Source organism: Mesorhizobium loti CJ3sym (assembly GCF_000472785.1).
Classification (GTDB): domain Bacteria; phylum Pseudomonadota; class Alphaproteobacteria; order Rhizobiales; family Rhizobiaceae; genus Mesorhizobium; species Mesorhizobium loti_E.
Window position 1 is genome coordinate 221,285 of the sequence record NZ_AXAL01000006.1, and the last position, 54,511, is coordinate 275,795.

Genomic DNA, 54,511 nt, shown 5'->3' on the forward strand with positions numbered 1-54,511 from the left:
ATCCGCACGGTGTTCGAGGGCATCGAGGAAGGGTGGCAGTTGGAGCTCGCCGAAAAGTCCGGCGCTTCGATGGTCCAGGGCTTCGTGCTGGCGCGGCCGGAGCTGGCTCCGACCAGTTTTCGCGTCTTCGGCAAGACCACGCCGCAAGCCGTTCCCGCCACTGCCGCACCGACGCCCCCGGTCGCACCGCATGCGGCGCGGCCGGCAAAAGCCTTCGGGCGCCGGGTCGCGCCATGAGGTTGGAACGGCGGCGCAATGCCAGCGATGCGATCTTCGCCGACGAGATCGGCATCGAATATGGTATCGTTGGCGACTTCCGCCTGCGCAGCGCCTACCAGCCGATCTTCGCCCCGCATGGCCGGACTTTGCAGGCCGTGGCGGTCGAGGGCCTGATCGAGCCGCACCGTGCCGGCCGGGCAGGATCGCCGAAGATGTTTTTCGAAAGCATCGCCGCGTCGGACCGGCTGTTTGTCGAGACGATGTGCCGGGTGCTGCATCTCCGGAATTTCCACAACATCGGCGTCGACGGGCTCGATCTGTTCTTCAACTACAATCCGATGATCAACGACCATCCCGGGCGGGCGCTGGCCGAGATCCGGCTGATGAGCCGGCATCTGGGCGAGTTCGGGCTGGCTCCGCGCATGCTGGTCTGCGAAATCACCGAACAGGCGGCTGATGAGGCGCTTCTCGCGCGGCTGGTGCGCGAAATGCGGCGCGACGGCATCCGCATCGCCATCGACGATTTCGGCACCGGCCACTCAACCGAGGAGCGGGTCAGCCTGCTCCAGCCCGATATCGTGAAGATTGACGGCGGCTGGTTCGCGGAATTCTGCCGCCACGCCGCCGCCGAGCGGTTCTTCCGCCCGCTGGTGTCGAGCCTGCATGACCGGGGCGCCAAGGTGCTGGTCGAAGGCATCGAGCAGCCCGTCCATCTGCGCGTCGCGCTGGAAGGCGGCGTCGACCTGCTGCAGGGCTTTCTTCTGGGCCGGCCGGCGCTGGCCGGTACCATCTTCGGCGAAGAGCCGCTCGCCATCGATGCGCTGCTGGGCAGGGATAACAAGGTCGTGCCGCTGTTCGGATAGTTGGCGAAATCCGCGATGACAGCGTCCTTCTCCCCTTATAGTGACGGGGAGAAGGACGCGTCGCCGCCGGTTTAGCCAATCATCAGCGTTGCTGATCGTCACTCGCCAAAAGAAATCATTGGATGAAGCTACTGCCGCGGCGATAATCGCGTCTCCAAGTGAGGACCGTCCATGATACTTTACAGCATGATCGACAGCGGCAATTGCTACAAGCCGCGCCTGTTGATGGCCAAGCTGGGCCTCGCCTTCACCGCGATCGAGGTGAGCTCGCATACAGGCGACACGCGAAAAGCCGATTTCGTCGCCAAGAACCCCAACGCCATGGTGCCGCTGCTCGAACTCGACGACGGCCGGCTTCTGGCGGAATCCAACGCCATCCTGCTCTATCTCGCCGAAGGCACGCGCTTCCTGCCGGCGGACAGGTATGAGCGCGGGCTTGCCTATCAATGGTTGTTCTTCGAGCAGTACAGCCACGAGCCCTATATCGCCGTGCGCAAGGCGCTGCTGACCTTTCCCGAACGTGCCGGGGATGCCACGCCCGAGCGGCTGGCGGTGACGCTGGAGCGCGGCAACAAGGCGCTCGGCGTGATGAACAGATATCTGGAGACCAACGCTTTCTTCGCCGGAAGCACCCTCAGCGTCGCCGACATCGCGCTCTATGCCTACACGCATACGGCGGAACAGGGCGGCTTCCAGCTCGACGCCTATTCGGCGGTCATGGACTGGCTTGGCCGTGTCGAGGCGGATCCTGGGCATGTGCCGATCGGGTGGGTGGGGTAGGCGGCGCCGGTCGTTGGCGAAAGCGGTGCCGCAGCGTCCTTCTCCCCGTTCTACGGGGAGAAGATGGCGGCAGCCAGATGAGGGGCGGCGGCGACCTTTCTGGGTAAGTTCAAAAAGGGGCAATTCCGAAACGTTGGTGCTGCCCCTCATCGCCCTGCCGGGCACTTCTCCCCGTATAGTGACGGGGAGAAGGACGCTGTGGTCCAGACAACAAAAAGGCGGGATAAATCCCGCCTTCCCATGCTTGGTAGCCTGATCGGGAGCGTCCGGTCCGGGCTGGCAGCTATCTGCTGATCCAGCTTGTCGGGTCATTCCGCTCCAGCACGCTTCTCGCGCGACTGTCAGTACATCCGTGACTTGCCGCGCGCCCCGAACTCTCGTCCGGCACGCGCTATCGCAAAATCAGGCTGCCTTGCTCAGAGATCCAGCGGACGACTTGCCAGTGCGGCGGTCCTGCTCGATCTCGAAGTTGATCTTCTGGCCTTCGACCAGGGTCGACAGTCCAGCACGCTCGACAGCGGAGATGTGGACGAAAACGTCCGCGCCGCCCGCGTCAGGCTGGATGAAGCCGAAGCCCTTGGTGGCGTTGAACCACTTGACCGTTCCAGTTGCCATTTTAGATAGTCCTTCACATTTGCTTTAGATTGACCGGACCGAGGTCCAGCCGGTGTGCATCGAGATTTTGGAGATAGACGTCAGCAAACGCGATTATCGCGAGGCCCGGATCGATCGGCCGAAATATCAATGGGGCTGATATAGGCTGCTTTCGCACAAAAAACAAGACTGTGTGAAAGGGCTGTGATCAAAGGGTTGCCCAATGATTGCCCCAATCTGGTAAAAGCGTGGCATCAGGATCGCAGGCCAAGCGCAGCGATCCGCAGGGAGGGATCCATGAAAACCATTGTGCTTGCTGCCTGTCTTACGCTGGTGGCCGCCGAGGCGCAGGCGATCTCGCGCTATGACCCCACGCATATGAGCTGCGGCAAGGTGCAGTCGACGATCGCGCGCCAAGGCGCGGTGATCCTGCGCTACCAGTCGACGCGCGTGCCGGGGCTGCCGCTCTACGACCGCTATGTGCAGAGCCAGCAATTCTGCACCATGGGCGAGGTGAGGACGCGCGCCTATGTGCCGAGCGCCGACACCAAGTCGTGCCCGGTCTATAACTGCAAGCGGCCCGACAACGAGCATTTTCATCGGCGGTTCTTCCACCACCACTAGGCCAGACATCGACCGCACCGGAAGCCGACCGCCTAACCGAACAACCGCGCCTCTCGGCGGCATGTGCATTCAGTCGCGAATCTGTTCCATGAGCATGGACACGAACCGCGTCACCTTCTGCGGGCGAAAGCGCGCGGGCGGGTAGACCACGTGAATGCCGCCGGAGGGCAGCGCCCAGCCGGGGAGCATATGAACGAGACGGCCCTGCGACAGATAGTCGGCGACCAGATAGTCCGGCAGAACCGCCAGTCCGCCGCCAGCGAGCGTCGCTTCAAGGACGGCCGGGGTCGAGTTGATGGAGAACGTCTCGCGCATGGTGATGGTGCGCCGCTCGAAATCGCCTCGGCTGAAGCTCCAGGTGAACGGCTTGCGAAGGACGGAATTGGCAACAAGCGGCAAGGAAGAAAGGTCTTCCGGTTCATCTGCCTTAACCCCGGCGGCGAAATCCCGCGATGCTACCAGGATTTGCCGGAAGGTGCCGATGCGTCGCGCCTGCTGGCTTGAGTCTTCCAGCCAGCCGACCCGGATGGACAGGTCTATCTTGTTGCCGATCAAATCAATGATTGCATCGGAAATGAACAGTTCGACGCCGCAGGCCGGAAATCTCTGCCGAAAGCGGGCGGCGATCGGGGCCAGCACGATAGCGCCATAGTCATTGGACGCAGAAACGCGCAGCACGCCGGCCACTTCGGTGTTGCCCTCGCCAACCTCGGCGACCGCCTCTTCAACGTCCCGCAGGATCAGAACGCAACGTGCATGCAAAAGACGGCCTGCTTCGGTCGGCTCGAGCCTCCGCGTCGTGCGCACGAGCAGCGTGGTTTGCAGCTCGGCTTCAAGGCGGGCGACCTGCTGGCTGACGACGGCTTTCGTGATGCCAAGTCGCTCGGCTGCCCGGGTAAACGAGCCTGCGTCGATGACGGTAGCAAAATAGGCGAGGCGGTTGAGGTTGATTGGTTCCACGGGACGCCTTCGGTTGATTGTAGGCCTATGGCATACAGTCTGTATTATTGCACGCAGTTTATCAATTAATCCGACGGAGCTACTTTCCTCACCGTTCTCTCAATCGGCGGCAGACCCGCGGATTGCCAGCGCGACCGATCCCTTTCATTCGAGGAGCTGTTCCATGTTCACGAGAAGACAGATCATCAAGACCTCATTGGCCGTTGGCGCAGCCGCCGTCTTCGCTTCCGCCGGGCGCGGCCAGGCCGCCGGCAGCAAGCTTGACTGGAAACACTTCCCCGCGGGTCCGAATGGCTTTTTCCGCGCGCCGGTGCTGCTGTCGGGGCCAAGCGAAGCCCTGTTGATCGACGGCGGTTTCACCTATCCGGACGGCAAGGCGCTCGCCGAGGCCATCAAGGCGACCGGCAAGAAGCTGACCACCATCTATGTCAGCCAGTCCGATCCCGATTACTACTTCAGCTTGAAGCCTGTGCGGGAAGCCTTCCCGCAGGCGAGGGTGATCGCCGCTTCAGCCACGTTGGCAGCCATCAAGGACAGCGTGGAGAAGAAGCTTGCGGTGTGGGGTCCGCAATTGAAGGAAAATGGCCCTCGGGCGCTGACCGATATCGTCTTGCCCGAGGCGTTCGACGATCAAACGCTCACGATTGACGGCGAGACGATCGAGATCGTCAATGCGGAAGAGGGACTCGCCAACCGCCGGTATCTGTTCGTGCCGTCGCTCAATGCCGTGTTCGGCGGTGTGATGATCTTCGCGGGCGTTCATGTCTGGACCGCCGACACCCAGACCAAGGAAAGCCGTGCCGCCTGGGTCAAGACGCTGGATGCGGTTGCCGCCCGCCACCCGGCCGTCGTGGTGCCTGGCCATATGACGCCCGATGCCGAGACCGGTCCTTCAGCCGTGGAATTCACCAAAACCTATCTCCTCGCCTTCGAAGAAGAGCTGAACAAGGCAGCCGACAGCGCGGCGCTGAAAACCGCCATGGAAGCGCGTTTCCCCGGCCTTGGCATGGGTGTCGCCCTCGACATCGGATCCAAGGTCGCAAAGGGCGAGATGAAGTGGGACTGACCTAGCGACGAACCTCGACTTGATCCGCAGCCTCCAAGGAGAACGGCCGTAATCTTGCGGCCGTTCTTTCCCCAGACGTCGAATCGACCGAGGCGGAAGGGCAGCGTCGGCGTCGGCGTTTCAGAACCCGAAGGAAACCTGCGCCGGCGGCGGTGGGCCGACGCGCACGCCTTCCATGGCCAGCATCTTTTCCTTGGTGACGGAGCCGCCGGGTGCCGAAAAGCCGCCGATCTTGCCGCCGGCAGCCATGATGCGGTGGCACGGGATGACCAGTGGCACCGGATTGGCGCCAAGGGCAGCACCGGTCTCGCGCGGCAGGCCGGGCTGGCCGGCGCGCTTGGCCAGTTCGCCATAGGTGGTGGTTTCGCCGTAGCCAAGCTTTCGCGCCGCGTCGTAGATGGCGAGGCGGAAATCGTCGATGCCGTCGAGATCGACCGGCACACTGGTGAAATCGACGTCCTCGCCTGAGGCATAGGCCTGGATCGAGGCGATGAGTTCGACCACCCATTGCGGCTGGATGGTCGAGGCCGAAACGCCGGCGTGGCGCATCAGCCGGCGTTCCACCGTCTCGCGGCTGCTTTCGGGCAGGCAGAGCCGGATCAGGCCCTTTTCACTCCAGGCAATGCCCATGAAGCCGATCACTGTTTCTAACACTGCGTGGCTGGCTGTGATCGAAGCTGTCGTTTCCATCATGCGTTCCTTCCCGCAAAGTGGCGAAAACCGGCATTTGCGCTGGTACATATGGAGAACAATATGGCAGTTCGGCCCGAGTCCCGCCACCCGAAAACCACCTGATGGCCCCGATTGCCCGCCCTGAATCGCTGGTGTAAGGGATTTATTAACACCCGACGAACCGGACCCGTGCGCGGATTGCCAGCAAAACATACCCTTATCGCGATCGGCCTGATCATGGCGGCGGCCGGCATCAGCGGCTGCACCTCGACCTCGCAGATGAAGGCAGCGCCTTCGCTGACCGAAACCGCGACCGCGACCGCGGCGGGCAGCGATGCCGGCTTCACCATTCCGTTGCCGGAGACGGTTTCGGTGCTGCCGCAATCCTCGGGCATCGCCCCCGTCCAGACCGCTGAATTGACGCCTGGCCCGACCGCCGCGCCGCTTGACGCGGCCGCCCAGCCGGCAGCCGCAACCGCCGCCTTTGCCGGCTCGACGCCTGCCGCACCGGCCGTGCCCGCTGTGATGGCCGCCAATGCCTGGCAGGCGCCCGCGCCGGCGCGCGCCGGCAAGCCTGTCGCAGCAGCCGAGACCTTTACGACCGCCGGTATCGTGATGCCGGCTGTTGCCAGAAGTGGCCAGAAACTGCCCGGCGTGCAGCAGGTGGCCTATGTCATGCCGCAGAATCCGGCAGCACTCGTGCAGTTTCCGTCCGCGCCGGTTGGTCCGGTCGCCCCGGCGGAAGCGGAACAAGGCCATGTGGGCGTGCGTGGCGACGTTGACCGGTTGATCGTCAAATACGCGGCCCTCTACCAGGTGCCGGTCGATCTGGTGCGCCATGTCGTCAACCGCGAAAGCACTTTCAATCCCAAGGCCTACAACAACGGCCATTGGGGCCTGATGCAGATCAAGCACGCGACAGCGCGCGGCATGGGCTATGACGGGCCGCCCAAGGGCCTGTTCGATGCCGAGACCAATCTGAAATACGCGGTCAAATATCTGCGTGGCGCTTGGCTGGTGGCAGACGGCAACGCCAAGAAGGCCGACTGGCTCTACCAGACCGGCTATTATTTCGACGCCAAGCGCAAGGGCTTGCTCGAGGCGACCGGCCTCGGTGTCGACCGCAAGCGGCACCGCCTGCAGCCCGACGCCTGAGGCGATGCCCGAACCGCGCCCGCCGGCCCTGAACGACATCCGGCTGCGCAAGATCCTCGACGAGACACTCGTTGCACCGCACTGGCCGGAAGGCTTCGTCATGCGCTCGCTCGAGCCCGGTGACGCGCTGCCCCTGCATGCGTTGCTAGGCGACGTGTTCGACGATGGTACTGATGGCCCGTTCGACGAGTGGTGGCCGCGTATATCGGACGATCCCGAATTCGACCCGGCGCTGTGTTTCCTCGTCATCGACGCCAAGGGCCGGCTGGCGGCGGCGGCACTGTGCTGGACGAGCGCCTTCGTCAAAGACCTCGCCGTTCATCCCGAGGCGCGCGGCAAGGGCATCGGCGAGGCGCTGATGTGGCACGCCTTCGCCACCTTCCGCGACCGGGGTGCCACCCATGTCGACCTCAAGACCAACACGCTGGAGAGTGCCGCTGCTGTGCGGCTCTACGACCGGCTCGGCATGTTCGAGGTGGACTGGGCTGGTTGAGATAGGGGCTCAGATATCCGGCGCATTGCCGATCTTCTTTTTGAGCTCCAGCGCCCAGGCGCGGCCCTCGTCGCCGCCCCACAGCAGCCAGGCGATATGGCTGGCCGAGGGATTTGCCTCATTGCCGTAATTCTTGCCGCGCTTGTCGACCTCGTGGCGGGCGAAGTAGCTGACCATGCGACGGATGGTGGACGGTGCGAGCTTCTCGCGGTTCTTCAGCTCCGTGGCGCGGGCGACGCCGATCTCGGTGCCGCCACGGCCGAACTCTCTGCGCAGCCGCAGGCCCCTGGCGGCATTGTCGGCTACCACTTGCGGGCAGCGCAGGTCGATCTCGTCTTCGTGCATTTTGTCCCCCATGGCTCGCTGGCTTAGCCCGCGGTGACAATGCTGGAAAGCGGCACACGTTCCACCTGGAGCAATTGCTGCGCGCGGTACGCAAGAGTGTCGGAACCGGTCGCGGCGAAACGTCCTTGGGTCGTAGAGCAACCGCTCCGGGACACCGGCGCGATGACCAGAGGGAGCCGATCATGATCACCTTTCCCAACGAATCCGCCAGATATCGCACAGCGCGCGAAAAGCTGTTGAAGAAGGAAATCGACCTGCGCCGCGCCATGGAAGCCGTGGCCGAGGCGCGCCGCGCGCTGCCGCCGGGCGGGCTGATCCGCCAGGATTATGTCTTCGATGCGCTGGATGCCGATGGCAAGCCGGCGAAGACAAGGCTGTCGGAGCTGTTCGCTCCCGGCAAGGATACGCTCATCCTCTACCAGATGATGTTTCCGCGCCACCCCGGGGAAACGCGTGATGTGGCGGCGAGCGGCGGCACGGCCAAGCTTGCCCGGCCGGACCAGCCATGCCCGTCCTGCACGGCGCTGCTCGACCAGTTCGATGGCACGATCGGACATCTCGAAGCCGCCGGCTTCAACTTCGCTGTCGTGGCCAAGACCGCGTTGGAAAACCTCACCACGCTCGGCCGCGACCGTGGCTGGCGCCACATGCGACTGGTGTCGTCGGCCAACAACAGCTTCAAGCGCGACTACAATGCCGAGGATGCGGATGGGGCACAGCTTCCGCTGCTGTCGGTGTTTCACCGCGATGCTGATGGCATCCGGCATTTCTGGTCGTCCGAACTCGGCTTCGCGCCGACAGACCCCGGCCAGGACCCGCGCGCCATCGGTACTTGCGAGATCTTGTGGAACCTGATGGATTTTACGCCGCAGGGAAGGCCGGACTGGCGCGAGCAACTGCAGTATGGGGCGGGGTGCTGTCATTGAGGGCGGTGCGCTGGGCAACCTCACCGCCTCTGCCGCGTTGGACCTTCGAGGACACCGTCACGGAGAGTATCATGAGATCGCATCTTGCCATCGCCCTGCTGGCCCTAATGGCCGGCGCACATTGCGCCTTTGCCCAGCAGTCCGCTCCAGCCACCGGCGTGCCGCCGGTGTCGGAGAACAAGGTCGACACCGACACCTTCACCAAAACGCTGGTCAGCGCCAACCGCTTCGAGATCGACAGCAGCAAGCTGGCCTTGAAGAAGGGCGTCGCGGCCGATGTGAAGGACTTCGCCGAGCTGATGGTCAAGGATCACACCAAGGCCGGCCAGGACTTCAAGGCCGCACTGGAGAAGAGCCAGACCACGGCATCGGTGACGTCTGAAGGCCCGCCGTTGCTGCCCAACGACCAGGAGATGCTCGACCAGCTCAAGGCGCTAGACGGCGATGCCTTCCAGGCCAAATACATCACCTTGCAGACGCAGGCGCACAAGCAGGCGGTGGCGATGTTTTCCACCTACGCCCAGTCCGGCGACGACCCGGCGCTGAAGGAGTTCGCCAAGAAAACGCTGGATATGCTGAAGATGCATGAGATGCATGTGAAGGATGTGGCGGCGGTGCATTAGGGAAATGCAGGCGGCTGCTCTGGTGCCATACATTGATGTTTGCGCTGCCCCTCATTGCCCTGCCGGGCATTTCTCCCCGTAAACGGGGAGAAAGAAGCCTGCGTCGCCGTTCCGCCAGATTTGCCCCGTTGCAGAAGGGATGAGGCGTTGCGACAGCCCCTTCGCCCCGTTTACGGGGAGAAGATGCCGGCAGGCAGATGAGGGGCAGCGCCGACTTTCATGGTGGCCGTATACATTGCCATCATCAATCCACGGGAGCACCCATGCCCAAGATCGACCTTGCCGCCGTCCCCATCCGCAAAGGCTCCGGCTACCCCGAGCCTTTCGACTCTCCTTGCGCCCCCCGCACGCGCCGGCGCCTCGGCGATGCCGGCGGTCTCACCGATTTCGGCGTCAACCTGATGACGCTGCCGCCCGGCGGCTGGTCCAGCCAGCGCCACTGGCACAGCCATGAGGACGAGCTCGTCTATGTGCTGGAAGGCGAACTGACGCTGGTCGAGGATGGCGGCGAGACGCTGCTCAAGGCGGGCGATAGTGCTGCCTTCGCCAAGAACAGCGGCAATGGTCATCACATGATCAACCGCTCGACGGTTACGGCACTCTACCTGGAAGTCGGCTCGCGCAATCCGGACGATGTCATCACCTGCTCCGACATCGACATGATGAGCCCGAGTTCGGATGGTCGGTTTTTGCACAAGGACGGAGTGCCGTATCCGGGGCAGGGGTGAGGGCTGGACTATGGTTCAGCGCTGGCGTTTCGCCAGCGTCGGGATAAGCTCCCGGCAATTACAGGTTGGCGCCAAGGCCCCCTCATCCGACCGCTTCGCGGCCACCTTCTCCCCGAGGGGAGAAGAGGGAAGCGCTGGCGCTCGTAATCTCCTCTCCCCTCGGGGAGAGGTCAGCCGAGCGAAGCGGAGGCTGGGTGAGGGGGCCTGGCGCTGACTCTGCCAAACCAAGGGAGCACCACCATGAAAAAAGAAGTCATCGAAGTACCCGTCATGTCGGCCAAGGTGCGCGCACTCGGACTGCCCTGTTCGACGGCGGTGAGGGCCAACGGCTTCGTGTTCATCTCGGCGACGCCGCCGGTGGACATGGTGACCGGCGAGATGGTGCGCGGCGACATCGAAACGCAGACCGAGGCGTCGCTGAAGGCGCTGAAACATTGCCTGGAAGCGGCTGGCACCTCGCTGGAAAACGTGGTGATGGTGCGCATCTACGCCGTCAATTCCGGCTTCTACGCCGCCATCAACCGGGTCTATGCGAGGTATTTTTCGGTGAACCCGCCGGCGCGGAGTTTTGTGCCGGTGGCGTCCTGGCCGATGGAGTTTGATATCGAGATTGAGTGTGTGGCTGTGGCTTGAGTCTCCTCCCGTTTTCTCAGGAAAATGCTTGCCGTAATCACCAACAAACGCGGCTCGCCGCAGGCTCAAGCTAACTACCGGCAGGCCCATCCTCATCGGGTGCGTCTATCTCCTCTGGAACGACGGGCGGCGCTAGATCTTCCTCAGGGCGCGCCATCCTTCTTTGCCACTGAATGAGCTGCCAAGTGTGGGCTCTGGCGCTATCCAGCGGGCTTCGCTCCGCTATCACCTTCAGTGCGTCGGCTGCCCTGTTCATGATTTCAATAGCGATATTGGTTGGATTTGAAACATTCAGGTAGTCTGTGAGACCTTCACGTATCCGACTGAGTTCGTCGCCGCGATGGCTCGTAAGCACTCGCACATATTCGTCGACCGGCAATTTTGCCAATTGCGCTGCAACGTCTGAGCCGAATCCGGCCTCTTTCAAACCTAAGAAAAGCGCATCATTGGAGAGGTTGGGCTTTACACCCTTTCTAGCCTTCGTCACCTTTGCGAGGATGTCCTCCGGCAGTTCCATGCCAAAGCGGAAAAGACGCTCAACGTCAAACGCACTGACATCGCCATCGTGTGCCTTTTCATAGATATCGAAAACCTTTCTCGCCTCCTCTTGCAGCCCAATCCGGCCAAACAAGTCGATGAGTTGGGACGTTGTCCCCAACGAATAAAACTTTGCGTTAGCCTCAAAGCACCCCATCAGGTCGGCGACCAATTCCTCTCCATTGTCATCGAAGGAGTTTCGAAATGAACCCCATGCCGTTTCCAGCTTGGCATTCGCCTCCGCTGCTTGCTCAATTTTGTTGAGTTCCGAGGCATAGACAGCCACCACCTTCGGATCGAAGTAACCGTTGATGATTCCATCGATGAGGGTCAGGTCGAAATCATCCGTTTGGGTAAAGCCATATTGTCTCAGCCTCGGCTCCCACTTCTCTCTCAGCCGGGCAACTTCCTCGTCCGGGGGTTGGGTCGCGAAGGAATATTCTCCAATCGCCTTCACGAAACTAATGGGCGGCGCCATTTCGGGCTGGTAATAGCACCAGCCAAACAGAACCAGAGATTTCGTAACAGCTTTCAATACGCCTGGCTTATAATCCTTAAGCATTGGAGCGATGTCGCTCACGATGGCGTGAATCTTTCGGACCACCCGTATGTTATCAATTTCGAGCAAAATGGTTTGCTCACGAAGGTCATACTTTAAGGTTTGATTGCCCTCTAGGATGTCGAGGGCGGTAGATGCACTTTCGGTAGGAGAAGGAATAAAGCGCAAGTTAAGGTCGACCACTTTTTCAAGAAATCCCTCGAATTCGGGCCGATCTTCTAGCTGCTCGTCGTTCAACAGTAGAGCAACCTTGCATTTGCGCTCCTCCTTAAGCTGCGAAATCAGGCCAAGTATGTCTCCGCTGCGCAGGTGCTCTCCCTTCCGTTCAAGGTCGTCTATGCAGACGAGGCGATTGCGAATAAGCATCGTCATCAGCGCTGCGCCCGCCGCATAGTAGCCATCGCCGAAGAGGCCGCTGAACTTGCCAGCTGCTTTCTTCGCCAGAGCTAGGCCGTCTTCAAATGCAGCGCTGAGGTTGCTGGAATCGAACGGCTGGCCGATACGCTCTCGCTTAATTGTCTGTGTTGCAATCTGGCGCTGCACTTCATCAATGCTGTTGAGGCCGAATAGGGACACGTAAGCATATTTCTCAAGTGCGATGCCGTCCTTGAGCTTTGCAGCTTTTTTTAGCTCGTCGTCCCATGTATAGGTCTTGCCAGTCCCCCAATTGCCCCTGATACAAAGCACGCTGGGGTCGCTGCTTTTAAGAAATTCAGCAATTTTCTGCCGTACCAGAATCGTTGACATGCGAGCGACCCTCAGCGTCAATGTATGAGCTTAACTGGAATCTTGCTTGTGTCACTTCTTTGTTTTTTAGCGCAGATATTCGAGATGTATTAGACGTGTTAGCTGCGCGAGGGCGTATCACGATTGTGGGTTAACGTTCTTAAAGAGTTGGGTTCCCAATTCGCAGCCGATAACTTATGGATTTATAGAAGATTACAATTTTGCAATAGTTAGTTAATTTTTGTGACTAATAGTGATAATTTCAATTATGTCTTCTTTGAGTCAACATAATGAAAACAAATCCACCGATTAAGCATCATTTCTTGCCGGTCTTTTACTTGAAACGCTGGGCTCAGACTGATGGTCGGCTGATCGAATTCAGTAAGCCTTTCGGTAATCAGGTGAAGCCCAAGCGAGTTCACCCCGAGGGTACGGGTTACATATCGAGGCTTTACGCCATTCAAGGTCTGCCCGACGAAGTCTCGCATGAGATGGAGCGCGAGTTTCTCTCGCCAATCGATAGCAAGGCTGCTGATGCGCTTAAGACCATGCTTGAGGGCGGAGAATTCTCGGTTGCACAACGCCTCGCTTGGTCGGGTTTTCTTGCCACGCTCTTGTCGCGAATGCCCTCAGACATTGGGATGTTGCGGGAAAACATTACAGAGCTGTCCTCGACGATAGCCCCAGGTTTTGAGAATATTTTTCAGGCACTGAAACCCGAAAATGAGGCTCGAACTTTCGAGCAAATGACTGCCGAATTCCTAGCGGAAGCTGCGCCTCGTGCCATCGGGCACGCAAAAAATTTGATGTCGAACGAAAGATTGATATCTGGATTGGCAGCGATGGAGTGGTCAGTGTTGACAGTGGATAGAGCTATCCACGAGCTCCTGACTTCGGATCGGCCGGTAATCTATACGAACGTACTCGGGAGTGCAGCGTCACACGTCATCGTGCCAATTGGGCCGCGAAAACTGTTCGTTGGGGTCAACGACCGAGCTCTTGTTGAAAAGATTAAGCGTATTGGGGAGGACAAGCTGGTCAGCGCCACAAACGCTGCTGTCGTCGGTGCCGCCCACAAGTTGGTCTACGGCAGGACCGATAGTCAAATCCGTTTCGTTCAAAATCGTATGGGAGGGGCTCAAGTTCCTTCACTCATTGAGCGGATGAGGGTTTTGCAAAGGTCGCGTTACGATGAGGTGTTAAGACTTTTACGCGACTTGCCAATTCCAGCTCAAAATGAGCCTAAGTAACAGCTGCCCCTCATCCGCCTGCCGGCACCTTCTCCCCGTTGAACGGGGAGAAGAGAGCTAATTTCCTTAAGCAAAATACTCCTGCAGCGGCCTGACTTCCAGACTCCCCGCCTTCAGCGCCGCAATCGCCTCGGCCACAGCCGCAGCGCCCGACAGCGTGGTGTAATACGGCACCTTCTGCATCAGCGTGGCCCTGCGCAGCGACTTCGAGTCCGACACTGCCTTCTGGCCGTCCGTGGTGTTGAACACGATCTGGACCTGGCGGTTGCGGATGGCGTCTTCGATGTGGGGGCGGCCTTCCAGCACCTTGTTGATCTTCTGTGCGTCGACGCCGTTTTCGGCGAGGAAGCGTTGCGTGCCTGATGTGGCCAGCACCTTGAAGCCGAGGCCGGCCAGGCGCTTGACTGCCGGCAAGATGCCCTTCTTGTCCTCGTCGCGCACCGAGACGAACAGCGTACCGGAGCGCGGCAGGTCGACGCCGGCGCCGAGCTGGCTCTTGGCGAAGGCCAGCGCAAAATCGCGGTCGAGGCCCATGACCTCGCCGGTCGAGCGCATTTCCGGTCCGAGCAGAATGTCGACGCCGGGGAAGCGGGCGAAGGGGAAGACCGCTTCCTTGACCGCGATGTGGCCGGGATTTCTCGGGTCGGGCATGGCGCCGTAATGGGCGAAGGCGTCTTCCAGCGTCTCGCCGGCCATGATGCGGGCGGCAATCTTCGCGATGGGACGCCCGATGGTCTTGGCGACGAAAGGCACGGTGCGCGATGCGCGCGGGTTGACCTCCAGCACATAGACCGTGCCGTCCTTGATCGCATATTGGACGTTCATCAGCCCGCCGACATTGAGCGCGCGGGCAAGGGCTCCCGTCTGGCGCTCCAGCTCGTCGACCAGCTCCGAAGGCAGCGAGTGGACAGGCAGCGAGCAGGCCGAGTCGCCCGAATGGATGCCGGCTTCCTCGATGTGTTCGAGAATGCCGGAGACGAAGGTCGCCTTGCCGTCGCAGAGGCAGTCGACATCGACCTCGATGGCGCCCGAGAGATAGGTGTCGAACAAAAGCGGGTTCTTGCCCAGCAGCGTGTTAATCTGGCCGGTCTTGTCGTTGGGGTATTTCTGCTTGATGTCCTCCGGCACCAGGCCGGGCACGGTGTCGAGCAGATAGGATTGCAGCATGCCCTCATCATGGATGATCTGCATGGCGCGGCCGCCCAGCACATAGGACGGGCGCACGACCAGGGGAAAGCCGAGCTCGCCGGCAACGAGGCGGGCCTGCTCGACCGAATAGGCGATGCCGTTCTTCGGCTGGCTGAGACCGAGCTTGTGCAGCAGCTTCTGGAAGCGGTCGCGGTCTTCGGCCAGATCGATCATGTCGGGCGAGGTGCCGAGGATCGGGATGCCGGCCTTCTCCAGCGCATCCGCCAGCTTCAGCGGCGTCTGGCCGCCGAACTGGACGATGACGCCGACCAGTTCGCCCGAGGCCTGCTCGGCGCGCAGGATCTCCAGCACGTCTTCGGCCGTCAGCGGCTCGAAATAGAGCCGGTCCGAGGTGTCGTAGTCGGTCGACACCGTCTCCGGGTTGCAGTTGATCATGATCGCTTCATAGCCGGCGTCGCGCAGCGCGAAGGCCGCATGGCAGCAGCAATAGTCGAACTCGATGCCCTGGCCGATGCGGTTCGGGCCGCCGCCGAGGATGACGACCTTCTTGCGCGACGAGACCTGTGCCTCGTTGGCCAGCGCGCCGGCGAAGGGCACTTCATAGGTCGAATACATGTAGGCGGTGGGCGAGGCGAATTCGGCGGCGCAAGTGTCGATGCGCTTGTAGACGGGATGAACGTCGAGCTTGTCGCGGATTTTCGAAATCACCTCGGCATCGGTCTTGGTCAGCGACGCCAGGCGGGCATCCGAAAAACCCATCGCCTTCAGCATGCGCAGATTGACGGCATCGCCAGGAATGCCGTGCTCGCGGATGCGGGCTTCCATGGCGACGATGCCGGCGATCTGTTCGAGGAACCACGGGTCGATCTTGCACATGGAATGCACGTCTTCCAGCGAGGTGCCCATGCGGATTGCTTGCGCCACCATGCGCAGCCGGTCGGGCGTCGGCGTGCCCAGTGCGGCGCGGATGGCGTTGCGGTCGTCGGCATGGTTGGCGGTTGCTGCACCATAGCCGAGGCCGGGGATTTCGATCTCATCCAGACCGGTGAGGCCGGTTTCGAGGCCACGCAGCGCCTTCTGCAGCGATTCCTGAAAGGTGCGGCCGATGGCCATGACTTCGCCGACCGACTTCATCGCGGTGGTCAGCACCGGCTCGGCGCCGGGGAATTTCTCGAAGGCAAAGCGCGGGATCTTGGTGACGACGTAGTCGATGCTCGGCTCGAATGAGGCAGGGGTGGCGCCGCCGGTGATGTCGTTCTCCAGCTCGTCCAGCGTGTAACCGACGGCGAGTTTGGCCGCGATCTTGGCGATCGGGAAGCCGGTCGCCTTCGAAGCCAGCGCCGAGGAACGCGAGACACGCGGGTTCATCTCGATGACAACGAGGCGGCCGTCGGCCGGGTTGACCGCGAACTGCACGTTGGAGCCGCCGGTCTCGACGCCGATCTCGCGCAGCACCGCGAGCGAGGCGTTGCGCATCATCTGGTATTCTTTGTCAGTGAGGGTGAGGGCAGGGGCGACGGTGATGGAGTCGCCGGTGTGGACGCCCATTGGGTCGATGTTCTCGATCGAGCAGACGATGATGCAATTGTCCGCCTTGTCGCGGACGACCTCCATCTCGTACTCCTTCCAGCCGAGCACACTTTCCTCGATCAGCACTTCGGTGGTCGGCGAGGCGTCGAGGCCGGACTGGACGATGTCGTAGAATTCGGCCCTGTTATAGGCGATGCCGCCGCCGGTGCCGCCCATGGTGAAGGAGGGGCGGATGATGGCCGGCAGGCCGACATGGTCGAGCGCCTGGGCGGCGATCGCCATGCCATGGCTGATGTAGCGCTGCTTGCGGTCGCCTTCGCCGAGGTTCCAGCGGGTTTCCAGCGCGTCGAGTGCTGCGTCGAGATCGGCCGGCTTCTCGGCCTTGACGGCGGCGCGCTCGGCCTCATGCGTCTTGCGGTCGGTGTTCTTGACGTCGGTGGCGTTGGCCAGCATCGACTTCGGCGTTTCCAGGCCGATCTTGTGCATCGCCTCGCGAAACAAAGCGCGGTCCTCGGCCTTGTCGATGGCCGTGGCATCGGCGCCGATCATCTCGACATTGTAGCGTTCCAGCACGCCCATGCGGCGCAGCGACAGTGCGGTGTTGAGCGCGGTCTGGCCGCCCATGGTCGGCAGCAGCGCGTCGGGCCGCTCCTTGGCGATGATCTTGGCCACGACCTCGGGCGTGATCGGCTCGATATAGGTGGCGTCGGCCAGTTCCGGGTCGGTCATGATGGTGGCCGGGTTGGAATTGACCAGGATGACGCGGAAACCTTCTTCCTTCAGCGCCTTGCAGGCCTGGGTGCCGGAATAGTCGAACTCGCAGGCCTGGCCGATGACGATGGGGCCGGCCCCGATGATCAGGATCGACTTGATGTCAGTGCGTCTTGGCATGGCGAAGTTCCGTTTGGCGGTCGGCTTGCACAAAAAACCGGGACGGGAAGACCCGGCCGGTTGTGCTCGCGATTCTGGTATCAGGCTAGGAGGGCCTTATAGGGAAGAGTTTTGGGAGATGTAACCCCGAAAATGAGGGATCAGGCGGTAGGGCAGTAGGGCAGTAGGCAGTAGGCAGTAGGCAGTAGGCAGTAGGCAGTAGGCAGACGCTCAAACGCCTATGCCTATTCCCTACTGCCTAATCGCTAATCCCCCAGCGCCAGCTGATCCGTGATCTCGAACCGCTCGGCGACGCCGACGCGGATCATGTTGAGGGTGCCTTCCCGGGTGAAGCGGAAGTCGCTGCGCGAGTTAGAGCCGGCGGGCTGGCCGGCATAGAAGGAAATCACGCGGGTGCCGCCGTCGGGCCAGGTCACGGTGATGTCGGCCTTGTCGCCGCCGCTGCGTACCACGCTGACCGCGCAGCGTGCCATCGGCTGGCCGACATAGCGGGCGCAAGGGATTTCGCCTGTTGCATCCGGCGCGTGGACCTGCGTCGGTTCCACCCGCGCCACGGTCTGCGGGTCGATTGCGGGTTCCTCGGCCTTGCTGTCGGGGCGCGGCGTCGGCACCGGAATTCCAGGCGCCGCCACGGCCGGGCTGTCATCGGCGGCCGGAGCGGCGTCAGCAACCGGAGCGCCGGCGGCCTCCTCGACGGGTTGCCCGGCGGCGTTGGCGGCTGGCGTCGTCGGCACGGGCGCTGCCGAGACAGTTGTCGCCGGGGCCGTTATGACGGGGGTCGAAGGCGGCGGGGTGACGGTCACTGCTGCCACCGCTTCCGGAGCCTGGATGGGGCTCTTGATTTCGCTTGTCGTCGGATTGTCTTGCGCCGCCAGCGCCAGGCCGTAGGCATCCTGCATAGCGGTGGCTGTGGCCGACTTGACCGGTGCTTCCGGCGCAGCCGCATGCGTGACGTCGCCAAGACGCGCCGTCAGGTCGGGCGGCGAGGCGGCCTCGGTCTGTGCGACGACGGGGTTGGCGGGAGAGGTGGCACTGACCGAGGCAGCGGCTGGTGCCGCGCCGGCGACAGGGGGCGTTGCAGCGGCTGCGCCATTAGCCGGCGGCGCCTGACTGGCATCCGTAGCGGCGGCAATGGGCGTTGCTTCGTCGGGGTTGGGTACTTTGGCCGGGTTGACCGGAACGAGGTACCGCGCCGGCGTCCAGCCGGTGACTTTCGGATTGTCCGACTCGACCATGCACCAGGGGCGACCGTCTATATCGTTGCAGCCGAGGTTTCTGACGCTTGCACCGGCCGCCAGGCGGGCCTCGGTCTTGCCGATTGCCGACGGCTTGGCGCGGACATTGAGCAGATCGTCGGGAGCCAGGCCCGTGACGATGGAAATGAACGGCGTGTCTTCGGCATGAGCGGGGACAACGGCCGCGAATGCCGCCAAAAGCGACGGTACGGCCATCAGCGCGTAAAGGGTTGTCCGGAGCGTAACTCGGCGCTTCATCACTTGGGCGATCAATTGCATTACCAAAGGCACCGCCAGACCCGAAAAACGCTGCCGCACGCGAAGCCGGTTTTATAAGCGACGGCGCGGCGCCGTGTCTACACGCGAGATATTTTGCGCCGTGAGTGTGGCTGCGATGTCGTTTCAGCCTGGCATGAACCCGGTTCTGAGCGCGTGGGCCCATTCCAGCCGCCCCGCCTGTTCGGCCTGGCGGGCCGCGGCCTCATGGTCGTAGTCGACGGCGATGGCCTCGAAACGGTCGGGCTGGCCGAGGTCTCCCAACGTCACGATGCCGTAGCGCGCATGCGGCGAACCCTGTTCGGAAACATGCGCCGGCGGGGTGGAATCGTCATAGGCGGGGCAGCCGATGCTGCCCGGGTTGAAGATCACCGGGCCATTGGGGATGCGCACCAGCTCCGCCCGGTGGCTGTGGCCGCACAGCGCAATGCGGCAGGCCGGATCGAGCACCTTCAGCCGCCGCCGGATCGCCGCCAGCGGCGCGCGCACCAGCTGGCCATCGACAACCGCGTCGAGCAGATATTTTTCGTCGTGGTCGGGGCGGGCGTGAAAGGCGACGATGCCGGGCGCGATCTCCAGCGTCAGCGGCTGGGCGAACAGCACCGCAAGCTGCGCCTGCGTCAGCCGCTCCTGCGCATAGACGTCGGACGCCCACATCGTCTCGTCGGCGGGATCGACGGCGACGCGGCGGTCATGGTTGCCGCGCACCGTCGGCAGGTTCAGCGCCTCGAGCCGCTCAAACGTCTCGCGCGGCCACAGCGGCCCGGAAACGCTGTCGCCGAGATTGACGGTGAGATCGGCGCCGCCGCGCCGCGCCAAGTCCTCAAGGACGGCGTCGAGCGCCAGGACGTTGCCGTGGATGTCGGCGAGGACTGCAATGCGCATGCGGGGAGGCTCCGGGGACTGACAAATGACTGGTTGGAAGGGGCAAACCTATCCCGATTTGGGCTCCAAGTCCTGTAAGGTCAGGCCGGAACCTCGATGTCGTGGCCGCCGACCGCCGGCAGTGCGGGGTCGTCCACGGCAGCGGCAATGACGCTGTCGAGCAGGCCGGGGAAGCGGGCGTCGAGATCGGCGCGGCGCAGCGTGATCATGCGGTTGGTGCCGACCACTTCGGCACGGGTGACGCCGGCCTCGCGCAATTTGGCGAGGTGATAGCTGAGATTGGTCTTCGAGCCGAGATCGAGGAACTGGCTGCAGTTCAGCGGCACGCCTTCCTTGCTGGCAAGATAGCGCACGATGGCAAGCCGCGTGGGGTCGCCGAGCACGCCAAGCACGATGGGCAGGCTGATCTGGTCCGAATTGGGATGAGGTAACGTCATGGCTGGAACCTAAGCACAGTTCAAGCCGATTTCAACGAGCCGATCAACGCCTGCCCTGCACACTGTTTCTCCCATTTCGACCCATACCGAACGACCGTGCTGACACAGGGCTGTCAGGAAGGTTCAGCTATTTTGCCCTGGCTTCATTGACATCATACCCTGCTATGTCCAATTGTTCAATAACTTTTGAACTAAGGACACTCCCCATGGACAAGCGGATATTCTGGCTTGCGCTCGGATCGTTTGCGATTTCGACCGAAGGCTTCGTCATCTCCAGCCTTCTGCCCGACATCGCCCGGGATGCCGGCATTTCCATTCCGCTCGCCGGCACGCTGATCACCGCCTTCGCGCTCGCCTATGCGGTCGGCACGCCGATCCTGGCGACGCTGACCGGCGAATGGGACCGGCGCCGCGTCATCTTGTGGACGCTGGTGTTCTTCGTTGTCGGCAATGTCGTCGCCGCCATGAGCTCCTCCTTCGAAGTGCTGTTGATCGCGCGCATCATCATGGCACTGTCGTCGGGCCTGTTTGCCGCGACCGCGCAAGGCACGGCGGTGGCGCTGGTCGACGATCATCACCGGGCGCGCGCCATTGCCGTCGTCGTCGGCGGCACCACGGTGGCGGTCGCGGTCGGCGCGCCGCTCGGTGCGCTGGTGGCGGCCTTCGCCGGCTGGCGTGGCACCTTCTATGCCATTGCCGGGCTTGGCGCGCTCGCCGGCGCGATCCTTTGGTACAGGCTGCCGCGCGGCATCGTCGGCACCAAGCTGCCGCTGAAGCGCAGGCTGGCGGCCGCCATGCGGCCCGGCGTGATGCCGATCCTTCTGACGACATTGCTGGCGCTGACCGGCGCCTTCACCGTCTTTGCCTATGTCGCGCCGCTGGCCATAGAGAGCGGCGGCTTAAGCGAAATCGCGCTGCCCGGCATGCTGCTTGCCTTCGGCGTCGGCGCGGTCATCGGTAACATTGCCGGCGGCCAGGCGGCCGACCGTTTCGGCGCCACCCGCACCGTCGGCTGGTCGCTGACGCTGAGCGCGGCCATGCTGGTGATGCTCTCGGTCATCCCGACCTTCCTGCCGCAGCATATTGCCGGCCCGGCGCTGATGGCGATGATGGTGCCGTGGGGCATTGTCGGCTGGGCGTTCCCGCCGGCGCAGGCCAGCCGCATCATCAGGCTGGCGCCCGATGCCGCCCCGATCGTGCTGTCGCTCAACGGCTCGGCGCTCTATCTCGGCGTGGCGCTGGGCGCGGTGGTCGGCGGTGGCGTGCTGCGCTACGGCGCGCCAGCCGATCTCGGCCTGGTCGCCGCTGCCTTCCCGTTGATCGGGCTCGGCATCGTGCTGGCCGGGCGGATGCTGGCGCGGCCGGTGGCCATGCCGGCAGAGTAAAACTTCCCCGAGATATGATTGGAGGCCGCCCGTTCAGTCGGGAAGAGCGGCCTCTGGCGGTCCATAGTCCAGCGCGGCGACTTCATCCAGCATGGCGCGCAGGTCGGCAGCCCGTTGCGTGCCGACCATGGTCTCGAAGCGCTGCTGGGCAATGCTCCACAATTTCGTTGCCTCTTCCAGCTTGGCGAGGCCCTGGCGTGTCAGCCGCACCCGCTTGACGCGGCGATCGTCCTTGTCGGCGAAGGCTTCGACAAAGCCGTCGCGGATCAGCGGCTTCAGCGTGTGGCCGAGCGCCGACAGATCCATGACCATCGCCTCGGCTATGGTGCCCATCGCCGGCTCGTTGCTGACGTAGATCTGGTAAAGCAGGCCGTATTGCGTGCCCTTCAGGCCCGAAGGCGAGATCACATCGTCATAGAAGCGGCCGAGCTTGCGCGCGGCACGCCGCAACGTTGCATTGTTGCAAGGGCTGAATCCCGGCATCGCAGTCTTGGTCATCACGGTTCCTCGCCGGCAAAAGCGTGCGCCGGCCTGCCGCAGAAATAGTTTCTGTCGCCTCCGTTGACAAGATAGTGGCATATACCTATTTCCCTGAAAGTGGCATATGCCACTAATTAGAAATTGGGCGGCGGGACGAGGGACATCGGCCTGTCTCGCCAGGCAGCAACGAAGGAACAGGACAATGAGCGGACAAACAAACAAGGGCACGGCGGTCGTCACCGGTGCTTCATCGGGCATCGGCGCGGTTTATGCGGACCGGCTGGCAGGGCAGGGTTATGATCTGGTTCTGGTGGCGCGACGCGCCGACCGGCTCGAGGAGCTGGCCGAGAAGCTGCGCTACGCCTACGACCGCAAGGTCAGCTTCATCACAGCCGATCTTTCCAACGACGATGATGTGCGCCGTGTCGAGCGGGTGATAGCAGCCGACGACAGCGTGACGCTGCTCGTCAACAATGCCGGACTTGGCGGCGCGCAGGTCGTTGCAACGGCGGATGCGGACGTGGCCGAGCGCATGATCAAGGTCAATGTCATCGCCTTGACCCGCCTGACCCGTGCAGTATTGCCGGGGTTCTTGGCGCGCAACCGGGGCGCCATCGTCAACATCGCCTCGGTGCTTGCCTTCGATACCTCGTTCGGCGGCATCTACAGCGGCACCAAGGCCTATGTCGTCAACTTCACCGAGGCTCTCCACCGTGAGGTCGCCGGCACCAATGTGAAGGTGCAGGCGGTGCTGCCGGGCGCGACGCGGACCGATTTCTGGGAACTTGCCGGCAGCGACATCGACCAGCTTCCAAAGGAAATCATCATGAGCGCCGACGACATGGTCGATGCCGCGCTTGTCGGCCTGGCCAAGGGCGAAGCCGTCACCGTGCCGGCGCTTGTCGATGCGGCCAAGCTGGACGTCTTCCTCGGCGCTCGGCAAGCGTTTTACGGCAGCCTGCACGCCGACAAGCCCGCCGCTCGTTACGGGGTTTGAGGGGCCGCCTCTGTCCCCGCTCTGTCGCTGCGCTGTGCACACATCTTTTGTGACTGGCGTGACTGATCAGCGCGGGGCTTGATTGCCACGTGGTTCCCCCGATCCGTCGCCGCTTCGCAGCGCCACCTTTCCCCCTCCGGAGGGAAAGGAAGGGAGCGTTGCTGGACAAGCGTTGACGGCAAAAAGCTTGGCGCCTTTCCTCTACCCCGTCGATCGGGGGAGAGGTGTCGAGCGAAGCGCGACGGAGTGGGGGTCGACCTGCGCAGCATAGGCGCTCTGGTTGCGGCAAGCCCCCCAGGTTCTGCAAGGCCGACGTTTTAATGCGTCCGCCACATCGGGATGATCGACGCCGCCAACACCAGGGCCAGCACGATGTTGAGCGCGCGCCATTGCCTTTCGGTCTTGAGCAACCGGGCCAGCACCATGCCGGCGACGCACCAGATGGACAGCGAGATGGCGGCGGTGAGGCCGAAAGTCGAGCCGAGCAGCAAAGCGAGTTGTCCCGGCCCGTCGGCCAATGCGGCGAACGAAGCCGCCGCGCCCAGCCCCATCGCCCAGCCCTTGGGGTTCATCCACTGGATGCCGGCGCCGCCGAGGAAGCTGTTGGGCTTGGCCATGGTGACATCGAGATTGGGCGGCCCGGCGCGGCCGATCTTGATCGCCAGCCACAGCAGATAGAGCGAGCCGATCACCTTCATCGCCAGTTGCAGTGAAGGCACCGCGAGCAGCAGGCCGGCGAGTCCCGCCGCCGCTGCACCCGTCACGGTAGCGAGGCCAGCGGCACTGCCGATCATCAGCGGAACCGACCGGCGAAAGCCGAACTGCGCGCCCGAGGCGGTCGACAAGGTGGTGGCGATGCCGGGCGTGGCGGTGGCCACGAAGGCAAACAGGATCAGCGGCAGGATGGGCTGGAGCATGGGGCGTCCTTTTTCGGAAGCTCCATGGTAGGCTTGGGCCGACATCAGTAAATGCAATGTTTGTGATGTCAGGCATTAGCATCTATAATGCTGATATGATCCGCAATCTCGATACCGCGCTGGTGCGTACCTTCGTGACCGTTGCCGACAAGGCCAGCATGACGGCGGCGGCCAACGCGCTGCATCTGACGCAAGGGGCTGTCAGCCAGCAGGTCAAAAGGCTGGAAGAGACGCTTGGCTGCAGCCTGTTCGAGCGCGACCGGCGCGGCTTGCGCCTGACGCGGTCCGGCGAGCGGCTGTTCGACAAGGCCAGGCGCCTGCTCAGCCTCAATGACGAGATCTGGGCCGAGATGGCGGGCAGTGCTGTCGCCGGCCAGGTGCGGCTCGGCGTGCCCTACGATCTGGTCGGCACCTTGCTGGCGCCGGTGCTGAAGGCCTATGCGGAAACCTATCCGCAGGTCGAGATCTCGCTGGTCTGCGCCTCGTCGCCGGAACTGGCCTCCGCCCTTGCGGCCGGCACCATCGACCTTGCTGTGATCGAGGAACGGGTCGGTCCGACATCAGGCGAATGCCTGGCCATTGACCGGCTGGTCTGGGTTGGCGCCAAAGGCGGAGTCGCGCGCGCCAAGCGGCCGCTGCCGGTATCGATCGTTGCCGACACCTGCGCCTTCCGCCCGGTGGTGCTGTCGGCGCTCAATGAGCACGGGCTGGAATGGCGCACCGTGTTCGAGAATGGCAACATCGACGCGACGACGGCAACGGTGCGCTCCGATCTCGCCGTCACCGCCTGGCTCGCTTCGACCGTGCCTCCAGATCTCGACATCTTGCCATCCGAGTCCGGCCTGCCGGCGCTGCCGAATTTTGCCATCAATTTGCATTTGCCCAGGCATGGCGTCGGTCCGGCGGCGCAGGAATTCGCGCGGCATATCCGTGATGGGTTGGCGCGGCGGCCACAGGCGGCTTGATCACCAGGGTTTCGACTGTCTGCCGATTTTATTCATTCGATACGCGGTTGCCAGTCCGCTGAAACTCGCCCCGGAAACGAGTACGATTTGGTTAGGCGCGGCTACCGCAACGGGAGCGTGCTTTTGCCTATATTCCATCCGATCGCGTACGTAGGATTTATATGTATCAAATATAATGTTATACTGAGCATATCTATTGAGTTTGGGGACTTGGTAATGCCAACCGATCGTCGAACCCGTAAGCGTCTCGTCACACGACAAGCCATCTCCGACGCCGCGACGCGTCTTTTCATTGCGCGCGGCTTCGATGACGTGACGGTGGACGAGATCGCGGAGGCAGCCGATGTCGGGCGGATGACGGTGTTCAATCATTTCCCCCGCAAGGAAGACATGTTCTTCGACCGCGACGAAGAAGGCCGCGAGAAGCTTCTCGCGGCCTTGCGGGAGCGCGACGCAAATGTCGCTCCAATCGAAGCGATACGTCGGCTCGCGCATCGGGTCGCTACGGAAGAGCAGCCTTACATACGCTTCTTCCCGGGAAGCCAGAACTTCGTGGAGACCATTGAGAAAAGCCCCACCCTGATTGCCCGGGCGAGGGCAATACGCGACGAACTCGCACAGTTCGTGGCGGTGGCACTCGCCGATAGCGTCGGCAGGGAACCGGCCGATCCCGACGCTCATCTGGCGGCCAATCTGGTCCTGGCGACATGGACCGTGGCTTTCATCCAGGCGCATCGGGTCTACCGAGAGAGCCATGATGCCGAGAAGGCGAAATCCAGCTTTCTCGCGGTGATCGACCGGGGAACAAGAGGCCAGGAATCCGCCATGGTAGGCACGCCCTACGCGCAGGCAGGTTTGCCTTAGAACTGACCACAGTTTCAGCGAGACCGTGCCAAGAAAGTTTTGGGCAAGCGCGCCCATTACTGCGTCAGTTGTCGGGCTTGGCGCCAAGGCTTTTTGACGAAAACCAGACATCACCAAAGATGGCGGTTGCGGTGCGGTCCGGCGCCTTATCGCTCGTCAGCCAGATCGAGCGGCTGCGGGTGGCCTGCTCGCGTGTCGGGATCTTCGCTGCAAGATCTATAAGCGAAGCACCGAAGCATGGGATGAACCAGGCGCGCATGAACGGATCGCAGGCAAAGCCCTTTTCGGTGCGGGTCACCAGCATTGCGAGCGGGATGCGCTCGGCCGGGCGCCAGGGGAAGATCATACGGCCGCCGGGGCGCAACGCCTTCAACCATCCGGCCGGAGGGGCGACGACGCCGGCGTTGACATAGATGATGTCAGACGGCGGCAAGGGCGTGGTGACGGCATCGCCATGGACGACGGTCGCATTTGGATAGGCTTCGAGATTGTTGCGCGCCAGTTCGGCCAGTCTCTCGTCCAGCTCGAAGGCGGTGACGCTGCCGCCTGGTGAAACCAGACTGGCGAGCAAGGCAGTGTAGTAGCCGGTGCCGGCGCCGATATGGGAGACGACCTCACCGGGCTGCGGCGCCAGCTTTCCAATCCATGTGGCGTGCAGGAACGGCTCGCCATTGTTGATGCCCTTGTCGGCATCGAGCGCCACCAGCACGTTCTGGTAGACATGGGCCGGGTCGGCGCTCGGCGTGGTGATCTTGCCGTTGCCGGCGACGATCGTCCACGGCCCGGGACCGAGAAAGGTCTCGCGCGGCACGCTGGCGAATACCTCTTCCAGGCGCGGATCGGATGAGGCGGCATTGACCGCCATCAGCCGCGCGTAGAATTTCCTGATGTCTTCAATGTTGCTCATGACGCGAGAGAACATAGCGCTATTTGGCGGTTTGTCTCGCGATCCGGCGGACCTTAGCCGACCCCGAACATGGTGTCGTAGAGCAGCTTGAAGTTGAGCACGAGGATGATCGCCGCGACCACCCAGGCAAGTGCGGCGACGCCACGTGGAATGGCGAGCTTGCCCATCTTCTTTTTGTCGGAGACGAACTGCACCAGCGGCACCACCGCGAAGGGAAGCTGCATCGACAGGACAACCTGGCTGAACACCAGCAACTGGCCGGTGCCTTTTTCGCCGTAGAGCGCGGTGACCACCACAACCGGGATGATGGCGAGGCCGCGCGTCAGAAGCCGGCGCGCCCAGTTGGGGATGCGCAGGCGCAGGAACCCTTCCATGATGATCTGACCGGCCAGTGTCGCCGTCACCGTCGAGTTCAGGCCCGATGCCAGCAGCGCCACGGCGAACAGGATCGAGGCGATGCCGAGGCCCAAGAGCGGCGACAAAAGCTCGAAGGCCTGGCCGATCTCGGCGACATCCTGGTGGCCGGTGTCGTGGAAGGCGACCGCCGCGACGATCAAGATGGCGGCATTGACGAACAGCGCCAGCATCAGGGCAATGGTGGAGTCCGTGGTTGCCCATTTGATGGCGTCACGCTTGCCCTTTTCGGTGCGTTCATAGGCGCGGGTCTGCACGATCGAGGAGTGCAGATAGAGATTGTGCGGCATGACCGTGGCGCCGATGATGCCGATGGCGATGTAGAGCATTGCCGGGTTGGTGACGATTTCGGACGACGGCACGAACATGGCGTGCAGGATCGTGCCGGCCGGCGGGGCGGCGACGAAGATCTGGATGGCAAAGCAGCTGAAGATGATGATCAGAAGCGCGATGACGAAGGCTTCGAGATAGCGGAACCCCTTGTTCATCAAGAGCAGCACGAGGAAGGCGTCGAGCGCGGTGAGCATGGCGCCGCCGATCAGCGGAATGCCGAACAGGAGCTGCAGGGCGATCGCGGTGCCGATGACTTCGGCGAGGTCGCAGGCGATGATGGCGAGCTCGCAGGCGATCCACAGCACGAAATTGACGGGACGGGGATAGTAGGCGCGGCAGGCCTGGGCGAGATCGCGGCCGGTGGCGATGCCGAGCCTGGCGGCGAGCGCCTGCAGCAGGATCGCCATCAGGTTGGACAGCATGATGATGAACAAAAGCGTGTAGCCGAACTGGGCGCCGCCGGCGAGGTCGGTCGCCCAGTTGCCCGGGTCCATATAGCCGACCGAAACCATGTAGCCTGGTCCCATGAAGGCGATCAGCCGACGGAACCAGACGCCCGAGCTCGGCACCGCGATGGTGGAATTGACTTCGCGCAGGCTGGGCTGGTCGTCCTCGTCCTGCCTGGCGAACCGCCATGAGGACCTGGGGGCTGAGGCTTCTGCTTCTGACATGGAAACGCTTTCCGAGACTTCTGCTGGATATCGACAAGCTATGCCACGGCTCAACATTATGCAATAGGCTATATTTCATTGTCGGTGCTTTTTATCTGGCGTGCGGCGGCGGGTGCGAAAGGGGGAATCGGAAACGCCGGTTGTGCCTGTGGGGGAATGCAAATAAACGGCCTGAAGAATCAGAGCCCGTGCTATAAAAGCAGCGATGGCTAAACTGCCGAGGAGGAGCGCGCATTGGCGCTGAAGAACAGACCGCTCCCGCGCGAACCACTGCCCGACGCCGATGTCCATTCGGAAGGCTTCCGGCAGCAGCGCCAAGCGCGCCGCAGCGCGCTGGTCGAGGATTATGTCGAGCTGATCGCCGATCTGATCGAGGACGGCAATGAGGCACGTCAGGTCGATATCGCCGCACGGCTCGGCGTCGCCCAGCCGACGGTGGCCAAGATGCTGACCAGGCTGTGCGCCGACGGGCTCGTTTCCAGAAAACCCTATCGCGGCGTGTTCCTGACCGATGCCGGCCGCAAGGTGGCGGAGGAAAGCCGCATCCGCCACCAGACGGTGGAAGCCTTCTTGCGCTCGCTCGGCGTCAGTGCCGAGACGGCGCGCGTCGATGCCGAGGGCATCGAGCACCACGTCAGCGCCGAGACGCTGGAGGCGTTCCGCAAGGCGATGACGGCGCCGCGCTGAGCTGGCGAGTTTCCTGACCGACGAGCCATCGGAACCGCCTGATGTTACGCACGTTGCTTCTGACATCGCGCGATATCGCGCGCAGGGAGGAAGCAATGGGCATCGAAAAGGCACCGACCGCGAAGGGCAAGCAGGCCGCCAAGGGGTTGCAGCAGGCAGCGGCCAAGGACGAGCGCAAGACCGAGGCCGAGACGGGTCATCCCCTGAAGAAGGGTGCCGCCCGTTTCGAGGAGCGCTCGAAAAGCTCCGACGGCAAGAGCGCCGGCGCCAAGCAGAAAGACTGAGGCCTCGCGGACGTCAGCGGCTGTCGGCTAATCGTTTGCCCGAATGCGCCTGGACGCTGCAATCAAGCGTGTTCACTCACGGACATCCTGCACCCAGCTTCTGGGGTGGCCGTCGACGCGGAACTGGAAGATGAAATAGGGCGGGATGCAGGTGCCTTCGCCGGGCTTTGCCTCTGGCAGATCGTCATAGCCGGCGGTACAGATATAGTCCTCGCGGCAGGGATGCGCCTTGTCGCAGGCGCGCAGGCCGGCGGTCTTGGTGAATTCCTTGGTGCAGAATTTGTGGTCCTTGCCCGAGGCGATGCAATCGTTGAAGCCGGTCTTGGCCAGCCTGCCGCAACTCGCCTCGTCGGGAAGCTTGTCGCAGGTCGCCTTGCGCAGCATGCCGCCGGGAAAGCCGCCGGTCTTCTGTTCGGGGTTGTCGTAGCGCTGGCGCGCCGCACCATAGCCGGCAAGCTTGACCACCGGTTTCTTGTCACGTGCAGGGTCGATGGCGCAGGCCTTGGCAGTTGCCGGCGACAGGCGGCAATATTGGTCATTGCCCCATGTCGACATCTTGATCTCGCCGAACTCCACGGGGTCGCCGACCGCCGTTCCCTTCTCGCTGACGCAGGTGCCGAAGCCTGGATGGATGGCGCTTTCGTGAACGCCGGCGCAGCGCAGGCCAGAGCCGCAGGTCCAGTCCTTGAAGCTTGCGTCGTCGCCACGATAGCAGATCGAGCCCCAGCCATTGTAGAGGTCGGTGCCCTTGAGCGCCTCGACGTATTTCTGGTCCGGACGGGCGGCGAAACCCCTGGTGAAATCCGGATGGCCGCCGGCGGCGAACTGCTCGACGATGGCGCGGCGGCGCGGCAGGTCGGCGAAGAAGACGGCCGAGCCCGGCACGAAGACGGCGTTGCGGCGCGGCTCGCTGGCCGGGTCGGCGCCGGTGTAGTGGAAGCCGGCAATGCCATGCGTCTGGTGGCAGCCTGTGCAGGTCATTTCGTTCAGCCGCAGATCAAAGCCGGCGACCGACTTGATGGTGGCGAGCGTGTTGCCCTTGGCGACATAATCCTTCAGCGCCTTGTCGATATCGGCGTCGTCGACCAGCCCATAGACGATGTTGTTCTGCGAACGGCTCAAGCCGCCCGGTGCGACCGAGACGGCGCTTTTGGCCAGGAATTTCTCGTCGATGATCAGCCGGCCATGGTCGAGGTCATAGATGTTGCGGTCAGTGAGCAGCCATTTGGCGAAAGCCGGCTTGTCGGCCAGCACCGTTGGCCGGTCGATCTGGTTTTCCATCTTCGATTCATAAAAGCTCGACGTCGCCGGATCCCATTTGAAGATCTTCAGCAGGTATTCGGCATGGCCGCCGAAATCGCGCCGTGTCGAGGCCGACAGCCTGAGCACCTGCATGTTGAGTTCGAGCCGCATGATCTGCGAAGAATTCAGCATCGCGCCGGACAGCGGCCCTTCGTCGGAACGCAGCCATGCCGCAAGCTGTTCGGGGGGCAGGTCGTTCTGGCCGGCGGCCAGCCAGCGCTGGGCGATGTCGGCGCAGGATGCGTCGGTGGCGCTTGGCAAATCCTTCGACGCGCGGGCCTGCGCCTTTCCAGGCTTGGCGTTGAACACCAGGCTCATGGTAAGCGGCAGGCGCGAGGAAATACGCTGCGCCACTTCGCCCTTGGCCGGCTTTTCCGCGACCGAATAGTGGAAGCGGTAGATCAGCCGGATCTCGCCGCATTCGGTGTGGCCGAGATAGCCGCGATCCATGCGGTTGACGACACCGGTCAGGTCAAGCGTCGAGCCGTCGTCGTCGATATATTTCGGGTTGAACGTCTGGCTGGTGTCCTTCGATCTGGCCATGGCGGCGACGTAAGGGTCGGGGCTGCTCTTTGGCTCGTCTGATATTTCCTGCTTGACCGTGTCGCGCACCGTGGCCAGCGCCGGCACCGAAAACAGCCCGCGATTGTCGACGTCGCGGGTGAGGCCGAGCGCGGGGCCGAGCAGCCGGCTGATCGACAGGCCGCCGCGCTCCAGGGCTTGCAAGGTGGCCGGATCGGTGACGGCAACGCTGGAATCGAGCGTCACCGCGCCGGCGCTTGCTAGACCAAGGCTAAGCAGCGCCGCGAGCAGCGACAGGAATTGACCGACCGTCTTCAGCCTCATGCCCCTTTGTTTGCGGCGATGCTACAGGCCTTCGCCGGGATCGGCCAGTGCGCTGGAGCCATCATGCCGGCGTCGGCCCGGTGACGAAAAATGCTGTGACTTGGCGCAACCATTGGGATAATTGTTTGTTGGGTTGAGCCGGCATGCCGGAGCAACGAGGAAGTTTGCAGCGCGAGGAGTTGCCATGCTCTGGAGAGGCCGTCGTCAGAGTGACAATATCGAGGACGACCGCAGCGATAGCGGCGGCGGCGGGATCGGTGGTGGCGGTGGCGGCTTCCAACTGCCCATCGGCGGGCGGACCGGTGGCGGCGGCAGCATCCTCCTCGTCATTCTGGTGGTGATCGCCGGATGGTACTTCGGCTTCGATCCTTCTGCGATCCTGGGCGGCGGCGATGGCAGCCTGCTGCCGGGCGGTGGCGGCCAGGTCACTGACAACAGCGGCGGTCAGAACAGCGGCGCAGCACCCGCCAATGACGAGATGAAGCAGTTCGTGGCCACCGTGCTGGCCGAGACCGAAGATACCTGGACCGGCATCTTCAAGTCGCAAGGCCTGACCTATGAGAACCCGAAGTTGGTGCTGTTCAGTGGGCAAATCCGCTCTGCATGCGGCTCTGCCTCCTCGTCGGCGGGGCCTTTCTATTGTCCTGGCGACCACAAGGTCTATCTCGACATGACCTTCTTCCAGCAGCTCGACCAGCAATTCGGTGCGTCGGGAGAGTTCGCGCGGGCCTATGTCATCGCGCATGAAGTTGGCCACCATGTCCAGAACCTGTTGGGCACCATGGCGAAGTTTGATCAGGCGCGGCAAGGCGCGAGCGAGGCCGACGCCAACCAGATGTCGGTGCGCATCGAGCTGCAAGCGGACTGCTTCGCCGGCGTGTGGGCGCATTTCACCGCGCAGAAGGGCATATTGGAGCAGGGCGACATCGAAAGCGCACTGAACGCCGCCAAGCAGATCGGCGACGACACGCTGCAGAAGAAGATGCAGGGCTATGTCGTGCCTGAAAGCTTCAACCATGGCACCTCGCAGCAGCGGCAGACCTGGCTGGCGCGCGGCTACAAGAGCGGCAAGCTGTCGGATTGCGACACGCTGACTGGGCCGCTTTAAGCACTCGACTCACGGCAATTCCCTGGTGGCGAAGGCGTCGTCAGGGAATGTCAGGATCGAACATTGTCGCCTGTTCCCGCATTGTTCCTTTCTTCCGGCTCGCCTATAAGGTGCGTTCGCCTGCGCCAGGGCTGCTGAGGAGCTTGACCCGTCATGATCGACCCCAAAACCGCCAGGCGGGGCCTTGCGCTGGTTTTCACCACGCTGCTGCTCGACATTATCGGCTTCGGCATGATCATGCCGGTGTTGCCGGCCTATCTCAGGGAATTGACCGGCGTCAGCATCAGTGGTGCGGCGATCGAAGGCGGCTGGCTGTTCTTCGTCTATGCGGCCATGCAGTTCTTCTTCGCGCCGATCATGGGCGGTTTGAGCGACCGGTTCGGACGGCGGCCGATCCTGCTCGCCTCGGTGCTGACCTTTTCGATCGACAACCTGATCTGCGCCATCGCCTGGTCCTATCCGATGCTGTTTATCGGGCGTGTGCTGGCCGGCATTTCGGGCGCCAGCTATTCGACGACATCGGCCTTTATCGCCGACATCTCGAATGACGAGAACCGGGCGAAGAATTTCGGCCTGCTCGGCATTGCCTTCGGCGTCGGCTTCGTCATCGGCCCCGTGCTGGGCGGATTGCTCGGCACGTTCGGACCGCGCGTTCCGTTCTACTTCGCCGCCGGGCTCGCCTTCGTGAATTTCCTGATCGCGATGTTCTTGCTGCCCGAAACGCTCGATGAAAAGCACCGTCGCCGCTTCGAGTGGAAACGCGCCAATCCCGTCGGCACGCTTCTGCAGATGCGCCAGTACGAGGGCATTGGCTGGATCGGGCTGGTCTTTTTCCTGGTGACGCTAGGCCACATGATGTACCCGGCGGTGTGGTCGTTCGTCTCCAGCTATCGCTATGGCTGGAGCCAGCAGCAGATAGGTCTTTCGCTCGGTGCCTTCGGGCTGTGCGGCGCGATCATCATGGGCACGGTGCTGCCGCGCGTGATCCTGAGACTCGGCGAGTGGCGGACAGCGGTCATCGGCCTGACCTTCACGGCGGCCAGCGCGTTCGGCTATGCCTTCGCGTCGCAAGGCTGGATGGTCTATGCGGTGATCGTCTTCGGTTGTCTCGAAGCTCTGGCCGATCCGCCGCTGAGGAGCCTCGCCGCTGCCAAGGTGCCGCCTTCGGCACAGGGCGAATTGCAAGGTGCGATGACGTCGATCTTCTCGATCACCTCCATCATCACGCCGCTGCTCTATACCGGGATCTTTTCGTGGTTCACCGGGCCAAGTGCGCCGGTGACCTTCGGCGGCGCGCCCTATCTGGTAGGCGCGTGTTTCCTGGTGCTGGCGGTCATCGTCTTCGTCACCAAGGTGGCGCGGCCGGCAGCGGTCAGGGCCGTGAGCACCGTTGCGGAAGATGGAGCGCGGATATGAGCCATGACAGCCGCATTGCGCTGACCAAAGACGGGGTGTCGCTGTCGCGGCTGGTCTTCGGTGCGTGGCGCCTGCTCGACGGCGGCGCCCGTCCGGATGCCGATCAAGTTGCCCGGCTGATCGGCAGCGCTGTCGATCTCGGCCTGACCAGCTTCGACCATGCCGACATCTATGGGAATTACGAAGTCGAGGCGGCCTTCGGTGCCGGGCTGTCGCGCTGGAAAGGCAAGCGCGAAGACATCGAGCTGATCTCGAAATGCGACATCATGCTGGCCTCGGCCAACCGGCCGCAAAACCGGCTGAAGCACTATGACACCAGTGGCGCTCATATCTTGGCTTCGGTCGACCGCTCACTGGCCAATCTCCACACGGATTATCTCGACCTGTTGCTGCTGCACCGGCCGGATCCGTTGATGGACGCCGACGAGACGGCGGCGGCATTGGCCGGGCTGGTCAAGGCGGGCAAGGCGAGGGCGGTCGGCGTTTCCAATTTCACGCCGTCGCAGTTCGATCTCCTGGCGTCGCGGCTGCCGTTTGCGCTCGCCACCAACCAGATCGAGATGTCGGTGCTGAAGACGTCCGCATTGACCGACGGCAGCCTCGACCATGCGCAGCGTCTGGCCTATCCACCAATGATCTGGTCGCCGCTCGGCGGCGGCTCGCTGTTCACCGGCAAGGAGGCGCGCGAAGCAAGGGTGCGGGCGGCGCTCGCCGCGGTGGCCGCCGAAATCGGTGCCGGCGATCTCGCCACCGTCGCCATCGCCTGGCTGCTGCGTCATCCTGCCAGGCCGGTGCCGGTGCTGGGGTCGATGAAGCCGGAACGGCTGGTGGCCATGGCCAAGGCGCTGGAAATCAACCTCGACCGCCAGCAATGGTTTGCCGTACTGGAGGCTAGCGAAGGCCGGCCTGTGGCCTAAGGTCAGGCCCGCTCGGCCAGCAATTCCTCGCCGCGCTTTTCGCGGATCAAATTGATGAAGCGGCGGAACAGATAGTGCGAGTCCTGCGGGCCTGGCGAGGCTTCGGGATGGTGCTGGACCGAGAACACCGGGCGGCCGGTGAGCGCGATGCCGCAATTCGAACCGTCGAACAGCGAGACATGGGTTTCCTCGACACCTTCGGGTAGCGAGTCGGCATCGACGGCAAAACCGTGGTTCATCGAGACGATCTCGACCTTGCCGGTGGTGTGGTCCTTGACCGGATGGTTGGCGCCATGATGGCCCTGATGCATCTTGGCCGTCCTGCCGCCCAGCGCCAGCGCCAGCATCTGGTGGCCGAGGCAGATGCCGAACACCGGAATGTCGGTCTTGAGCAAATCCTGGATGACCGGCACGGCGTAGACGCCGGTGGCTTCCGGATCGCCGGGGCCGTTGGAGAGAAAGATGCCGTCGGGCTGCATGGCGAGGATCTCTTCGGAACCGGTGCTGGCTGGCACCACGGTGACCTTGGCGCCAAGGCCGGCAAGCAGGCGCAAGATGTTGCGCTTGACGCCGTAGTCTATTGCCACGACATGCATAGAGGGCTCGGCCTGTTCGCCAAAGCCCTCGTTCCACACCCAGGGCGTCTCGCGCCAGACCGAGGACTGGCCCGACGTAACCTCCTTGGCGAGATCAAGCCCGATCAGGCCCGACCAGGCAGCGGCACGCTGCTTCAAATCGTCGAGGTCGAAGACGCCGTCGGGCGCATGCGCTATGACGGCGTTGGGCATGCCTTTTTCGCGGATCAGCGCGGTGAGCGCGCGCGTGTCGATGCCCGAGAGTGCTACGATGCCGCGCTTCTTCAGCCACTCGTCGAGACCCCCGTCGGCGCGGTAGTTGGACGGGTTGGTGACATCAGCTTTGAACACGGCGCCGACAGCGCCGGCGCGTGCGGCCGGGTTGAGGTCTTCGATGTCCTCGCCATTGGTGCCGATGTTGCCGATGTGCGGGAAGGTGAAGGTGACGATCTGGCCGGCATAGGAGGGGTCGGTGAGGATTTCCTGGTAGCCGGTGAGCGCGGTGTTGAAGCAGACTTCGGCAACTGCTGAACCGGTGGCGCCCAGGCCGCGACCTTCGATGACGGTGCCGTCGGCCAGCACCAGCAGGGCGGTCGGCTTTTCGGTTGCCCAGGCGGGCGTCATCTCGGCCATGCGGCACTCCTATCAGGCCGCGTGCTGCAGTTGGCCCGTTGGCCATCGGCGCGGCAAATGGCGCGAAGCGGCGAATTCGCGGCTCCCACGCAGTCAAGCTTCAGTTCATGCAAGGCTGAGTACATAGGGGAAGGCGGCAGAGTGGTCAATGATCACGCGAAATGCGGTCATGATTTATTTCATCAAGCAATATCATAGGCTTGCGTCACAATATCAGGGTTTGCGTTGGCTTGGCCCCGGCGCTATTGTCCGCGCCGACCGAAGGAGAAAGCATGATGCGCGCGAAAATCGCCGAATCCCTGAAGAGCGCGATGAAGGCGCAGGACAAGCACCGGCTGCCGACATTGCGGCTGATCCAGGCCGCCATTCATGATCGCGACATCGCCAATCGCGGTTCGGCCAAGGACCCCGCCAGCGTCGAGGAGATCCTGCAGATCCTGGCCAAGATGGTGAAGCAGCGCGAGGAATCGGCCAAGGCCTTCGAAGACGGCAAGCGCCCGGAACTGGCGGCGCAGGAACGCGGCGAGATGGAGATTATCCGCGGCTTCCTGCCGACGCAGTTGGACGATGGGGCCATCACTGCCGCAGCGCGCGAGGCGATCGCCGAAACCGGTGCCGCCAGCCAGAAGGACATGGGCAAGGTGATTGCCGCGCTGAAGCAGAAATATGCCGGGCAGATGGATTTCGGCAAGGCAAGCGGCATCGTCAAGGGATTGTTGCAGTAGGCGCTTTCGCCACGACTGTAGTGATGATCAGAAGTCTGACTCCAAACCGGAATCCGCAGAAGCCTGACTCATTGGCTTAATGTCAGAGCAGGGCACTGCTTCCACGCTGGATGTGGACGCAGTGCTGTGGCAAGGCATTGGATGCCGCCCTCTGGCTGTCATTCAAATTCGACCGTCATTGTTGACGGGACTTCAGCCATTCCCAGCTATAGGATGTTGCTCCAAAGTCGGCGGGATCGAGATGAAAATACTTGGTCGTGAAATGTATAGGCCGCCCCTTCGACCGGGGGACATCGGCGGCATTCTGCTCGTGTCCGCTCTCCTGTTGATAATCGTCATTTTCAATTTGTTGAACTTGTCTCCCATACACTGGCGGGAGAACTTTGGCTTTGGACCGGGTTGGGATTGCGTGCAGCCCGGAAGTGGCGACCCTGTATGCATCAAACGTCCAACCGCGAAACCATAGGACAATATCCCGGTCAAGCATTGGTACGATCGCATCATCTACGTCAGACCTGAACGCAATGCCGTGCTCAACGCGCTGGGTGGCTTTCTCGCCGGCTGCGGAGTCGCGTCGATGCTGTGTTACTTTGGGCATCGCGGAACCCTCATGTCCCAAACCCGCCATTTATCCGCACCATGAAAATGGTTGGACTACTTGCTTCTCGGCCTTTCAGGCAACGAGTTGCTGGCTTCTGTGTTTGACCGCTGTCCTATTGGCGGCTGTAGGTCAGGTTATCATGCCAAGGCGTCGAAAACCGTTTTCTATAAGCTCGCCTTTGCATTTCGACGACCCTCATGGGATTGCGCGATGGGGTGGCCTCGCGGGACTATGCGTGTCTCTCATCGTCATTTTTGTAATTGCCCCACCATTTGTAGGCTGGTTGAACCGATCAGGGTTCGTTTTGGTGTTCTGAAGGCGGCGCAATGACCAGTTCCCATCCCTCGAATGCCGGCCAAATCCACTACCTTGCATAAACAGGTAGCGTGTTATATACAGGTCTCGAATTCAGGACCTGCCATGACCGACTCCATCCTCGTCCAGCTGCGAAAAGGCGCGCTTGATCTGTGCGTCCTGGCCGTGCTGTCGCGGGGTGAAAGCTACGGCTATGAAATCGCCAGCACGCTGGTCGCCGCGGTGAACATGGGGGAGGGCACGATCTATCCCCTGATGCGCCGGATGCAGAATGACGGGCTGGTAGCCACCCGCCTCGTCGAGTCGAGCAGCGGGCCGCCGCGCAAATATTACCGGCTCACGCCGCTCGGCCGGCAGGCCTTTGAAGCTCACCGCCGCGACTGGCGCTCCTTCGGCGGTGCCGTCGACAAACTTCTCGAGGATTTGCCATGACCAGGGACGCCTTCTTGCGCACGCTGAGACAGGGACTGGCCGGCCTGCCGCCGCAGGAGATCGAGGACATCGTCGGCGACTATGCCGCCCATTTCGCCGATGCTTCGGGCCGCAGCGAAGCGGACGTCGCGGCGGCGCTTGGTGATCCGACCAGGATCGCCCGCGAGCTGCGCGCCGAGGCCGGGCTGCGCCGTCTTGAAGCCCATTGGAGCGTTTCGAACATGCTGGCGGCGACGTTTGCTCTGGCCGGCCTTGCCTTCGTCGACATCGTCTTCCTGCTGCCGCTGCTCATCACCGCGGTGGTGCTTGCGCTTGCCCTTGGCATCACGCTCGTCGCCATCGGCGCGCTCGGCATCAAGATCATTCTCACCACCTTGCTGTTCGAGCCGGGTACTGCCTTTTCGCTCACCTTGGGACGCCTGTTCATCGGTGCCGGACTGGTGAGCAGCTTCCTTGGTGGCGGCGCCTTGCTGTTGCTGGGCATGGGGGCCGGCTTGCGGGTTGTCGGGCGCTATGCCCGGCTGCATTCGCGCATCACGCAAGCCGACCGCAGCCCCGCTTGAGCGGAGCAAAGCTCGCGCAATTTTGTCATCACGTCGAAGGAAACGGACAATGACTGGAAAACTGGCATTCGTCGCGACAGCCGGACTGGTCGGCGCCGCCCTCTTTTTGGCCGCGGGCATCGGGCTTGCCGGGCCGGATTGGGTCAATGCGGGAGGCTCGTGGATCGGCGGCCGATCCACCTGCGGCGCGATCACATCCGTCAGGAAGGAAGTGACGCTGCCGTTCAGCGCCAATGACAGCTTCACCATCGCCTTGCCGGCTTCGGTCCGTTACCAGCCGGGCGACAAGGCCGAAGCTGTCGTGAGCGGCGATTCCACGCTGATCGACCATGTGCGCATGGAAGGCAGCCAGCTCAGCCTGGATTGTGATACGGGTTGGTTTTCGCCCCGGCTCGATGTCAGCCTGTCGGGGCCGGCGATTTCGGACTGGAAACTGACCGGCAGTGGCGACCTTGCCTTGTCCCAAATCAATCAGCCCAAGCTGCGGCTGAGCATTCGCGGCAGCGGCAGCGTGGCCGCCACCGGAACCGCCCAGGCGGTCGACCTGGAAATCTCGGGCTCGGGCTCGGGGCGGCTCAAGGATCTGATCGCCCAATCCGCACAGATAGACATCCGCGGCAGCGGCGACGCCGAGGTCACCGCGCAGGCCGACGCGGATGTCTCGATTTCCGGCAGCGGTGATGTCGATCTCTACGGGCACCCGACCATGCGGCGGTCGCAGGTCAGAGGCAGCGGCAGCATCACGCAGGTGCCTTAGCCGAGGCCTTCGCGGTCAGTTGGTCGATGTTTCCCCGGCGCGTTTCCGAGCCTCCAATGCGCGGCGCAATGCCGGCGCTTCCTGCTGGACGTAGTCCCACAACCGGTTGGCGATCGGCCCGTGCGGCCGGTCGCGACGGCGCGCCACCACCAGCTCCTCGGTGCGGCCCGGCAGATGGGGGCCGGCAATGGAGTGCAGGCGTCCGTCGTGCAGCTCGTCCTCGATCAGGAAGCGGGGCAGGTGGCCCCAGCCAAGACCCTGCAGGATGATCTCCTTCTTCATGCCCTGGTCGGCCACCAGGCATTGCGGCGCGCCTTCGATCAGCGAATAGTCTTGTTGCGGCGAATGGCGGGCGCTGTCGCGCATGATGCATTGGGTGAGTGCCTGCATCTGATCGGGCGTGACCGGCTCCTTGATGCGCTCCGGCAAGAAGCCCGGGGCCACCACGGGAATGAAGGGCACCTTGCACAGATCGAGCCATTCCACCCGCGTATCGCCCTTGTCGACCCAGTGCAGGATCAGATCGGCTTCGTCGTCGAAGAGGCGCTCCCACGGACCGCCGACGGCCTCGAAATGCAGATGCAGGCGCGTGCCCGGGCACTGGGCGAAAAAACGGCCAAGCATGCCGAGCACCTGCGGGCGCGGGCAGAGGTCGCCGATAACGACATGGATTTCGCTTTCCTCGCCCATTGAAAGCTGGGCGGCGTGCACCCGCAGGCCCTCCAGTTCGCGCAGCAGCGATTGCGCGCGGCGGTGGAACGACATTCCCGCCTCGGTCGGGCGCACGCGATAGCCGCTGCGATCCAGAAGAACCAGATCGAGCTGCCGTTCGAGCTTGGCAATGGCGGCGAACACCGCCGGATGCGAGCGATGCAGCATGGCCGCCGCCGGCTGAAAACCGCCGGTGCGGATCACCGCATCGAAGCATTGCAAATCGTGCAAGGTGAACTCGGCCATGTCAGCTTTGATTACAGAGAGTGTCCTGTCTTTGTAATATCACTGAAAACGCTGCCCGCCTACGCTCTGCTCATTCAACCTTCCAGAAGGAATTTCATCATGAGTGAGCTGAATTTCGTGACTGTCGGCGACGGCACCCGCATCGCCTACCGCTTCGACGGCGACGCCAAAAAGCCGGTGCTGGTGCTGTCGAATTCCATCGCCACCACACTGCATATGTGGGACGGCCAGATCGCTGAACTGTCGAAGCATTTTCGCGTTCTGCGCTACGATTTTCGCGGCCATGGCGGGTCAACTGTCCCGGCCGGCGCCTATTCGCTCGACCGGCTTGGCCGCGACGTGGTCGAGCTGCTCGACGCGCTCGGTCTAGGGCGCGTGCATTTCCTCGGCCTGTCGCTGGGTGGCTTCGTCGGGCAGTGGCTCGGCGTGCGGGCGCCGGAGCGCATCGACCGCCTGATCATTGCCAACAGCTCGTCACATCTCGGGCCGGCAAGCTATATCGACGAGCGAATTGTTGCGACGCTTCAGGCTCCAGACATGGCAGAGAACGCCGAGGCGTTCCTGGCCAACTGGTTTCCTGCCGCCATGGCCGCGGCCAACGGCCCTGTCATCCAGGAATTTCGCGCCATGCTGCTGAGCATCGATCGGCAGGGCTTGGCCGGCTTGTTCGCCGCCGTTCGCGATTCCGACCTTCGCCGTATTGTGACGTTGGTCTCGCGGCCGACCCTGGTGATCGCCGGACGGTACGACACGGTAACGGCGCTGAGTCACAGTGAAGAGATCGCCGCATCCATCCAAGGCGCGAAGCTGGTTGTCCTGCCCGCGGTTCACCTGTCGAACGTCGAGTACCCTGCCGAGTTCGTCGAGACTGTGCTCGGTTTTCTGCGCTGAGCCGCAGCACCGAACCAACAGTGCGTGAGGTTCGGGGCCTGTTGGCTTGCGGACCTCACGACTCCTTGCACATCGGCAGCGGCTGCGGTGGCGGCGCCGGATGGTCCTTTTTGTACTGGGCGATCATCGGCTCAAGAGTCTTCCTTGGCCAGAATTTCGGTGTGCCGATTTCCTTCAGGCAGGATGCATTCCAATAGGTGCCCGATTGCGAACGGCTAGCCGCTACCGCGGCGATGTCGCGTGATTCCGGGTAGATGTAGAGCGTCGTCGGGTTGTCCTTGACCATCGAGATGATCTGCTGCGCATCCGCCGGCGACCAGCTGGTGCAGCCATTGCTGCGGCCGCCGGCATAGTCCACCAGCTTGCCGAACGGCACCAGACCGTCATGATCGGCGTAGGAGCTTTTCGGATTTTTACGCATGCACATGGTGCGCAGCACCTGTGCCGCGTGGCCGCCGATCACGCGCTGCCTGGCATTGGCGGCTTCGCCTTCGCCGTCGAACTGGATGAATGTGCGCAGGAAGGCGGCGTCCTGCTTGGCGCCGGTACGGTAAAAACCCTTGAACGACGTCTTTGTCTCGCGGGTTATGTAGGCGCCGCCGGCGGTCAGCTCCGAATCCATGGCATTGCCGAAGTTTTTGGAGCATCGCCTGCCGTTTGAAAAATCGACCGTGCCTTTCAGGTTCTTGCCAGCCCCGTGACCCGATGCGATGGCGCGGAACGACTGGCTGGCTTCGCAGACGATATAATACCGGCGCCCCAGCACGCCATTGCCCATGTCTCCGGGACGCGTCGCATCCATCGCGAAATAACAGGGGTTTTTGACAGCACCTTGCGCCACCTTCTTCTCGTAAAGCGCCCGCGCCCGTTCCAGCACCACTTGTGATATCTGGCCGTCGGCGTCGCCGACATGGGCCTGCAGCCAGGCCGGGACACCGGAGGGCGCGGCAAACGAACGGACCGTTGCCGTCAAGGCAATGACAAGAAGGCTAAGGGTGACGACAATGCCAAGAGGGACAGATCTCAACCGCACCGGATCAATTCTCCTGTCGAAGCCAAGCGAATCTTTTAGGTGTTGCCACCCGCAACCAATCATAAAATGTCTCGCGCCAATCGGCGAGACACAACTTGTTTAGCGAAGTTCACTTCCGGGCGGCACCGGCTTGAGCCATCTCGCGGCCACGGCTATGCCTGGTTCGCCTCCCAGGGAGCATGGATCATGGTCGAGATCGTCAAACCGGCACTTGAACATCTGCCCTCCTACAGAGCAGCGCTCGAGCGTGGCTGGTCGCCGGACAATGTCCGGCTGCTTGAGGCGACGCGCGAGCAATTGGCGGCGATAGAGCAGGATCCCATGGCGTTCCTGGCCAACCTCGATGACCCCGAAGCCAGGGGTGGTCCGATCACCTTGCCCGACGGCACGCAAGTGCCGCGCTTGCCGGGCTTTCGCCGCTGGATCTGGGACGGCGAGGCATCGGGCTCGATCGGCTTTCGCTGGCAGAAGGGCACGGCGGAACTGCCGTCGCATGTGCTTGGCCATATCGGCTATGCGGTGGTGCCGTGGAAGCGGCGGCGCGGCTATGCCACGCAGGCCTTGCGGTTGATGCTCGACGAGGCGAGGGCGGTCGGCCTGCCCCATGTCGAGATCACCGCCAAGCCGGGCAATCCGGCGTCACACAAGGTGATCCTGGCCAATGGCGGCAGACTGGTCGAGCGCTTCTTCGAGGACGCAGCCTATGGCGGGGTGGAGAGTTTGCGGTTCCGGATCGAGCTGTAGGGGCGCGAGGTTGTGCAGCCCTTTCGGGCGCTAGCGCCGGCGCGGACTTCGAAAATAGAGACCTCTCACCCGTGCTCGTCGGCACACAGCGCGTGGTCCGACAGCGCGCGGATGACGTAGCAGTCGCCGACCGTCCTGCCGTCGCAGCAGGAGGCGATGCGCTCCAGCTCGGTTTCCAGCCGCTTCAGCTGGGCGATCTTTTCGCGCACGGAGATCAGCTGTTCCCCGGCGATCTTGTCGGCATGGCCGCAAGGCTGGTCGGGGTGGCCGCTCAACTCGATCAGCGAGCGGATGTCCTCGACGGCGAAGCCAAGGTCGCGGGCGTGGCGGATGAAGGCTAGCCGCTCCAGCTCCTGCCTGGAGTAGCGGCGCTGGTTGCCTTCCGAGCGCTCGGGCGCGGCGACCAGGCCCATCTGCTCGTAGTAGCGGATGGTCGGCACCTTGACGCCGGTGCGGCGGGAGAGATCACCGATCGAAAACATGCATTTTGCCTCTTGAAGCTCTAGTGACTAGAGCAATTATAGTGTCTGACATCAGGGTTCAAGGCCCTCGCGACCGCACGCCGCTCGGGTGAAAAAGCAGACAGGTGATGTGATGACGGCTCCCCACGAGCAGGCAAGAATCCGGCAGACACGGTTCAAGATCGGCGGCATGGATTGTGCCTCCTGCGCGGCCAAGATCGATACGGCGGTGCGCCGTCTCGACGGCGTCGCCGATGTCTCGGTTTCGGTGACCGGCGCCTCGATGACCGTCAGCCATGGCGGCCCGCTCAATGAGGACAAGGTGCTGCAGCAAGTGGCGCGGCTGGGCTACGGCATCGTCAAGGCGCAAGCCAGGGCCGACGGGCCAGCAACCAAGGCGCATGACCATGCCGGCCACGATCACGAAGGTCACGATCATGAAGGTCACGACCACGAGGGCCATGACCATGGTGGCGAACAGAAAGCCAAGGAGGCCACAGGCTCATCGCACCTCCACAGCAATGTCGAGCCTGGGCAGGCGTGGTGGCGTACCCGCCGCGCGGCGCTGACGCTGGCTTGTGCGGCGGCACTTCTGGCCGCCTACGGCATCGGCCACCTGTTCCCATCGGCCGAGCGCTGGGTCTTCCTGGCCGCGCTGCTGGTCGGCCTTGTGCCGATCGCGCGGCGCGCGCTGATGGCGGCGCTGGCCGGCACGCCGTTCTCGATCGAGACGCTGATGACCATCGCCGCTGTTGGTGCAGTGATGATCGGCGCCACGGAAGAAGCGGCCGCCGTGGTGGTGCTGTTCCTGATCGGCGAACTTCTGGAAGGTGTCGCCGCCGGCCGTGCGCGGGCCAGCATCCAGGGGCTGGCCGACCTGGTGCCGAAGACGGCGCTGGTCGAGCGGGGAGGCGGCACGGTTGAAGTTCCCGCCGACCAGCTTGTGGTCGGCGACGTCATCGTGGTGCGGCCGGGCGACCGCATCCCGGCCGATGGCGAGATAACGGAGGGCGTGAGCGACATTGATGAGGCGCCGGTGACCGGCGAGAGCACGCCGAAACGCAAGGGTGTCACTGAGCCCGTCTTCGCCGGCACGATCAACAGTGATGGCGTGCTCAAGGTGCGGGTGACGGCAGCCGCTTCCGACAACACCATCGCCCGCATCGTGCGGCTGGTGGAAGAGGCGCAGGAGGCCAAGGCGCCGACCGAGCGCTTCATCGACCGTTTTTCGCGCTATTACACACCGGCAGTGCTGGCGGTCGGCGCGCTGGTGGCGCTGCTGCCGCCGCTCGTTGCCGGCGGCGACTGGAATGAATGGATCTACAAGGGCCTGGCGATCCTGTTGATCGGTTGCCCCTGTGCGCTGGTCATCTCGACGCCGGCGGCGATTGCGGCGGGTCTCGCGGCCGGTGCGCGGCGCGGCCTGTTGATGAAGGGCGGTGCCGTCTTGGAAGGCTTTCGCCGGATCACGGCGGTCGCCTTCGACAAGACCGGCACGCTGACCGCGGGCAAGCCCGTCGTCACCGACATCGTGGCCTATGGCCGCGATGAGCGCTCCGTGCTGGCGCTGGCGGCAGCACTCGAGCAGGGTTCCAGCCATCCGCTGGCGGTGGCGATCCTGGACAGGGCAAAGGCCGACAAGGCGCCGGTGCCGCCGGCGCTGGCGGCCAAGGCGATCTCCGGCAAGGGCGTCGAGGGCAGCGTCGGCGGCGTCGCGGTTTTCCTTGGCTCCGGCCCGGCGGCGGGCGAACGCGCCGACATGACGCAAGCGCAGCGCCTTGCCATCGACAGCCTCAACGGCCAGGGCAAGACCGTGTCGGTGCTGGTCGCCAACGGGGTTGTGGCCGGGCTGATCGCCATGCGCGACGAGGCACGGCCGGACGCGGCGGCCGGCATCATGGCGCTGAAAGCGGAAGGCATCCGCACGGTGATGCTGACCGGCGACAACCGCCGCACGGCGGAAGCCATCGCCGCATCGCTCGGCATCGAGGCGCGGGCGGAACTGTTGCCGCAGGACAAGCAGCGCATCGTCGGCGAATTGCAGCGCGAGGGGCTGAAAGTGGCCAAGGTCGGCGACGGCATCAACGACGCGCCGGCGCTCGCCGCCGCCGACATCGGCATCGCCATGGGCGGCGGCACCGATGTGGCGCTGGAGACGGCGGACGCTGCGATCCTGCATGGCCGCGTCATGGATGTCGCCCGCATGGTGCGGCTGTCGCGAGCGGTGATGGCGAATATCAGCCAGAACATCACCGTGGCGCTGGGGCTGAAGGCGGTGTTCCTGGTCACCACCATTTTAGGCATCACCGGCCTGTGGCCGGCGATCCTGGCCGACACCGGCGCCACCGTGCTGGTGACAGCCAACGCCATGCGCCTCTTGCGCTGGCGGGGGTGAGCGTTCTGTCGTTGGCTACTCGGCCGGCGCCGTCAGCGGCGGCGTGGCGTTGCTGCGCCCTTCCCAGACCTGGGAGATGACAGCCACGACCACGGCGACCAGCATGGCGACAGCGCCGACCACCGGCAGGCTGCGGTAGCCGTAGCCGGCATTGAGCATGGCGGCGCCCAGCGAGGCGGCAAGCGCGATGCCGACATTGAAGCCGGATGGGATCAGCGATGAGGCGAGGTTGGAGGCATCCGCCGTCCAGGCCAGGATGCGGGTCTGGATCGGCGTGCCGATGGCGAAGTTGAGGCCGCCCCAGATGACGATCGCCACGACCATCGGCACAGGGTAGGGGCTGACGGCGTAGATGATGGCCAGCGTCACTGCCTGCAGGCCAAGCATGGTGATCAGCGACGGCATCAGCTTCCAATCCGACAATTTGCCGCCGAGGAAGACGCCGAGCGTGGCGCCGACGCCGTTTAGCAGCAGCACCCAGGGAATCAGGTTCTCGTCGAGCCCGGTAACCTCCAGCAGCGTCGGCGTGATGTAGGTGAACAGGCAGAACTGGCCGAGCATCAGCATGAGCATGAGGATCAGCGAGGTCCAGACCTGCTGGCGCGCCAGCACGCGGACCTCGCGGGCGAGGCCGACAGGCTTGGCGGACGATCCGGTGGTGCGCGGCAGGAGTGCGGCCATGGCGAGCGTTGCCGCCACGCCCAGCGCGCACATCACCCAGAAGGTGGCGCGCCAGCCCCAGATGTTGCCGATGGCCGTGCCGGCCGGCACGCCGATGACGTTGGAGACGGTGAGGCCGGACAGGATAACCGCCACCGCCATGCCGCGTTTGTCCTCTGGGACAAGGCCGACCGCCACCACCATGGCGATGCCGAAATAGGCGCCATGCGCGACCGCGACGGCAATGCGCAAAAGCAGCATCGAGGTAAAGTCGGGCGCCAGCGCGCAGGCTGCCTGGCCGATGGTGAAGATGACGGCGAGGCCGAGCAACAAGGTCTTGCGCGGCAACGACTTGGTGGCGAGCGCCAGCAGCGGGCCGCCAATGGCGATGCCGCAGGCATAGCCGGACACGAGATAGCCGGCCGAGGGCACTGAAACGCCAAGCCCTTGCGCCACTTGCGGCAGCACGCCGGCAATGACGAATTCGGTGGTGCCGAAAGCGAAGGCGGCGATGAATAGGGCAATGAGCGGAAGCGACATGGGAAAAGCCTTGGCTGGAACGGCCTCAAACCATGGATGGACGGCGCGGGCAATCCAGAAATTTTTGTCGCCGCTTCAGCTTTTCTTGAACGGCAACTCAGGGGGTGTCTTGCGGCCATAGGGAATTCTGAGCCACGCCCGCTCATGGAAATAGTAGAGCAACGACTTGGTGAAGACCTCGGTCACGCCGATGGCGGCGGCAAGCTTGACGCTTCCGGTCACCACCAGGGAAATTATCAGCGTGTCGATGGTGCCGGTCATGCGCCAGGACAGCGCCTTGGCGAAACTGCGCGAACGAGTGTCCATGGATTTCCTCCGGTGGCCGGAATGCTTAGCCGACCGATGCCAGAATGGGCAAAGACTAATTTGCCGTTTGCGCCTGGATGACGGAACCTTTGTTCCCAGGGTGACTGCAGAAGATTCTTCCGCTGCCTTAGCTGGCCTTCAGCCTCGACCCGGTCAGCAGGCCGCGCTCTTCCAGCACAGGGTAGGCCATCGACGCCAGCAGCGAGTTGATCTGCTTCAGGTCGCGGATGGTGTCGAGATGGATCGAGCTGGTCTCGATGCTCCTGGCGGTGCCCTCGCGCAGCCGCAGGAAATGGCTGGCGCTGGTTTCCTTCTCGCGGTCGCGCAGCTGGTCCTTCTCCAGCACCAGCTGGCGGGCGGTTTCGGAATCGCGCGAGACCAGGACGTTGAAGGCAAGCCGTGCATTGGCCAGCACCGAGGCGTGGAAGGCGCAGAGTTCGCGCCAGCCCTCGGGTGTGAACTCCAGCCCGTGTTCGACCTTCTTCTTCACATGCACCAGCATGTTGCGCACGATGATGTCGCCAACCTGCTCGAGCTTGACGCAGGCGCCGATCAGCTCCTGGCAGCGCAATGCCTCGTCCTCGGTCAGCGGGTTCTTGGTGAGCTTGGCGAGGTAGAGTTTTATGGCCGCGTGCTTGCGGTCGACGCGGTCGTCGAGCGCTGCAAGCGCCTTGATCTTGTCGCTGTCGGCACTTTCATAGAGTTCCATGATGCGCTTCAGCATGATCTCGACGGTTTCGCAGACCCGCACCACTTCGCGCGTCGCATTGCCCAGCGCCTGACTTGGTATGTCGAGCGCGCTCTCGTTGAGCGCGGACAGCTCGATCACGTCGAGCGAGGCCGCCGCCACGGGCTTGGTGCCGAGCGCCACGATCTTTTCCGAGGCGCGATAGACGAAGCCGGCCAGCGGCAGGCCGGCAAGCAGGATGATCACATTGAACAGAATGTGGGCGTTGACGATCTGGTCCGCGGCCGTAGCGCCGAGGAAGGCGACATGCGGCCTGAAGATCATGAACAGGATCAGCATGACCAGCGAACCCAGCCCGCGCATCAGGAGATTGCCGATCGGCACCACGCGCACGGCAGGCCCGGCCGAGCGGGTCAGCATCGGCGCGATGATCGAGGAGCCAAGATTGACGCCGAGGATGAGGACGACGCCGAGTTCCGGGCTGATCAGGCCACGGCCGGCAAGCGTCGCCATCAGCAGCACCGCCGCGATGCTCGACTGGAACAGCCAGGTGATGACAGCCGCCAAGAGATAGGCGGTGATGGAATCGCTGGAGAAGTAATTGATTATGACCGGCATGAGCTGGCTGTTACGCAGCGGCTCGGACGCCTGTCCGATCATTTCCAGCGACAGGATCAAAAGGCCGATGCCGACCAGGATGCGGCCGGTCTGGCGCCAGTCGCGGCGCTCGGTGGCCATGAACATCACCGTGCCGGTGATCAGGCAGAGTGGCACCAGCAGTGTCAGGTCGAAGGTCAAGAGTTTGACCACCAGCGCCGAGCCGATCTCGGCGCCGCGCACGGCCAATTGGCCGGCCGCACCCGAGACGATGCCGGAGCCGGCGAAGGAGCCGACCAAAAGCGTGACGGCCGTCGAGCTCTGCAGGGCGATTGCCAGGCCGGTTCCGGTCAGCACCGCCATGATCGGATTGCGCATGGTGGCGCGCAATTTATGGCGCAGGACGTCGCCATAGGCGCGCTCGACGCCGGTCTTCACCATGCGGGTGGCAAACAGCATCAGCGCGACCGCGCCGGCCAGATGCAGAAGGACGACGGAACCGCTCATTTCGGCGCCTGCATGCGGTCGGGGCACGCAGTGCGAACAGCGCGGCGATCATGGGGGAAAGCGAAAGTGCGAATCATGTTCATGGCAGCGACCGATAATGAGCAGAATACTTTAGCCGAATAATAAAATTTTGTCGATTTCGAGGGGCCGTCGCGGCGCGACAAGGCGTGTCGGAAAATGGACGGATGCGGGAAATGCCGCATCGCCGGTCCACGGCCACCGCGGGGGATCGGCCGCTGTTGCCGGGTGTCTCGCTGTCAACTTTGCGATGATGTTCAAATTTCCGAAATAAGCACAGGAATTCATTACATAATTGTAATGCTTCCATTCAGTTTCAGTTCATCCGTTGGCCGTTATTCCATGGGGCATCGACAACCAAGGAGACTTCTCATGAAACGCATTGTTCTTTCTGTCCTCGCCGTCGCGATGCTGGCTGCCACGTCGCTGACCGGCCAGGCCGCGCCGATGAATGCGCCGGTCGCGCCGCAGTCGAATTACATCAAGGTCGACTGGCAGAAGCCCGGCCATCACAACGATGGCAAGAAGCGTGTCATCCAGAAGCGTTTCCACAAGAAGGTCATCGTGAAGCGGAACAACTGGCGCAACGGCCAGAAATATTCCGGTTGGAGGCAGCACCAGCCGGTCCGCGACTATGGCCGCTACGGCCTGCATCGCCCGGGCCGCGGCCAGGAATGGATCCGCGTCGGCAACGACTATGTGCTGGTCGGCATCCTCTCCGGCGTCATCTTCGGCGCGCTTGCCGCGCAGTAAGGTTCGATCGCTGGATTGAGCTGGGAAGGGCGGCCCGCAATGGCCGCCTTTCCTTTTTGCCCTGTGGAAACCGGGTATGGCCCGTATTGGGGGTCGTCGGATTTCTCTGGCATGATTATATGGTGGGGAAACGAGTTCCCTCAATGCGCTTTCCGCCGGCCTTTCTCGACGAGATCCGCGACCGCGTGCCGATTTCATCGGTTATCGGCCAGCGCGTGGCGTGGGATCGCAAGAAGACCAATGCGTCTCGCGGAGACTATTGGGCCTGTTGCCCCTTCCATGGCGAGAAGAGCCCGTCCTTCCACTGCGAGGACAAGAAGGGGCGTTACCACTGTTTCGGCTGCTCGGTCTCGGGCGATCATTTCAAGTTCCTCACCGAACTCGAAGGATTGAGTTTTCCCGAAGCGGTGGAGAAGATCGCCGACATGGCCGGCGTGCCAATGCCGGTCCGCGACGAACGCGAGGAACAGCGCGAGAAGGAACGCGCCAGCCTGACCGATGTCATGGAGATGGCGACTGCCTTCTTCCAGGAGCGGCTGCAGGGGCCTGAAGGAGCCAAAGCCCGCGCCTATCTCAGGGATCGCGGGCTGACACCGGCGACGCAGCAGTCGTTCCGGCTCGGCTTCGCTCCCGACAGCCGCAATGCGCTGAAGGAGCATCTGGCGGCAAAGGGCGTGCCGAAGGCCGACATCGAGGCGTGCGGGCTGGTGCGCCATGGCGACGACATTCCGGTCTCTTATGACTGGTTCCGCGACCGGATCATGTTCCCGATCCCGGATTCGCGCGGCAGGATCATTGCCTTCGGTGGCCGAGCGCTGGCACCTGATGCGCTGGCCAAATACATGAACTCGCCTGACACCGAGCTCTTCCACAAGGGCAATGTGCTCTACAATTTCGCCCGTGCCCGCAAAGCCCTGGCCAAGGGCGGCACGGTGATTGCCGTCGAAGGCTATATGGACGTCATCGCGCTGGCGCAGGCCGGTTTCGAGAATGCGGTGGCGCCGCTTGGAACCGCGCTCACCGAAAACCAGCTCGAATTGCTTTGGCGCATGGCGCCCGAGCCGATGCTGTGCTTCGACGGCGACAAGGCCGGGCTGAAGGCGGCATGGCGTGCCGCCGACATGGCGCTGCCTGCGGTCCAGGCCGGCCGTTCGGTGCGCTTCGCGCTGCTGCCGGAAGGCAAGGATCCCGACGATCTGGTCAAGGCCGAAGGGCCGGAAGCGTTCCGGGCGGTGCTTGCCGATGCGCGTCCACTGGTCGATCTCTTATGGATGCGCGAGACCGCGGGCGGTGTCTTCGACACGCCGGAGCGGCGGGCAGAACTGGGAAAGACGCTGCGGGAACTCGCCAGCCGTATCCGCGACGAAAGCACGCGCTATCACTATCAGCGGGAAATGCGTGAGCGCGAAAAGAGCTTCTTCGGCTCGCAGCGTGATGCGCGGCAAGGGCGCCAGGACTGGAAACCGGGGCAGCAGGGCAAGGCAGCCGCACCCGGCGGCCAATTCGCCAAGCCTGGCGGCGGCCGCATGGCGATCACCGAAAGCCTCGGCCAATCCGCGCTGGTCAAGCGCGGCAGTGAAGGCATGTCGGTGCGTGAGGCGACGATCATCGTGGCGCTGGTCAACCATCCGGCGCTGATCGACGAGAATTTCGCCCATGTCGAATTTCTCGATCTCGTCAATTCCGACCTGCAGCGGCTGCATGCCGCCATCCTCGACGCGATGGCGCACGACATGGCCAATGACCGCCACGCGGTGGTGACGACGATCGAGCGCGCCGGCTGCGCCGAGATCTGGGAGCGTGCCGTCGGCCTGATCCGGCGGGCGCGGCAGTGGCCGGCGCTCGAGGCCGCCGCGCTCGACGATGCCCGTGACGCTCTGAACCAGGCGCTGCACTTGCAGCGCAGCGCACGCACCTTACATAAGGAGCTGAAACAGGCGGAAGCGGCGCTCGAAGCAGATCCCTCGGACGAAAACTTCCGCCATCTAATCGAAATTCAGGCGCAATTTCAGGATGTACAGGCGACAGAAGCGCTGATCGAAGGATTCGGCGTTTCGTCGGGCAGGGCCGGGCGAGCCTAAGTGCAGCTGAGTGCAAGAATGAGAGCGTGGCCAGCCTTCCCCAGGGGGCGGGGCGCGCTAAGTCGGGTAATTGATTCGCTTTTTTCATGCGAATCATGCGAGAGGCGCTTGACCTTCCGACAGAATGGCGGAATCAGGACGATTCGAAACGTTAACCCGCACCCGCGCCGACGGGAAATGAGCGATGTGAGGTACTGGTCACTGGACAGGCAGGCAGCCTGCCACAGATATCAGGGTTAATCTGGACTTAGTGCATGTCGCCCAAAAGTGCGAACCGGTTTTGGGGCAACGACATGCACCAAACAAAGAGATTATACGGTTACTGGCCCGGTGAAGCGCGTTTCATAAGCGAGCACATCCGGTTTTGACTGGTCCGACAGTTTACGCGGCTTCGATGGCAGCCGCTTGGAGAAGATAAAAATTATGGCGACTAAGGAAAAGGAAGAGGTCGAGACCGAACGCGAAGGCGCCACCGATGGCCCTCTGCTCGACCTTTCCGATGATGCTGTCAAGAAGATGATCAAGGCCGCCAAGAAGCGCGGCTATGTCACCATGGACGAGCTGAATTCGGTGCTGCCTTCCGAGGAAGTGACCTCCGAGCAGATCGAGGACACGATGGCGATGCTGTCCGACATGGGCATCAATGTCGTCGAGGATGACGAGCAGGGCGAAGAGGCCGAGGCCAGCGACACCGCGGCGGACGCCGAGGAAGACGCCAACGAGCTGGCCGAACAGACCGGCACGGCGGTCGCCGCCACCACCACCAAGAAAGAGCCGACCGACCGCACCGACGATCCGGTGCGCATGTATCTGCGCGAGATGGGCTCGGTCGAGCTTCTGTCGCGCGAAGGCGAAATCGCCATTGCCAAGCGCATCGAGGCCGGGCGCGAGACGATGATCGCGGGCCTCTGCGAAAGCCCGCTGACCTTCCAGGCCATCATCATCTGGCGCGACGAACTCAACGAATCGAAGATCCTGCTGCGCGAGATCATCGACCTCGAAGCCACCTATGCAGGCCCCGAGGCCAAGCAGGCACCGGTGGTCGAGCGCGTCGAGGAAGCGCCCAAGGTCGAGGAAAAGTCGCGCCGCGGGCGCGACGACGAAGAAGACATCACCAATGTCGCCGCCGACACGCGCGGCATCGGGGATGACGACGAGGAAGACGAGGACGAGGCGAGCCTGTCGCTGGCGGCGATGGAAGCCGAACTGCGTCCGCAGGTGATGGAGACGCTAGACGTCATCGCCGACACCTACAAGAAGCTGCGCAAGCTGCAGGACCAGCAGGTCGAGAACCGCCTGGCCGCCGCCGGCACGTTGTCGCCCAGCCAGGACCGCCGCCTGAAGGAGCTGAAGGACCAGCTGATCAAGGCGGTGAAGTCGCTGTCGCTCAACACCGCGCGCATCGAGGCGCTGGTCGAGCAGCTCTACGACATCAACAAGCGCCTGGTGCAGAACGAGGGCAAGCTGCTGCGGCTGGCCGAAAGCTATGGCGTGCGCCGCGAGGAGTTCCTGAAGGAGTATCAAGGCTCCGAGCTCGATCCCAACTGGACGCGTGCAATCGGCAATCTGACCTCGCGTGGCTGGAAGGAATTCACCAAGAACGAGAAGGAAGCGATCAAGGAGCTGCGCGCCGAGATCCAGCACCTGGCCACCGAGACGGCGATCTCGATCCTGGAATTCCGCAAGATCGTCAACCAGGTGCAGAAGGGCGAGCGCGAAGCCGCGATCGCCAAGAAGGAAATGGTCGAGGCCAATTTGCGCCTCGTCATCTCCATCGCCAAAAAATACACCAATCGCGGCCTGCAGTTCCTCGACCTGATCCAGGAAGGCAATATCGGCCTGATGAAGGCGGTGGATAAGTTCGAATACCGCCGCGGCTACAAGTTCTCGACCTACGCGACATGGTGGATCCGGCAGGCGATCACGCGTTCGATCGCCGATCAGGCGCGCACCATCCGCATCCCGGTGCACATGATCGAGACGATCAACAAGATCGTGCGCACCTCGCGCCAGATGCTGCACGAGATCGGCCGCGAGCCGACGCCGGAAGAACTGGCCGAAAAGCTCGCAATGCCGCTCGAAAAAGTGCGCAAGGTCTTGAAGATCGCTAAGGAGCCGATCTCGCTCGAAACGCCTGTCGGCGACGAGGAGGATTCGCATCTGGGCGATTTCATCGAGGACAAGATGGCGATCCTGCCGATCGACGCCGCGATCCAGGCCAATCTGCGCGAAACCACCACGCGCGTGCTGGCCTCGCTGACGCCGCGCGAGGAGCGCGTGCTGCGCATGCGCTTCGGCATCGGCATGAACACCGACCACACGCTGGAAGAAGTCGGCCAGCAGTTCTCGGTCACCCGCGAGCGTATCCGCCAGATCGAAGCCAAGGCGCTGCGCAAGCTCAAGCATCCGAGCCGGTCGCGCAAGCTGCGCAGCTTCCTGGATAGCTGAGTCGACCTCTATTTATCGCGAAGAGTTAAGGGCGCCGACTGGCGCCCTTTTTCGTTTCTTGCATCAAATCGGCACGTTCAGCCGTGTTCCCTTCACAACGATGCCGCCGCGGTCGCCGATCTCGATCGAGCCATAACGCTGTCTGAAACACAGGGGCAGCGGACGGTCGCCGGGGACTGACA

At 63.1% G+C, this 54,511-nt stretch carries 54 protein-coding genes (2 of these 54 cut by a window edge); 31 read left to right on the forward strand and 23 right to left on the reverse strand.

Annotated features, from left to right (window positions below; genetic code table 11):
• From A3A9_RS0109785 to A3A9_RS0109795, 3 genes are all read left to right on the forward strand, one after another.
• Window positions 1-237 carry the final stretch of an EAL domain-containing protein gene (locus A3A9_RS0109785; protein ID WP_027058623.1) on the forward strand. It extends 654 nt beyond the left edge of the window, so the window shows 237 of its 891 coding nt (coding positions 655-891); its start codon lies beyond the left edge, outside the window; it ends in the stop codon at window positions 235-237.
• On the forward strand, window positions 234-1,082 hold the full coding sequence (locus tag A3A9_RS0109790; protein ID WP_027058624.1) for an EAL domain-containing protein: 849 nt from the start codon (window positions 234-236) through the stop codon (window positions 1,080-1,082). Before A3A9_RS0109785 ends, A3A9_RS0109790 begins: the two co-directional genes overlap by 4 nt.
• Window positions 1,083-1,253: 171 nt before the next feature.
• Window positions 1,254-1,862, forward strand: a complete 609-nt coding sequence (locus tag A3A9_RS0109795; protein WP_027058625.1) for a glutathione S-transferase family protein — start codon at window positions 1,254-1,256, stop codon at window positions 1,860-1,862.
• Window positions 1,863-2,264: 402 nt separating this feature from the next.
• Here the strand turns inward: A3A9_RS0109795 and A3A9_RS0109800 are convergent, their stop codons facing one another.
• Window positions 2,265-2,477, reverse strand: coding sequence for a cold-shock protein (locus A3A9_RS0109800; protein ID WP_010910991.1), 213 nt, complete (start codon window positions 2,475-2,477; stop codon window positions 2,265-2,267).
• 276 nt (window positions 2,478-2,753) lie between these two features.
• On the opposite strand from A3A9_RS0109800, the gene A3A9_RS0109810 reads away from it, so the two are divergent.
• Window positions 2,754-3,080 carry a hypothetical protein gene (locus A3A9_RS0109810; protein ID WP_027030538.1) on the forward strand — a complete coding sequence of 109 codons (327 nt, stop codon included), beginning with the start codon at window positions 2,754-2,756 and terminating at the stop codon, window positions 3,078-3,080.
• A 69-nt stretch (window positions 3,081-3,149) separates the two neighbouring features.
• On the opposite strand, the gene A3A9_RS0109815 is transcribed toward A3A9_RS0109810, so the two are convergent.
• Window positions 3,150-4,040 (reverse strand): LysR family transcriptional regulator, encoded by an 891-nt coding sequence (locus tag A3A9_RS0109815; protein ID WP_027058626.1) that lies wholly within the window; start codon window positions 4,038-4,040, stop codon window positions 3,150-3,152.
• Between the two features lie 163 nt (window positions 4,041-4,203).
• Here A3A9_RS0109815 and A3A9_RS0109820 point away from each other — a divergent pair, with 163 nt between their 5' ends.
• Window positions 4,204-5,106 (forward strand): MBL fold metallo-hydrolase, encoded by a 903-nt coding sequence (locus A3A9_RS0109820; RefSeq protein ID WP_027058627.1) that lies wholly within the window; start codon window positions 4,204-4,206, stop codon window positions 5,104-5,106.
• A gap of 120 nt (window positions 5,107-5,226) precedes the next feature.
• On the opposite strand, the gene A3A9_RS0109825 is transcribed toward A3A9_RS0109820, so the two are convergent.
• Window positions 5,227-5,796 carry a methylated-DNA--[protein]-cysteine S-methyltransferase gene (locus A3A9_RS0109825; protein ID WP_027058628.1) on the reverse strand — a complete coding sequence of 190 codons (570 nt, stop codon included), beginning with the start codon at window positions 5,794-5,796 and terminating at the stop codon, window positions 5,227-5,229.
• 171 nt (window positions 5,797-5,967) lie between these two features.
• Between A3A9_RS0109825 and A3A9_RS0109830 the strand changes: the two genes are divergently transcribed.
• Window positions 5,968-6,933 carry a lytic transglycosylase domain-containing protein gene (locus A3A9_RS0109830; RefSeq protein WP_245279005.1) on the forward strand — a complete coding sequence of 322 codons (966 nt, stop codon included), beginning with the start codon at window positions 5,968-5,970 and terminating at the stop codon, window positions 6,931-6,933.
• Between the two features lie 4 nt (window positions 6,934-6,937).
• On the forward strand, window positions 6,938-7,426 hold the full coding sequence (locus A3A9_RS0109835) for a GNAT family N-acetyltransferase (protein WP_027058630.1): 489 nt from the start codon (window positions 6,938-6,940) through the stop codon (window positions 7,424-7,426).
• 9 nt (window positions 7,427-7,435) lie between these two features.
• Here the strand turns inward: A3A9_RS0109835 and A3A9_RS0109840 are convergent, their stop codons facing one another.
• Entirely contained in the window at window positions 7,436-7,771 is a 336-nt protein-coding gene (locus A3A9_RS0109840) for a hypothetical protein (protein ID WP_027058631.1), read from the reverse strand.
• A 182-nt stretch (window positions 7,772-7,953) separates the two neighbouring features.
• Here A3A9_RS0109840 and A3A9_RS0109845 point away from each other — a divergent pair, with 182 nt between their 5' ends.
• The 4 genes from A3A9_RS0109845 (at window position 7,954) to A3A9_RS0109860 (ending at window position 10,681) form a co-directional block, all read left to right on the forward strand.
• The gene (locus A3A9_RS0109845; protein ID WP_027058632.1) at window positions 7,954-8,697 is read left to right on the forward strand and encodes a DUF899 family protein; all 744 of its coding nucleotides are present in this window, start codon (window positions 7,954-7,956) and stop codon (window positions 8,695-8,697) included.
• A 71-nt stretch (window positions 8,698-8,768) separates the two neighbouring features.
• Window positions 8,769-9,320, forward strand: a complete 552-nt coding sequence (locus A3A9_RS0109850) for a DUF4142 domain-containing protein (RefSeq protein WP_027058633.1) — start codon at window positions 8,769-8,771, stop codon at window positions 9,318-9,320.
• A 263-nt stretch (window positions 9,321-9,583) separates the two neighbouring features.
• A complete protein-coding gene (locus A3A9_RS0109855) occupies window positions 9,584-10,048 on the forward strand; it encodes a cupin domain-containing protein (protein WP_027058634.1) in 465 nt (154 codons plus the stop codon).
• Window positions 10,049-10,288: 240 nt separating this feature from the next.
• On the forward strand, window positions 10,289-10,681 hold the full coding sequence (locus A3A9_RS0109860) for a Rid family hydrolase (protein WP_027058635.1): 393 nt from the start codon (window positions 10,289-10,291) through the stop codon (window positions 10,679-10,681).
• Window positions 10,682-10,751: 70 nt separating this feature from the next.
• Here the strand turns inward: A3A9_RS0109860 and A3A9_RS38550 are convergent, their stop codons facing one another.
• Complete coding sequence (locus A3A9_RS38550; protein WP_051370840.1) at window positions 10,752-12,524, reverse strand: hypothetical protein; 1,773 nt, start codon at window positions 12,522-12,524, stop codon at window positions 10,752-10,754.
• Window positions 12,525-12,793: 269 nt separating this feature from the next.
• On the opposite strand from A3A9_RS38550, the gene A3A9_RS0109870 reads away from it, so the two are divergent.
• Entirely contained in the window at window positions 12,794-13,753 is a 960-nt protein-coding gene (locus A3A9_RS0109870) for a DUF4238 domain-containing protein (RefSeq protein WP_027058636.1), read from the forward strand.
• A gap of 66 nt (window positions 13,754-13,819) precedes the next feature.
• Here the strand turns inward: A3A9_RS0109870 and carB are convergent, their stop codons facing one another.
• From carB to A3A9_RS0109890, 4 genes are all read right to left on the reverse strand, one after another.
• Window positions 13,820-17,323, reverse strand: a complete 3,504-nt coding sequence (carB, locus tag A3A9_RS0109875) for a carbamoyl-phosphate synthase large subunit (protein WP_027058637.1) — start codon at window positions 17,321-17,323, stop codon at window positions 13,820-13,822.
• 245 nt (window positions 17,324-17,568) lie between these two features.
• Complete coding sequence (locus A3A9_RS45700) at window positions 17,569-18,837, reverse strand: SH3 domain-containing protein (protein WP_245279006.1); 1,269 nt, start codon at window positions 18,835-18,837, stop codon at window positions 17,569-17,571.
• Window positions 18,838-18,960: 123 nt separating this feature from the next.
• Window positions 18,961-19,719, reverse strand: coding sequence for a metallophosphoesterase family protein (locus tag A3A9_RS0109885; protein ID WP_027058639.1), 759 nt, complete (start codon window positions 19,717-19,719; stop codon window positions 18,961-18,963).
• An 80-nt stretch (window positions 19,720-19,799) separates the two neighbouring features.
• Window positions 19,800-20,156, reverse strand: a complete 357-nt coding sequence (locus A3A9_RS0109890; RefSeq protein ID WP_027058640.1) for an ArsR/SmtB family transcription factor — start codon at window positions 20,154-20,156, stop codon at window positions 19,800-19,802.
• A 206-nt stretch (window positions 20,157-20,362) separates the two neighbouring features.
• Between A3A9_RS0109890 and A3A9_RS0109895 the strand changes: the two genes are divergently transcribed.
• On the forward strand, window positions 20,363-21,541 hold the full coding sequence (locus A3A9_RS0109895; protein WP_027058641.1) for an MFS transporter: 1,179 nt from the start codon (window positions 20,363-20,365) through the stop codon (window positions 21,539-21,541).
• 33 nt (window positions 21,542-21,574) lie between these two features.
• On the opposite strand, the gene A3A9_RS0109900 is transcribed toward A3A9_RS0109895, so the two are convergent.
• Window positions 21,575-22,039 (reverse strand): MarR family winged helix-turn-helix transcriptional regulator, encoded by a 465-nt coding sequence (locus A3A9_RS0109900; RefSeq protein WP_027058642.1) that lies wholly within the window; start codon window positions 22,037-22,039, stop codon window positions 21,575-21,577.
• Window positions 22,040-22,223: 184 nt separating this feature from the next.
• On the opposite strand from A3A9_RS0109900, the gene A3A9_RS0109905 reads away from it, so the two are divergent.
• Complete coding sequence (locus A3A9_RS0109905; protein ID WP_027058643.1) at window positions 22,224-23,018, forward strand: SDR family NAD(P)-dependent oxidoreductase; 795 nt, start codon at window positions 22,224-22,226, stop codon at window positions 23,016-23,018.
• 317 nt (window positions 23,019-23,335) lie between these two features.
• Here the strand turns inward: A3A9_RS0109905 and A3A9_RS0109910 are convergent, their stop codons facing one another.
• On the reverse strand, window positions 23,336-23,935 hold the full coding sequence (locus A3A9_RS0109910; protein ID WP_027058644.1) for a LysE family translocator: 600 nt from the start codon (window positions 23,933-23,935) through the stop codon (window positions 23,336-23,338).
• 95 nt (window positions 23,936-24,030) lie between these two features.
• Here A3A9_RS0109910 and A3A9_RS0109915 point away from each other — a divergent pair, with 95 nt between their 5' ends.
• Together A3A9_RS0109915 and A3A9_RS0109920 are read left to right on the forward strand one after the other, a co-directional pair.
• Window positions 24,031-24,900, forward strand: a complete 870-nt coding sequence (locus A3A9_RS0109915) for a LysR substrate-binding domain-containing protein (protein ID WP_082221999.1) — start codon at window positions 24,031-24,033, stop codon at window positions 24,898-24,900.
• Window positions 24,901-25,116: 216 nt separating this feature from the next.
• Window positions 25,117-25,764, forward strand: coding sequence for a TetR/AcrR family transcriptional regulator (locus tag A3A9_RS0109920; protein ID WP_033838471.1), 648 nt, complete (start codon window positions 25,117-25,119; stop codon window positions 25,762-25,764).
• Window positions 25,765-25,828: 64 nt separating this feature from the next.
• On the opposite strand, the gene A3A9_RS0109925 is transcribed toward A3A9_RS0109920, so the two are convergent.
• Both A3A9_RS0109925 and A3A9_RS0109930 read right to left on the reverse strand, forming a co-directional pair.
• Window positions 25,829-26,671: a protein-L-isoaspartate O-methyltransferase family protein gene (locus A3A9_RS0109925; RefSeq protein WP_027058647.1), complete on the reverse strand. Its 843-nt coding sequence runs from the start codon at window positions 26,669-26,671 to the stop codon at window positions 25,829-25,831.
• A gap of 53 nt (window positions 26,672-26,724) precedes the next feature.
• Window positions 26,725-28,089, reverse strand: coding sequence for an Nramp family divalent metal transporter (locus A3A9_RS0109930; RefSeq protein ID WP_027058648.1), 1,365 nt, complete (start codon window positions 28,087-28,089; stop codon window positions 26,725-26,727).
• 234 nt (window positions 28,090-28,323) lie between these two features.
• Between A3A9_RS0109930 and mntR the strand changes: the two genes are divergently transcribed.
• Both mntR and A3A9_RS0109940 read left to right on the forward strand, forming a co-directional pair.
• A complete protein-coding gene (mntR, locus tag A3A9_RS0109935; RefSeq protein WP_027058649.1) occupies window positions 28,324-28,776 on the forward strand; it encodes a manganese-binding transcriptional regulator MntR in 453 nt (150 codons plus the stop codon).
• 95 nt (window positions 28,777-28,871) lie between these two features.
• A complete protein-coding gene (locus tag A3A9_RS0109940; protein ID WP_027058650.1) occupies window positions 28,872-29,060 on the forward strand; it encodes a hypothetical protein in 189 nt (62 codons plus the stop codon).
• Between the two features lie 72 nt (window positions 29,061-29,132).
• Here the strand turns inward: A3A9_RS0109940 and A3A9_RS0109945 are convergent, their stop codons facing one another.
• A complete protein-coding gene (locus tag A3A9_RS0109945; protein ID WP_027058651.1) occupies window positions 29,133-31,208 on the reverse strand; it encodes a hypothetical protein in 2,076 nt (691 codons plus the stop codon).
• A gap of 184 nt (window positions 31,209-31,392) precedes the next feature.
• Here A3A9_RS0109945 and ypfJ point away from each other — a divergent pair, with 184 nt between their 5' ends.
• The 3 genes from ypfJ (at window position 31,393) to A3A9_RS0109960 (ending at window position 34,649) form a co-directional block, all read left to right on the forward strand.
• Complete coding sequence (gene ypfJ / locus A3A9_RS0109950; RefSeq protein WP_027058652.1) at window positions 31,393-32,316, forward strand: KPN_02809 family neutral zinc metallopeptidase; 924 nt, start codon at window positions 31,393-31,395, stop codon at window positions 32,314-32,316.
• Between the two features lie 153 nt (window positions 32,317-32,469).
• Window positions 32,470-33,732: a TCR/Tet family MFS transporter gene (locus A3A9_RS0109955; RefSeq protein WP_027058653.1), complete on the forward strand. Its 1,263-nt coding sequence runs from the start codon at window positions 32,470-32,472 to the stop codon at window positions 33,730-33,732.
• Window positions 33,729-34,649 (forward strand): aldo/keto reductase, encoded by a 921-nt coding sequence (locus tag A3A9_RS0109960; protein WP_027058654.1) that lies wholly within the window; start codon window positions 33,729-33,731, stop codon window positions 34,647-34,649. Before A3A9_RS0109955 ends, A3A9_RS0109960 begins: the two co-directional genes overlap by 4 nt.
• A 2-nt stretch (window positions 34,650-34,651) precedes the next feature.
• Here the strand turns inward: A3A9_RS0109960 and carA are convergent, their stop codons facing one another.
• Window positions 34,652-35,857, reverse strand: a complete 1,206-nt coding sequence (gene carA, locus A3A9_RS0109965; protein WP_027058655.1) for a glutamine-hydrolyzing carbamoyl-phosphate synthase small subunit — start codon at window positions 35,855-35,857, stop codon at window positions 34,652-34,654.
• A gap of 272 nt (window positions 35,858-36,129) precedes the next feature.
• Between carA and A3A9_RS0109970 the strand changes: the two genes are divergently transcribed.
• Window positions 36,130-36,582 carry a GatB/YqeY domain-containing protein gene (locus A3A9_RS0109970; protein ID WP_027058656.1) on the forward strand — a complete coding sequence of 151 codons (453 nt, stop codon included), beginning with the start codon at window positions 36,130-36,132 and terminating at the stop codon, window positions 36,580-36,582.
• Window positions 36,583-36,757: 175 nt separating this feature from the next.
• On the opposite strand, the gene A3A9_RS0109975 is transcribed toward A3A9_RS0109970, so the two are convergent.
• Window positions 36,758-37,180, reverse strand: a complete 423-nt coding sequence (locus A3A9_RS0109975; RefSeq protein ID WP_152536093.1) for a hypothetical protein — start codon at window positions 37,178-37,180, stop codon at window positions 36,758-36,760.
• A gap of 423 nt (window positions 37,181-37,603) precedes the next feature.
• Here A3A9_RS0109975 and A3A9_RS0109980 point away from each other — a divergent pair, with 423 nt between their 5' ends.
• Genes A3A9_RS0109980 through A3A9_RS0109990 form a run of 3 tightly spaced genes read left to right on the forward strand, consistent with a single transcriptional unit; the run spans window position 37,604 to window position 39,250 of the window.
• Window positions 37,604-37,930 carry a PadR family transcriptional regulator gene (locus A3A9_RS0109980; protein WP_027030504.1) on the forward strand — a complete coding sequence of 109 codons (327 nt, stop codon included), beginning with the start codon at window positions 37,604-37,606 and terminating at the stop codon, window positions 37,928-37,930.
• Window positions 37,927-38,493: a DUF1700 domain-containing protein gene (locus A3A9_RS0109985; RefSeq protein WP_027058658.1), complete on the forward strand. Its 567-nt coding sequence runs from the start codon at window positions 37,927-37,929 to the stop codon at window positions 38,491-38,493. The genes A3A9_RS0109980 and A3A9_RS0109985 overlap by 4 nt, the downstream gene beginning before the upstream one ends.
• A gap of 49 nt (window positions 38,494-38,542) precedes the next feature.
• Entirely contained in the window at window positions 38,543-39,250 is a 708-nt protein-coding gene (locus A3A9_RS0109990; RefSeq protein WP_027058659.1) for a GIN domain-containing protein, read from the forward strand.
• A gap of 15 nt (window positions 39,251-39,265) precedes the next feature.
• Here the strand turns inward: A3A9_RS0109990 and A3A9_RS0109995 are convergent, their stop codons facing one another.
• On the reverse strand, window positions 39,266-40,207 hold the full coding sequence (locus A3A9_RS0109995; protein ID WP_027058660.1) for a LysR family transcriptional regulator: 942 nt from the start codon (window positions 40,205-40,207) through the stop codon (window positions 39,266-39,268).
• A gap of 99 nt (window positions 40,208-40,306) precedes the next feature.
• On the opposite strand from A3A9_RS0109995, the gene A3A9_RS0110000 reads away from it, so the two are divergent.
• The gene (locus tag A3A9_RS0110000) at window positions 40,307-41,098 is read left to right on the forward strand and encodes an alpha/beta fold hydrolase (protein ID WP_027058661.1); all 792 of its coding nucleotides are present in this window, start codon (window positions 40,307-40,309) and stop codon (window positions 41,096-41,098) included.
• 55 nt (window positions 41,099-41,153) lie between these two features.
• Here the strand turns inward: A3A9_RS0110000 and A3A9_RS0110005 are convergent, their stop codons facing one another.
• Entirely contained in the window at window positions 41,154-42,131 is a 978-nt protein-coding gene (locus A3A9_RS0110005; RefSeq protein WP_027058662.1) for a hypothetical protein, read from the reverse strand.
• A 186-nt stretch (window positions 42,132-42,317) separates the two neighbouring features.
• Between A3A9_RS0110005 and A3A9_RS0110010 the strand changes: the two genes are divergently transcribed.
• Entirely contained in the window at window positions 42,318-42,875 is a 558-nt protein-coding gene (locus A3A9_RS0110010; RefSeq protein WP_027058663.1) for a GNAT family N-acetyltransferase, read from the forward strand.
• 65 nt (window positions 42,876-42,940) lie between these two features.
• On the opposite strand, the gene A3A9_RS0110015 is transcribed toward A3A9_RS0110010, so the two are convergent.
• Complete coding sequence (locus A3A9_RS0110015) at window positions 42,941-43,357, reverse strand: MerR family transcriptional regulator (protein WP_027058664.1); 417 nt, start codon at window positions 43,355-43,357, stop codon at window positions 42,941-42,943.
• 112 nt (window positions 43,358-43,469) lie between these two features.
• Here A3A9_RS0110015 and A3A9_RS0110020 point away from each other — a divergent pair, with 112 nt between their 5' ends.
• The gene (locus A3A9_RS0110020) at window positions 43,470-45,731 is read left to right on the forward strand and encodes a heavy metal translocating P-type ATPase (RefSeq protein ID WP_027058665.1); all 2,262 of its coding nucleotides are present in this window, start codon (window positions 43,470-43,472) and stop codon (window positions 45,729-45,731) included.
• Window positions 45,732-45,746: 15 nt separating this feature from the next.
• Here A3A9_RS0110020 and A3A9_RS0110025 read toward each other — a convergent pair whose 3' ends face one another.
• The 3 genes from A3A9_RS0110025 to A3A9_RS0110035 all read right to left on the reverse strand — a co-directional run bounded on the left by A3A9_RS0110025 (window position 45,747) and on the right by A3A9_RS0110035 (window position 49,029).
• Window positions 45,747-46,931 carry an MFS transporter gene (locus A3A9_RS0110025; protein WP_027058666.1) on the reverse strand — a complete coding sequence of 395 codons (1,185 nt, stop codon included), beginning with the start codon at window positions 46,929-46,931 and terminating at the stop codon, window positions 45,747-45,749.
• Window positions 46,932-47,006: 75 nt separating this feature from the next.
• Window positions 47,007-47,237 (reverse strand): DUF2061 domain-containing protein, encoded by a 231-nt coding sequence (locus A3A9_RS0110030; protein ID WP_027058667.1) that lies wholly within the window; start codon window positions 47,235-47,237, stop codon window positions 47,007-47,009.
• Window positions 47,238-47,364: 127 nt separating this feature from the next.
• Window positions 47,365-49,029, reverse strand: a complete 1,665-nt coding sequence (locus A3A9_RS0110035; RefSeq protein ID WP_027058668.1) for a Na/Pi cotransporter family protein — start codon at window positions 49,027-49,029, stop codon at window positions 47,365-47,367.
• 390 nt (window positions 49,030-49,419) lie between these two features.
• Here A3A9_RS0110035 and A3A9_RS0110040 point away from each other — a divergent pair, with 390 nt between their 5' ends.
• The 3 genes from A3A9_RS0110040 (at window position 49,420) to rpoD (ending at window position 54,329) form a co-directional block, all read left to right on the forward strand.
• A complete protein-coding gene (locus A3A9_RS0110040; RefSeq protein WP_027058669.1) occupies window positions 49,420-49,800 on the forward strand; it encodes an RcnB family protein in 381 nt (126 codons plus the stop codon).
• 143 nt (window positions 49,801-49,943) lie between these two features.
• Window positions 49,944-51,881 carry a DNA primase gene (gene dnaG, locus A3A9_RS0110045; protein WP_027058670.1) on the forward strand — a complete coding sequence of 646 codons (1,938 nt, stop codon included), beginning with the start codon at window positions 49,944-49,946 and terminating at the stop codon, window positions 51,879-51,881.
• Between the two features lie 423 nt (window positions 51,882-52,304).
• On the forward strand, window positions 52,305-54,329 hold the full coding sequence (rpoD, locus tag A3A9_RS0110050) for an RNA polymerase sigma factor RpoD (RefSeq protein ID WP_027058671.1): 2,025 nt from the start codon (window positions 52,305-52,307) through the stop codon (window positions 54,327-54,329).
• A gap of 63 nt (window positions 54,330-54,392) precedes the next feature.
• Here rpoD and A3A9_RS0110055 read toward each other — a convergent pair whose 3' ends face one another.
• Window positions 54,393-54,511, reverse strand: partial view of a TauD/TfdA family dioxygenase gene (locus tag A3A9_RS0110055; protein ID WP_033838451.1) — the final stretch only. Its footprint extends 937 nt past the window's final position; only the last 119 of its 1,056 coding nucleotides appear in the window; its start codon lies off the right edge, out of view; it ends in the stop codon at window positions 54,393-54,395.

Excerpts from the sequence above, each read along its gene's own strand:
- A3A9_RS0109790 (WP_027058624.1), top strand. The coding sequence starts at position 234 with ATGAGGTTGGAACGGCGGCGCAATGCCAGCGATGCGATCTTCGCCGAC.
- A3A9_RS0109795 (WP_027058625.1), top strand. The coding sequence starts at position 1,254 with ATGATACTTTACAGCATGATCGACAGCGGCAATTGCTACAAGCCGCGC.
- A3A9_RS0109800 (WP_010910991.1), bottom strand. The coding sequence starts at position 2,477 with ATGGCAACTGGAACGGTCAAGTGGTTCAACGCCACCAAGGGCTTCGGC.
- A3A9_RS0109810 (WP_027030538.1), top strand. The coding sequence starts at position 2,754 with ATGAAAACCATTGTGCTTGCTGCCTGTCTTACGCTGGTGGCCGCCGAG.
- A3A9_RS0109820 (WP_027058627.1), top strand. The coding sequence starts at position 4,204 with ATGTTCACGAGAAGACAGATCATCAAGACCTCATTGGCCGTTGGCGCA.
- A3A9_RS0109825 (WP_027058628.1), bottom strand. The coding sequence starts at position 5,796 with ATGGAAACGACAGCTTCGATCACAGCCAGCCACGCAGTGTTAGAAACA.
- A3A9_RS0109835 (WP_027058630.1), top strand. The coding sequence starts at position 6,938 with ATGCCCGAACCGCGCCCGCCGGCCCTGAACGACATCCGGCTGCGCAAG.
- A3A9_RS0109840 (WP_027058631.1), bottom strand. The coding sequence starts at position 7,771 with ATGCACGAAGACGAGATCGACCTGCGCTGCCCGCAAGTGGTAGCCGAC.
- A3A9_RS0109845 (WP_027058632.1), top strand. The coding sequence starts at position 7,954 with ATGATCACCTTTCCCAACGAATCCGCCAGATATCGCACAGCGCGCGAA.
- A3A9_RS0109850 (WP_027058633.1), top strand. The coding sequence starts at position 8,769 with ATGAGATCGCATCTTGCCATCGCCCTGCTGGCCCTAATGGCCGGCGCA.
- A3A9_RS0109855 (WP_027058634.1), top strand. The coding sequence starts at position 9,584 with ATGCCCAAGATCGACCTTGCCGCCGTCCCCATCCGCAAAGGCTCCGGC.
- A3A9_RS0109860 (WP_027058635.1), top strand. The coding sequence starts at position 10,289 with ATGAAAAAAGAAGTCATCGAAGTACCCGTCATGTCGGCCAAGGTGCGC.
- A3A9_RS38550 (WP_051370840.1), bottom strand. The coding sequence starts at position 12,524 with ATGTCAACGATTCTGGTACGGCAGAAAATTGCTGAATTTCTTAAAAGC.
- A3A9_RS0109870 (WP_027058636.1), top strand. The coding sequence starts at position 12,794 with ATGAAAACAAATCCACCGATTAAGCATCATTTCTTGCCGGTCTTTTAC.
- carB (WP_027058637.1), bottom strand. The coding sequence starts at position 17,323 with ATGCCAAGACGCACTGACATCAAGTCGATCCTGATCATCGGGGCCGGC.
- A3A9_RS45700 (WP_245279006.1), bottom strand. The coding sequence starts at position 18,837 with ATGCAATTGATCGCCCAAGTGATGAAGCGCCGAGTTACGCTCCGGACA.
- A3A9_RS0109885 (WP_027058639.1), bottom strand. The coding sequence starts at position 19,719 with ATGCGCATTGCAGTCCTCGCCGACATCCACGGCAACGTCCTGGCGCTC.
- A3A9_RS0109890 (WP_027058640.1), bottom strand. The coding sequence starts at position 20,156 with ATGACGTTACCTCATCCCAATTCGGACCAGATCAGCCTGCCCATCGTG.
- A3A9_RS0109895 (WP_027058641.1), top strand. The coding sequence starts at position 20,363 with ATGGACAAGCGGATATTCTGGCTTGCGCTCGGATCGTTTGCGATTTCG.
- A3A9_RS0109900 (WP_027058642.1), bottom strand. The coding sequence starts at position 22,039 with ATGACCAAGACTGCGATGCCGGGATTCAGCCCTTGCAACAATGCAACG.
- A3A9_RS0109905 (WP_027058643.1), top strand. The coding sequence starts at position 22,224 with ATGAGCGGACAAACAAACAAGGGCACGGCGGTCGTCACCGGTGCTTCA.
- A3A9_RS0109910 (WP_027058644.1), bottom strand. The coding sequence starts at position 23,935 with ATGCTCCAGCCCATCCTGCCGCTGATCCTGTTTGCCTTCGTGGCCACC.
- A3A9_RS0109915 (WP_082221999.1), top strand. The coding sequence starts at position 24,031 with ATGATCCGCAATCTCGATACCGCGCTGGTGCGTACCTTCGTGACCGTT.
- A3A9_RS0109920 (WP_033838471.1), top strand. The coding sequence starts at position 25,117 with ATGCCAACCGATCGTCGAACCCGTAAGCGTCTCGTCACACGACAAGCC.
- A3A9_RS0109925 (WP_027058647.1), bottom strand. The coding sequence starts at position 26,671 with ATGAGCAACATTGAAGACATCAGGAAATTCTACGCGCGGCTGATGGCG.
- A3A9_RS0109930 (WP_027058648.1), bottom strand. The coding sequence starts at position 28,089 with ATGTCAGAAGCAGAAGCCTCAGCCCCCAGGTCCTCATGGCGGTTCGCC.
- A3A9_RS0109940 (WP_027058650.1), top strand. The coding sequence starts at position 28,872 with ATGGGCATCGAAAAGGCACCGACCGCGAAGGGCAAGCAGGCCGCCAAG.
- A3A9_RS0109945 (WP_027058651.1), bottom strand. The coding sequence starts at position 31,208 with ATGAGGCTGAAGACGGTCGGTCAATTCCTGTCGCTGCTCGCGGCGCTG.
- ypfJ (WP_027058652.1), top strand. The coding sequence starts at position 31,393 with ATGCTCTGGAGAGGCCGTCGTCAGAGTGACAATATCGAGGACGACCGC.
- A3A9_RS0109955 (WP_027058653.1), top strand. The coding sequence starts at position 32,470 with ATGATCGACCCCAAAACCGCCAGGCGGGGCCTTGCGCTGGTTTTCACC.
- A3A9_RS0109960 (WP_027058654.1), top strand. The coding sequence starts at position 33,729 with ATGAGCCATGACAGCCGCATTGCGCTGACCAAAGACGGGGTGTCGCTG.
- carA (WP_027058655.1), bottom strand. The coding sequence starts at position 35,857 with ATGGCCGAGATGACGCCCGCCTGGGCAACCGAAAAGCCGACCGCCCTG.
- A3A9_RS0109970 (WP_027058656.1), top strand. The coding sequence starts at position 36,130 with ATGATGCGCGCGAAAATCGCCGAATCCCTGAAGAGCGCGATGAAGGCG.
- A3A9_RS0109975 (WP_152536093.1), bottom strand. The coding sequence starts at position 37,180 with ATGCCCAAAGTAACACAGCATCGACGCGACTCCGCAGCCGGCGAGAAA.
- A3A9_RS0109980 (WP_027030504.1), top strand. The coding sequence starts at position 37,604 with ATGACCGACTCCATCCTCGTCCAGCTGCGAAAAGGCGCGCTTGATCTG.
- A3A9_RS0109985 (WP_027058658.1), top strand. The coding sequence starts at position 37,927 with ATGACCAGGGACGCCTTCTTGCGCACGCTGAGACAGGGACTGGCCGGC.
- A3A9_RS0109990 (WP_027058659.1), top strand. The coding sequence starts at position 38,543 with ATGACTGGAAAACTGGCATTCGTCGCGACAGCCGGACTGGTCGGCGCC.
- A3A9_RS0109995 (WP_027058660.1), bottom strand. The coding sequence starts at position 40,207 with ATGGCCGAGTTCACCTTGCACGATTTGCAATGCTTCGATGCGGTGATC.
- A3A9_RS0110000 (WP_027058661.1), top strand. The coding sequence starts at position 40,307 with ATGAGTGAGCTGAATTTCGTGACTGTCGGCGACGGCACCCGCATCGCC.
- A3A9_RS0110010 (WP_027058663.1), top strand. The coding sequence starts at position 42,318 with ATGGTCGAGATCGTCAAACCGGCACTTGAACATCTGCCCTCCTACAGA.
- A3A9_RS0110015 (WP_027058664.1), bottom strand. The coding sequence starts at position 43,357 with ATGTTTTCGATCGGTGATCTCTCCCGCCGCACCGGCGTCAAGGTGCCG.
- A3A9_RS0110020 (WP_027058665.1), top strand. The coding sequence starts at position 43,470 with ATGACGGCTCCCCACGAGCAGGCAAGAATCCGGCAGACACGGTTCAAG.
- A3A9_RS0110025 (WP_027058666.1), bottom strand. The coding sequence starts at position 46,931 with ATGTCGCTTCCGCTCATTGCCCTATTCATCGCCGCCTTCGCTTTCGGC.
- A3A9_RS0110030 (WP_027058667.1), bottom strand. The coding sequence starts at position 47,237 with ATGGACACTCGTTCGCGCAGTTTCGCCAAGGCGCTGTCCTGGCGCATG.
- A3A9_RS0110035 (WP_027058668.1), bottom strand. The coding sequence starts at position 49,029 with ATGAGCGGTTCCGTCGTCCTTCTGCATCTGGCCGGCGCGGTCGCGCTG.
- A3A9_RS0110040 (WP_027058669.1), top strand. The coding sequence starts at position 49,420 with ATGAAACGCATTGTTCTTTCTGTCCTCGCCGTCGCGATGCTGGCTGCC.
- dnaG (WP_027058670.1), top strand. The coding sequence starts at position 49,944 with ATGCGCTTTCCGCCGGCCTTTCTCGACGAGATCCGCGACCGCGTGCCG.
- rpoD (WP_027058671.1), top strand. The coding sequence starts at position 52,305 with ATGGCGACTAAGGAAAAGGAAGAGGTCGAGACCGAACGCGAAGGCGCC.